The 56597-nt window shown below is 71.8% G+C and carries 50 protein-coding genes and 7 tRNA genes (1 of these 57 running past the window's edge); 14 read left to right on the top strand and 43 right to left on the bottom strand.

Annotation, left to right across the window (positions count from 1 at the left end):
• Together hisS and ABS735_RS10665 are read right to left on the bottom strand one after the other, a co-directional pair.
• Positions 1–572, bottom strand: the start of a protein-coding gene (hisS, locus tag ABS735_RS10670; protein ID WP_373906334.1) for a histidine--tRNA ligase. Its footprint begins 691 nt before the window's first position; only the first 572 of its 1263 coding nucleotides appear in the window; the start codon lies at positions 570–572; its stop codon lies off the left edge, out of view.
• An 11-nt stretch (positions 573–583) separates the two neighbouring features.
• Positions 584–1291 (bottom strand): MBL fold metallo-hydrolase, encoded by a 708-nt coding sequence (locus tag ABS735_RS10665; protein WP_373906335.1) that lies wholly within the window; start codon positions 1289–1291, stop codon positions 584–586.
• Positions 1292–1474: 183 nt separating this feature from the next.
• Between ABS735_RS10665 and ABS735_RS10660 the strand changes: the two genes are divergently transcribed.
• Positions 1475–2326 carry a peptidylprolyl isomerase gene (locus tag ABS735_RS10660; protein WP_373906336.1) on the top strand — a complete coding sequence of 284 codons (852 nt, stop codon included), beginning with the start codon at positions 1475–1477 and terminating at the stop codon, positions 2324–2326.
• A gap of 135 nt (positions 2327–2461) precedes the next feature.
• Positions 2462–3691: a DUF349 domain-containing protein gene (locus tag ABS735_RS10655; protein ID WP_373906337.1), complete on the top strand. Its 1230-nt coding sequence runs from the start codon at positions 2462–2464 to the stop codon at positions 3689–3691.
• An 80-nt stretch (positions 3692–3771) separates the two neighbouring features.
• Here ABS735_RS10655 and relA read toward each other — a convergent pair whose 3' ends face one another.
• From relA to pgsA, 15 genes are all read right to left on the bottom strand, one after another.
• Positions 3772–6315 (bottom strand): GTP pyrophosphokinase, encoded by a 2544-nt coding sequence (relA, locus tag ABS735_RS10650; protein ID WP_373906338.1) that lies wholly within the window; start codon positions 6313–6315, stop codon positions 3772–3774.
• Between the two features lie 211 nt (positions 6316–6526).
• Positions 6527–7075: an adenine phosphoribosyltransferase gene (locus ABS735_RS10645; RefSeq protein ID WP_373906339.1), complete on the bottom strand. Its 549-nt coding sequence runs from the start codon at positions 7073–7075 to the stop codon at positions 6527–6529.
• Entirely contained in the window at positions 7072–8190 is a 1119-nt protein-coding gene (gene secF, locus ABS735_RS10640; RefSeq protein ID WP_373906340.1) for a protein translocase subunit SecF, read from the bottom strand. Before secF ends, ABS735_RS10645 begins: the two co-directional genes overlap by 4 nt.
• 3 nt (positions 8191–8193) lie before the next feature.
• The gene (secD, locus tag ABS735_RS10635; RefSeq protein WP_373906341.1) at positions 8194–9996 is read right to left on the bottom strand and encodes a protein translocase subunit SecD; all 1803 of its coding nucleotides are present in this window, start codon (positions 9994–9996) and stop codon (positions 8194–8196) included.
• A gap of 135 nt (positions 9997–10131) precedes the next feature.
• Entirely contained in the window at positions 10132–10644 is a 513-nt protein-coding gene (yajC, locus tag ABS735_RS10630; RefSeq protein WP_373906342.1) for a preprotein translocase subunit YajC, read from the bottom strand.
• Positions 10645–10819: 175 nt separating this feature from the next.
• A complete protein-coding gene (gene ruvB / locus ABS735_RS10625) occupies positions 10820–11893 on the bottom strand; it encodes a Holliday junction branch migration DNA helicase RuvB (RefSeq protein WP_373906343.1) in 1074 nt (357 codons plus the stop codon).
• Positions 11894–11940: 47 nt separating this feature from the next.
• The gene (gene ruvA / locus ABS735_RS10620) at positions 11941–12546 is read right to left on the bottom strand and encodes a Holliday junction branch migration protein RuvA (RefSeq protein ID WP_373906344.1); all 606 of its coding nucleotides are present in this window, start codon (positions 12544–12546) and stop codon (positions 11941–11943) included.
• Complete coding sequence (gene ruvC / locus ABS735_RS10615; RefSeq protein WP_373906345.1) at positions 12543–13109, bottom strand: crossover junction endodeoxyribonuclease RuvC; 567 nt, start codon at positions 13107–13109, stop codon at positions 12543–12545. The genes ruvA and ruvC overlap by 4 nt, the downstream gene beginning before the upstream one ends.
• A gap of 110 nt (positions 13110–13219) precedes the next feature.
• Entirely contained in the window at positions 13220–13972 is a 753-nt protein-coding gene (locus tag ABS735_RS10610) for a YebC/PmpR family DNA-binding transcriptional regulator (RefSeq protein ID WP_373906346.1), read from the bottom strand.
• A 49-nt stretch (positions 13973–14021) separates the two neighbouring features.
• A complete protein-coding gene (pdxT, locus tag ABS735_RS10605) occupies positions 14022–14630 on the bottom strand; it encodes a pyridoxal 5'-phosphate synthase glutaminase subunit PdxT (RefSeq protein ID WP_373906347.1) in 609 nt (202 codons plus the stop codon).
• 12 nt (positions 14631–14642) lie between these two features.
• Positions 14643–15554 (bottom strand): pyridoxal 5'-phosphate synthase lyase subunit PdxS, encoded by a 912-nt coding sequence (pdxS, locus tag ABS735_RS10600; RefSeq protein ID WP_373906348.1) that lies wholly within the window; start codon positions 15552–15554, stop codon positions 14643–14645.
• 110 nt (positions 15555–15664) lie between these two features.
• Positions 15665–16207 carry a hypothetical protein gene (locus ABS735_RS10595; RefSeq protein WP_373906349.1) on the bottom strand — a complete coding sequence of 181 codons (543 nt, stop codon included), beginning with the start codon at positions 16205–16207 and terminating at the stop codon, positions 15665–15667.
• Between the two features lie 68 nt (positions 16208–16275).
• Positions 16276–17439, bottom strand: a complete 1164-nt coding sequence (locus tag ABS735_RS10590) for a glycosyltransferase family 4 protein (protein ID WP_373906350.1) — start codon at positions 17437–17439, stop codon at positions 16276–16278.
• Positions 17436–18425 carry a phosphatidylinositol mannoside acyltransferase gene (locus ABS735_RS10585; protein WP_373906351.1) on the bottom strand — a complete coding sequence of 330 codons (990 nt, stop codon included), beginning with the start codon at positions 18423–18425 and terminating at the stop codon, positions 17436–17438. The genes ABS735_RS10590 and ABS735_RS10585 overlap by 4 nt, the downstream gene beginning before the upstream one ends.
• Positions 18422–19147, bottom strand: a complete 726-nt coding sequence (pgsA, locus tag ABS735_RS10580) for a phosphatidylinositol phosphate synthase (RefSeq protein WP_373906571.1) — start codon at positions 19145–19147, stop codon at positions 18422–18424. The genes ABS735_RS10585 and pgsA overlap by 4 nt, the downstream gene beginning before the upstream one ends.
• Before the next feature lie 207 nt (positions 19148–19354).
• Between pgsA and ABS735_RS10575 the strand changes: the two genes are divergently transcribed.
• Both ABS735_RS10575 and ABS735_RS10570 read left to right on the top strand, forming a co-directional pair.
• Entirely contained in the window at positions 19355–21553 is a 2199-nt protein-coding gene (locus tag ABS735_RS10575) for an elongation factor G-like protein EF-G2 (RefSeq protein WP_373906352.1), read from the top strand.
• A 308-nt stretch (positions 21554–21861) separates the two neighbouring features.
• Complete coding sequence (locus ABS735_RS10570; protein ID WP_373906353.1) at positions 21862–23517, top strand: hypothetical protein; 1656 nt, start codon at positions 21862–21864, stop codon at positions 23515–23517.
• A gap of 130 nt (positions 23518–23647) precedes the next feature.
• Here ABS735_RS10570 and ABS735_RS10565 read toward each other — a convergent pair whose 3' ends face one another.
• The 4 genes from ABS735_RS10565 to ABS735_RS10550 all read right to left on the bottom strand — a co-directional run bounded on the left by ABS735_RS10565 (position 23648) and on the right by ABS735_RS10550 (position 28253).
• The gene (locus ABS735_RS10565; RefSeq protein ID WP_373906354.1) at positions 23648–24196 is read right to left on the bottom strand and encodes an HIT family protein; all 549 of its coding nucleotides are present in this window, start codon (positions 24194–24196) and stop codon (positions 23648–23650) included.
• A gap of 150 nt (positions 24197–24346) precedes the next feature.
• Complete coding sequence (gene thrS / locus ABS735_RS10560) at positions 24347–26323, bottom strand: threonine--tRNA ligase (RefSeq protein WP_373906355.1); 1977 nt, start codon at positions 26321–26323, stop codon at positions 24347–24349.
• A 92-nt stretch (positions 26324–26415) separates the two neighbouring features.
• Positions 26416–27690 (bottom strand): hypothetical protein, encoded by a 1275-nt coding sequence (locus tag ABS735_RS10555; RefSeq protein WP_373906356.1) that lies wholly within the window; start codon positions 27688–27690, stop codon positions 26416–26418.
• A complete protein-coding gene (locus ABS735_RS10550; RefSeq protein ID WP_373906357.1) occupies positions 27687–28253 on the bottom strand; it encodes a DUF4365 domain-containing protein in 567 nt (188 codons plus the stop codon). Before ABS735_RS10550 ends, ABS735_RS10555 begins: the two co-directional genes overlap by 4 nt.
• Positions 28254–28424: 171 nt before the next feature.
• On the opposite strand from ABS735_RS10550, the gene ABS735_RS10545 reads away from it, so the two are divergent.
• Entirely contained in the window at positions 28425–29150 is a 726-nt protein-coding gene (locus ABS735_RS10545; protein ID WP_373906358.1) for a 3'-5' exonuclease, read from the top strand.
• A 64-nt stretch (positions 29151–29214) separates the two neighbouring features.
• Here the strand turns inward: ABS735_RS10545 and ABS735_RS10540 are convergent.
• The 9 genes from ABS735_RS10540 to ABS735_RS10500 all read right to left on the bottom strand — a co-directional run bounded on the left by ABS735_RS10540 (position 29215) and on the right by ABS735_RS10500 (position 37640).
• A tRNA-Val gene (locus ABS735_RS10540) sits at positions 29215–29286 on the bottom strand.
• Positions 29287–29325: 39 nt separating this feature from the next.
• Positions 29326–29784, bottom strand: coding sequence for an SRPBCC family protein (locus ABS735_RS10535; RefSeq protein WP_373906359.1), 459 nt, complete (start codon positions 29782–29784; stop codon positions 29326–29328).
• A 38-nt stretch (positions 29785–29822) separates the two neighbouring features.
• On the bottom strand, positions 29823–32561 hold the full coding sequence (locus ABS735_RS10530; RefSeq protein WP_373906360.1) for an exo-rhamnogalacturonan lyase family protein: 2739 nt from the start codon (positions 32559–32561) through the stop codon (positions 29823–29825).
• Between the two features lie 221 nt (positions 32562–32782).
• On the bottom strand, positions 32783–33382 hold the full coding sequence (locus ABS735_RS10525; RefSeq protein WP_373906361.1) for a hypothetical protein: 600 nt from the start codon (positions 33380–33382) through the stop codon (positions 32783–32785).
• An 81-nt stretch (positions 33383–33463) separates the two neighbouring features.
• Positions 33464–34390 carry a carbohydrate ABC transporter permease gene (locus ABS735_RS10520; protein WP_373906362.1) on the bottom strand — a complete coding sequence of 309 codons (927 nt, stop codon included), beginning with the start codon at positions 34388–34390 and terminating at the stop codon, positions 33464–33466.
• Entirely contained in the window at positions 34387–35385 is a 999-nt protein-coding gene (locus ABS735_RS10515) for a carbohydrate ABC transporter permease (protein ID WP_373906363.1), read from the bottom strand. Before ABS735_RS10515 ends, ABS735_RS10520 begins: the two co-directional genes overlap by 4 nt.
• Entirely contained in the window at positions 35385–36686 is a 1302-nt protein-coding gene (locus ABS735_RS10510) for an ABC transporter substrate-binding protein (RefSeq protein ID WP_373906364.1), read from the bottom strand. Before ABS735_RS10510 ends, ABS735_RS10515 begins: the two co-directional genes overlap by 1 nt.
• A gap of 351 nt (positions 36687–37037) precedes the next feature.
• A tRNA-Val gene (locus tag ABS735_RS10505) sits at positions 37038–37109 on the bottom strand.
• Between the two features lie 78 nt (positions 37110–37187).
• Positions 37188–37640, bottom strand: a complete 453-nt coding sequence (locus ABS735_RS10500) for a TIGR02611 family protein (protein WP_373906365.1) — start codon at positions 37638–37640, stop codon at positions 37188–37190.
• Between the two features lie 191 nt (positions 37641–37831).
• Here ABS735_RS10500 and ABS735_RS10495 point away from each other — a divergent pair, with 191 nt between their 5' ends.
• Entirely contained in the window at positions 37832–38245 is a 414-nt protein-coding gene (locus ABS735_RS10495) for an SsgA family sporulation/cell division regulator (protein ID WP_004002642.1), read from the top strand.
• 278 nt (positions 38246–38523) lie between these two features.
• The gene (locus tag ABS735_RS10490) at positions 38524–39084 is read left to right on the top strand and encodes a CGNR zinc finger domain-containing protein (protein WP_153180712.1); all 561 of its coding nucleotides are present in this window, start codon (positions 38524–38526) and stop codon (positions 39082–39084) included.
• Between the two features lie 86 nt (positions 39085–39170).
• Here the strand turns inward: ABS735_RS10490 and ABS735_RS10485 are convergent, their stop codons facing one another.
• Both ABS735_RS10485 and ABS735_RS10480 read right to left on the bottom strand, forming a co-directional pair.
• Positions 39171–39350, bottom strand: a complete 180-nt coding sequence (locus tag ABS735_RS10485; RefSeq protein WP_373906366.1) for a hypothetical protein — start codon at positions 39348–39350, stop codon at positions 39171–39173.
• A 184-nt stretch (positions 39351–39534) separates the two neighbouring features.
• Complete coding sequence (locus ABS735_RS10480) at positions 39535–39987, bottom strand: hypothetical protein (RefSeq protein WP_373906367.1); 453 nt, start codon at positions 39985–39987, stop codon at positions 39535–39537.
• Between the two features lie 191 nt (positions 39988–40178).
• Here ABS735_RS10480 and ABS735_RS10475 point away from each other — a divergent pair, with 191 nt between their 5' ends.
• Positions 40179–40703 carry a DsbA family protein gene (locus ABS735_RS10475; RefSeq protein ID WP_373906368.1) on the top strand — a complete coding sequence of 175 codons (525 nt, stop codon included), beginning with the start codon at positions 40179–40181 and terminating at the stop codon, positions 40701–40703.
• Positions 40704–40737: 34 nt separating this feature from the next.
• On the opposite strand, the gene ABS735_RS10470 is transcribed toward ABS735_RS10475, so the two are convergent.
• The 3 genes from ABS735_RS10470 to ABS735_RS10460 are packed head-to-tail and all read right to left on the bottom strand — an operon-like array spanning position 40738 to position 43496.
• On the bottom strand, positions 40738–41562 hold the full coding sequence (locus ABS735_RS10470) for a GNAT family N-acetyltransferase (protein WP_373906369.1): 825 nt from the start codon (positions 41560–41562) through the stop codon (positions 40738–40740).
• A 51-nt stretch (positions 41563–41613) separates the two neighbouring features.
• A complete protein-coding gene (locus ABS735_RS10465; RefSeq protein ID WP_373906370.1) occupies positions 41614–42435 on the bottom strand; it encodes an aminotransferase class IV in 822 nt (273 codons plus the stop codon).
• Entirely contained in the window at positions 42432–43496 is a 1065-nt protein-coding gene (locus tag ABS735_RS10460; RefSeq protein WP_373906371.1) for a chorismate-binding protein, read from the bottom strand. Before ABS735_RS10460 ends, ABS735_RS10465 begins: the two co-directional genes overlap by 4 nt.
• 177 nt (positions 43497–43673) lie before the next feature.
• Between ABS735_RS10460 and ABS735_RS10455 the strand changes: the two genes are divergently transcribed.
• The 5 genes from ABS735_RS10455 (at position 43674) to ABS735_RS10435 (ending at position 44142) form a co-directional block, all read left to right on the top strand.
• Positions 43674–43746: transfer RNA gene (locus tag ABS735_RS10455), tRNA-Gly, on the top strand.
• A gap of 38 nt (positions 43747–43784) precedes the next feature.
• A tRNA-Cys gene (locus ABS735_RS10450) sits at positions 43785–43858 on the top strand.
• A gap of 1 nt (position 43859) precedes the next feature.
• Positions 43860–43931 (top strand) — tRNA-Val (locus tag ABS735_RS10445).
• Positions 43932–43967: 36 nt separating this feature from the next.
• Positions 43968–44039, top strand: a tRNA-Val gene (locus ABS735_RS10440).
• 31 nt (positions 44040–44070) lie between these two features.
• Positions 44071–44142: transfer RNA gene (locus ABS735_RS10435), tRNA-Val, on the top strand.
• 116 nt (positions 44143–44258) lie between these two features.
• Here ABS735_RS10435 and ABS735_RS10430 read toward each other — a convergent pair.
• The 3 genes from ABS735_RS10430 to ABS735_RS10420 all read right to left on the bottom strand — a co-directional run bounded on the left by ABS735_RS10430 (position 44259) and on the right by ABS735_RS10420 (position 46041).
• Entirely contained in the window at positions 44259–44543 is a 285-nt protein-coding gene (locus ABS735_RS10430) for a TFIIB-type zinc ribbon-containing protein (protein WP_373906372.1), read from the bottom strand.
• A 101-nt stretch (positions 44544–44644) separates the two neighbouring features.
• Positions 44645–45580, bottom strand: coding sequence for a phosphotransferase family protein (locus tag ABS735_RS10425; protein ID WP_373906373.1), 936 nt, complete (start codon positions 45578–45580; stop codon positions 44645–44647).
• A gap of 278 nt (positions 45581–45858) precedes the next feature.
• Positions 45859–46041, bottom strand: coding sequence for a hypothetical protein (locus ABS735_RS10420; RefSeq protein ID WP_007443462.1), 183 nt, complete (start codon positions 46039–46041; stop codon positions 45859–45861).
• A gap of 602 nt (positions 46042–46643) precedes the next feature.
• On the opposite strand from ABS735_RS10420, the gene ABS735_RS10415 reads away from it, so the two are divergent.
• Positions 46644–48083, top strand: a complete 1440-nt coding sequence (locus ABS735_RS10415) for a serine/threonine-protein kinase (RefSeq protein WP_373906572.1) — start codon at positions 46644–46646, stop codon at positions 48081–48083.
• A 94-nt stretch (positions 48084–48177) separates the two neighbouring features.
• Here the strand turns inward: ABS735_RS10415 and ABS735_RS10410 are convergent, their stop codons facing one another.
• The 5 genes from ABS735_RS10410 to ABS735_RS10390 all read right to left on the bottom strand — a co-directional run bounded on the left by ABS735_RS10410 (position 48178) and on the right by ABS735_RS10390 (position 56569).
• Positions 48178–48996 carry a TrmH family RNA methyltransferase gene (locus ABS735_RS10410; RefSeq protein WP_373906374.1) on the bottom strand — a complete coding sequence of 273 codons (819 nt, stop codon included), beginning with the start codon at positions 48994–48996 and terminating at the stop codon, positions 48178–48180.
• A gap of 1 nt (position 48997) precedes the next feature.
• Positions 48998–50230 carry a uroporphyrinogen-III C-methyltransferase gene (cobA, locus tag ABS735_RS10405; protein ID WP_373906375.1) on the bottom strand — a complete coding sequence of 411 codons (1233 nt, stop codon included), beginning with the start codon at positions 50228–50230 and terminating at the stop codon, positions 48998–49000.
• Positions 50231–50469: 239 nt separating this feature from the next.
• Positions 50470–54213 (bottom strand): nicotinate-nucleotide--dimethylbenzimidazole phosphoribosyltransferase, encoded by a 3744-nt coding sequence (gene cobT, locus ABS735_RS10400; RefSeq protein ID WP_373906376.1) that lies wholly within the window; start codon positions 54211–54213, stop codon positions 50470–50472.
• Positions 54214–54586: 373 nt separating this feature from the next.
• Positions 54587–55813, bottom strand: a complete 1227-nt coding sequence (cbiE, locus tag ABS735_RS10395) for a precorrin-6y C5,15-methyltransferase (decarboxylating) subunit CbiE (protein WP_373906377.1) — start codon at positions 55811–55813, stop codon at positions 54587–54589.
• 117 nt (positions 55814–55930) lie between these two features.
• Positions 55931–56569: a GNAT family N-acetyltransferase gene (locus ABS735_RS10390; protein ID WP_373906378.1), complete on the bottom strand. Its 639-nt coding sequence runs from the start codon at positions 56567–56569 to the stop codon at positions 55931–55933.
• Positions 56570–56597 lie beyond the last annotated feature (28 nt).

Below are 56597 nucleotides of genomic sequence, written 5' to 3'. Positions count from 1 at the left end.
TCCAGGTCGAGCCCCCGCAGGAAGTCCTGGAGCGCGGCCCGGTAGACGGGACGGCACTCCTTGTCGCCCAGGGAGTTGAGCAGGATACGGAAGTTCTGCAGGCCGAGTGCGCGGTACGACTGGTCGGCCAGGATGATCAGTTCGGCGTCCAGGGCCGGGTCCTCGGCACCGATCGCCTCGGCGCCGACCTGGGAGAAGTGGCGGTAACGGCCCTTCTGGGGGCGCTCGTAGCGGTACTGCGAGCCCGAGTACCAGACCTTCACCGGCAGGTTGCCCGCCTTGTGCAGGTTGGCCTCAAGGACCGCGCGCAGCACGGGAGCGGTGGTCTCCGGGCGCAGGGCGAGCCGGTCGCCGCCCTTGGTCTCGAAGACGTACATCTCCTTGGTCACGATGTCGGTGGACTCGCCCACGCCGCGTGCGAACAGCTCGACGTTCTCGAAACCGGGCGTCTCGATGTAGCCGTAGCCGGAGTTGCGCAGGGGGGCGGCGATCGCCTCGCGGACCGCCAGGAACTTGGCGGAGTCCGGCGGCAGCAGGTCGTACGTGCCCTTGGGGGCCTTGAAGGTGCTCACGGAAGGTCTCGTCACATTCCTCGTCGGGGCGCGTCCGGGGCGCCCTGGCCGGCGGCCACCTGCCGCAGATACGGGTTGGTGGCGCGCTCCTGGCCGATGGTCGTGTACTCGTTGTGCCCGGGCAGCACCACGGTGGAGTCGTCGAGCGGCAGGCACACGCGTGCCAGGGACTCGAGCATGTCGTCCATGGAGCCACCGGGGAAGTCGGTGCGTCCGATGGAGCCGGCGAACAGCAGGTCGCCCGAGAACATGACCGGCGGGTTGTCCGCCGCCTCGGGCAGGCCGAAGGTCACCGACCCCTTGGTATGGCCCGGGGCGTGCGCGACGGTCAGCTCCAGGCCCGCCAGCGCCAGCTTCGCGCCGTCGGTCAGCTCCTTGACGTCGTCCGGCTCCCCGACGGTCAGCTCGCCCATGAGCGGCATGCCGATGGTGCGGCCGATTCCCTTCTCGGGGTCGCTCATCATGTAGCGGTCCTCGGGGTGGATCCAGGCCGGCACGTCGTGGGCGCCGCACACCGGGACGACCGAGGCGACGTGGTCGATGTGGCCGTGGGTGAGGACGACGGCGACGGGCTTGAGCCGATGTTTGCGGATCGCTTCCTCGACTCCGGGGGCCGCCTGGTGGCCCGGGTCGATGATCACGCACTCCTCACCGGCGGCGGGGGCGACGAGATAGCAGTTCGTCCCCCAGGCCCCGGCGGGGAACCCGGCAATGAGCACGATCGTCCTTCGTTTGTGTCGGTACGGGTGGGCTTGCGAACGGGTCGCGCCCATGGTCAGAGCCTACCGGCGGTGCCGATTCCTCAGCGAACCCATATACGGTACGGGGCTACACGCCCACGGTCGGCTCATCGCACCCACGCGTACCGGTCGGCACACGAAGACGCATGAGGAGAGAACCCGGTGGTCACCCAGGAGCAGCGGCGGCGTCAGCTCGCCCGGGAGAAGTTCTTGCGGCAGCAGCAGCGACGCACCTCCGCGCGACGCAAGGCGCGCATGCGCAACGCCGCGATCGCGTCGGTGCTCGGCGTGATTCTGATCGGCAGTGTCGCGCTGTACACGACCGGAGTGGTCCTGGGGGACGACGACGACAAGACGAACGCGAGCGCGGAGGTCACTCCGAGCGCCTCGGCGAGCAGCAAGGCGCCGGACCCGTGCGACAAGCCGGCCGAGGGCAAGGTCAAGACGCAGACCTGGAAGAAGGAACCCGCGCTGACCATCGACAAGTCGGCGAAGTACACGATGAAGCTGGCGACCACGTGCGGCGACATAGACATCGCGCTGAAGGCGGACGCGGCACCGCACACCGTCAACTCGTTCGCCTTCCTGGCGGGCAAGGGCTTCTTCGATCACACCAAGTGCCACCGGCTCACGCCTGAAGGCATCTACGTCCTTCAGTGCGGTGACCCCCAGGGCACCGGCGCGGGCGGGCCCGGCTACACGATCCCCGACGAGAACCTCAAGGACGAGAGTCTCAAGGGCAACGTGTACCCGACGGGGACGGTCGCGATGGCGAACCAGTACAACGCGCAGACGCAGCAGGGGCGGGACACCGGGGGCAGCCAGTTCTTCCTGGTCTACCAGGACAGCCAACTGCCGCCCGACTACACACCGTTCGGCACCGTCTCCGACAAGGGCATGACGGTCCTCAAGAAGATCGCAGCCGCCGGGGCCCAGGAACCCGACCCCACGACCGGCAACACCGCGCCCAACGCGACGGTCGTGATCGACAAGGCCACGGTCACGAAATCCTGACCCTCATCAGCGGAAGTTCGGTCGTGCGGGATGCGGACAGGCCCCCCGCCGGTCGCCTATGTTGGCCGTGACGAAACTGTGGACGATGCCCGGGGGTAGCGAAGCCCTCCGCAGGCATCATGTGGAGGAGGCGCTGTGAGCAGCGACCCGTGGGGCCGCGTCGACGAGACGGGGACCGTGTACGTGCGTACGGCCGACGGCGAGAAGGTCGTCGGTTCCTGGCAGGCGGGCTCCCCCGAGGAGGCCCTGGCCTATTTCGAGCGCAAGTACGAAGGCCTGGTTGTCGAGATCGGCCTCCTCGAGAAGCGGGTGAAGACCACCGACCTGTCGGCGAAGGACGCCCAGGCCGCCGTCGACCACCTGCGCGAGCAGGTGGACGCGCACCACGCGGTCGGCGACCTGGACGCGCTGCGGGCCCGGCTGGACAAGCTCGTCGCGTCCGTGGAGGCCCGGCGCGAGGAGCGCAAGGCCCAGCGGGCCAAGCAGTCCGACGAGGCGCGCGGCGCCAAGGAGGCCCTGGTCGCCGAGGCCGAAGAACTGGCGCGCTCGGACCAGTGGCGGGCGGCCGGTGAGCGGCTGCGGTCCCTGGTCGACACCTGGAAGGGCCTGCCGCGCCTGGACCGCAAGTCCGACGACGAGCTGTGGCACCGCTTCTCGCACGCCCGCTCGGCGTTCTCCAAGCGCCGCAAGCAGCACTTCGCGCAGCTCGACGCGCAGCGCGAGGAGGCCCGCAGGACCAAGGAGCGGCTGGTCTCCGAGGCCGAGGCGCTGTCGAACTCGACGGACTGGGGACCGACGGCCGCGCGCTACCGCGACCTGATGTCCGAGTGGAAGGCCGCGGGCCGCGCCCAGCGCGAGCACGAGGACGACCTGTGGAACCGCTTCCGCGGCGCCCAGGACGTGTTCTTCGCCGCCCGCAGCTCGGTCTTCGCCGAGCGGGACGCCGAGCAGGCGGAGAACCTGAAGCTCAAGGAGGAGCTGGCCGAGGAGGCCGAGAAGCTCGTCCCGGTCACCGACCTCAAGGCGGCCCGTGCCGCGTTCCGTTCGGTCAACGAGCGCTGGGAGGCCATCGGCCACGTGCCGCGCGACGCCCGGCCGAAGGTCGAGGGGCGGATGCACGCGGTCGAGCGGGCTCTGCAGGAGGCCGAGGAGGCCGAGTGGCGCCGAACCAACCCGGAGGCACGCGCGCGTGCCGAGGGCCTCACCGGTCAGCTCCAGGCCGCCGTCGACAAGCTGCGCTCCCAGATCGAGCAGGCGCGCGCCCAGGGCAACGACGCCAAGGCCGACAAGCTCGCCCGTGAGCTGGAGGGCCGCCAGGCGCTGCTGGACCAGGCGCTCAAGGGACTGCACGAGTTCGGCGGCTGACGGTCGCCGGACCGGACACGAGAGGGGCTCCCGTACATCGCGTACGGGAGCCCCTCTCCTGTGTGTGCCTGTACGGCTGCCTACGACGGCCTGCGCGCCGAGGTCACCCGGTACACGTCGTAGACGCCCTCCACGCCGCGTACGGCCTTCAGGACGTGCCCGAGGTGCTTGGGGTCGCCCATCTCGAAGGTGAAGCGGGAGGTGGCGACGCGGTCGCGGGAGGTCTGGACGGCCGCCGAGAGGATGTTGACGTGCTGGTCGGACAGCACACGGGTGACGTCCGAGAGGAGCCGGGAGCGGTCCAGCGCCTCCACCTGGATGGCGACCAGGAAGACCGAGGACTGCGTGGGCGCCCACTCGACCTCGAGGATGCGCTCGGGCTCGCGGGAGAGCGAGTCCACGTTCACGCAGTCGCTGCGGTGAACGGAGACGCCACTGCCGCGGGTGACGAAGCCGATGATCGGGTCGCCGGGGACAGGCGTACAGCAGCGGGCCAGTTTGACCCACACGTCCTCGACGCCCTTGACGACGACGCCCGGGTCGGCGTTGGCACGGCGTTTGCGGCCGCGACCTCGGGCCGGCGGGATCGACTCGTCGATCTCCTCGGTGGCGGCCTCCTCGCCGCCGAGCGCCTGGACCAGCTTCTGCACGATGTTCTGCGCGGAGACATGGCCCTCGCCGATCGCCGCGTACAGCGCGGAGATGTCCGAGTAGCGCATCTCGTGCGCGAGCGTGACCAGCGAGTCGCCGGTGAGGATGCGCTGGATCGGCAGGTTCTGCTTGCGCATGGCCCGGACGATGGCGTCCTTGCCCTGCTCGATCGCCTCGTCGCGGCGCTCCTTGGAGAACCAGGCGCGGATCTTGTTGCGGGCGCGCGGCGACTTCACGAAGCCCAGCCAGTCGCGGGAGGGGCCCGCGCCGGCCGCCTTGGAGGTGAAGACCTCCACCAGGTCGCCGTTGTCCAGGGTGGACTCCAGCGGGACCAGCCGCCCGTTGACCCGTGCCCCTATGGTCCGGTGGCCGACCTCGGTGTGGACGGCATAGGCGAAGTCCACGGGGGTGGCGCCGGCGGGGAGCGCTATGACGTCGCCCTTGGGGGTGAAGACGAAGACCTCGTTGCGGGAGAGGTCGAAGCGCAGGGACTCCAGGAACTCGCCGGGGTCCTCGGTCTCCTTCTGCCAGTCGAGCAGCTGGCGCAGCCACGCCATGTCGTTGAGGTGGTCGTCCTTGCTCTTGCCGGACGACTTGGGGGCGTCGGTGCGCACCTTCGAGGCGCCGGCGACGGCCTCCTGCTTGTACTTCCAGTGCGCGGCGATGCCGTACTCCGCGCGGCGGTGCATGTCGAAGGTGCGGATCTGCAGCTCGACCGGCTTGCCGCCCGGCCCGATGACCGTCGTGTGCAGCGACTGGTACATGTTGAACTTGGGCATCGCGATGTAGTCCTTGAACCGCCCCGGAACCGGGTTCCAGCGCGCGTGGACCGTGCCGAGCGCCGCGTAGCAGTCGCGGACGGTGTCCACCAGGACGCGGATGCCCACCAGGTCGTAGATCTCCGCGAAGTCCCGGCCGCGGACGATCATCTTCTGGTAGACGCTGTAGTAGTGCTTGGGGCGCCCGGTGACGGTCGCCTTGATGCGGGCCGCGCGCAGGTCCTGCTGGACCTCGTCGGTGACGACGGCCAGGTACTCGTCGCGCTTGGGGGCGCGCTCGGCGACCAGGCGGACGATCTCGTCGTACATCTTGGGGTAGAGGATCGCGAAGGCGAGGTCCTCCAGCTCCCACTTGATGGTGTTCATGCCCAGGCGGTGGGCGAGCGGCGCGTAGATCTCCAGGGTCTCGCGTGCCTTCTTCTCCTGCTTCTCGCGCTTGAGGTAGCGCATGGTGCGCATGTTGTGCAGGCGGTCGGCGAGCTTGATGACCAGGACGCGCGGGTCCTTGGCCATGGCGACGACCATCTTGCGCACGGTCTCGGCCTGCGCGGCCTCGCCGAACTTGACCTTGTCCAGCTTGGTGACGCCGTCGACGAGCAGGGTGACCACGTCGCCGAAGTCGCGGCGCAGGTCCTCCAGGCCGTACTCGGTGTCCTCGACGGTGTCGTGCAGCAGTCCGGCCATCAGCGTCGCCGGGTCCATGCCCAGCTCGGCGAGGATGGTGGTCACCGCGAGGGGGTGGGTGATGTACGGGTCGCCGCTCTTGCGCTTCTGGCCGCGGTGCCAGCGTTCGGCGACCTGGTAGGCGCGCTCGATCTGGCGCAGGGTCGCCGTCTCGATCTTGGGGTCGTTGCCGCGCACTATGCGCAGCAGCGGCTCCAGCACCGGGTTGTACGGGTTGGCACGCTGGACGCCGAGGCGGGCGAGGCGGGCGCGGACGCGGTTGGAGGAGCCGGAGCGGGTGGGTGGTCCGGCGGGGGTGCGCACCACGGGCGCGTTCTGGGGGCGCTCGGACGGCAGCGGCTTGGGGCGCGACTGCTGCTCGGCCGGCTTGTCGACGGGCGCGGACGGAGCGTGCTGGATCGGCCCACGCGTGTCGTTCTTCGCCTGGGGCGCGCTCGGCGCGGGCTTCGCCGCGGACGCCGAGGCGGACTCGGGCTTTGCGGCGGTCAGTGGCTGGGCCTCGTCTGGCAAGAGGACTCCTCGTGCGCGATCCGGGTCCCCCGGTCAGGCTCCGGAAACCCCATGGTAGCGATCCTGCGCCCCAGGATCGCCTTCAGGCCGATGTGAGGGCCGTCAACCCCTGCAACGCCTGAGGCGGGCGCCGGATTCCTCCGGGCCCGCCTCGGGCGTGCGATGGGTGCTCCGAGTGCTTCTCCGTACGCCCTCGGGGCTCTCAGGGCTCTCAGACCGTGAGCAGCGCCTTCAGCGGCGCCCCGGCCAGGGCCGGCTCCAGACGGGCCCGCCCGCCGAGGAAGCCCAGCTCCATCAGGACGGCGAGGCCCGCGACCTCGGCACCGGCCCGGCGGATCAGCTCGAGCGAGGCCTCGGCGGTGCCGCCGGTGGCGAGGACGTCGTCGACGACCAGCACGCGGTCGCCCGCGGTGAGGTCCTCGGCGTGCACCTCGATCTCGGCGGAGCCGTACTCCAGGTCGTACGCCTGGCTGAGCGTGGCTCCGGGGAGCTTGCCCGCCTTGCGTACGGGGATGAAGCCGAGGCCCGCCCGCAGGGCCACCGGGGCGCCCAGGATGAAGCCGCGGGCCTCGAGACCGACGACCTTGGTGGCGCCGGTGTCTCCGGCGACCTCGGCGAGCGCGTCGGTCAGGACGGCGAACGCCGCCGGGTCCGCCAGGAGCGGGGTGATGTCCTTGAACACCACGCCCGGCTCCGGGTAGTCGGCCACGTCCCGGATGCGGCTGAGGAGCAGTTCCGTGATGTCGGTCGTTCCGGTCATCGGCGCTTCCCCGAGGGTCGGCCGCGTCCCCTGCCGCGGGAGGTGGGCTGGTTGCGGGGGCCGACGACCGCGGGCGCCGCGTCGTCCGGCTCGTCGGCGCCGTACGCCTCCTCGGCTGCGGCCTCCGCGGGCTCGCCCTTGGCCGCCGCCTGGGCACGCTTGGCGAGGACCCGCTTCTTGAGGGCCTTCATCTGCGGCTCGGCCTCCTTGAGGTCGGCGACGAGCGGCGTGGCGATGAAGATCGACGAGTAGGCACCCGCGGCGAGACCGACGAACAGCGACAGCGAGATGTCGTTGAGCATGCCGGCGCCGAGGACACCGCCGCCGATGAACAGCAGGCCCGCCACCGGCAGCAGCGCGACCACCGTGGTGTTGATGGAACGGACCAGGGTGCTGTTGATCGAGCGGTTGGCGATCTCCGCGTAGGTCCAGCGGGTCTGCTTGGTGATGTCCTTCGTCTGCTCCTTGAGGCTGTCGAAGACGACGACCGTGTCGTAGAGCGAGTAACCGAGGATCGTCAGCAGACCGATCACGGTGCCCGGCGTGACCTCGAAACCGACGAGGGCGTAGATGCCCACCGTGATGGTGATGTCGTGGATCAGGGCGACGAAGGCGGCCAGCGCCATCCGCCACTCGAACGCGATCGCCAGGTAGATCACCACGAGGACCATGAAGATCCCGAGGCCCTGCCAGGCCTTGTTCGCGATCTGGTCGCCCCAGCTGGGGCCGACCAGGTCGGCGTTGATCTTCTCCGCCGGGACGTCCAGCTTCTGGGAGAGGTCTTCCTTGATCTGGTCCGACTGCTGGGTGTCGGTGCCCGCGATCTGGATGCGGAGGCTGCCGTCGCCGAGCTTCTGGACGATCGCGTCGTGGCCGGAGGCGTCCTCCGACCAGGTCTCGGCCTGGGCGACCGAGGCGCTCATGTTCTTCGGGGTGGTGAAGACCGCGCCGCCCTGGAACTCGATGCCCATGTGCAGGCCGCGCACCGCCAGGCCGACGATGGCCGTGATGGTGATGAGGATCGAGATGCCGTACCAGATCTTGCGGTTCTTGACGAAGTCGTAGCCGATCTCGCCGTGGTGCAGTCGGGCGCCGAGTGTGCCGAGCTTCGACATCTCTCACGCCTCCTTCGGGTCTACAGGGCCGGCGGCAGGACGGGACGGACGGCGGGTGCGGCGCAGCGGAGGCTTGGCACCCAGGGCCTTGGGGTCGAGGCCGGACCACTTGTGACCGCTCGAGAAGAACCTGCGCCGGGCCATCAGCGTCAGCAGCGGCTTGGTGAAGAGGAAGACCACCACCACGTCGAGCAGGGTCGTCAGACCGAGCGTGAACGCGAAGCCCTGCACCTTGCCGACGGTGACGATGAAGAGCACCGCCGCGGCGAGGAAGGACACGAAGTCGGAGACCAGGATGGTGCGCCGGGCACGCGGCCAGGCCCGCTCGACGGCGGGGCGCAGCGTGCGGCCCTCCCGGATCTCGTCGCGGACGCGTTCGAAGTACACGATGAACGAGTCCGCCGTGATGCCGATGGCGACGATGGCACCGCACACGGCCGGCAGGTTCAGCGCGAAGCCGATGGTCGGGCCGAGCAGCGCCATGATCACGTACGTGAGACCGGCCGAGACCAGCAGCGAGCAGACGGCGATGAACGACAGGCCGCGGTAGTAGAACAGCAGGTAGAGGACGACCAGGGCGAGGCCGATGGCGCCCGCGATCAGACCGGCCTTGAGCTGCTCACCGCCGAGCGCGGCGGTGACGGTGGTGACGCTGTCCTCCTTGAAGGTCAGCGGCAGCGCGCCGTAGGACAGCATGTTGGCGAGGCTCTGGGCCTCCTCCTGGTCGAAGCTGCCGGAGATCTCCGCGTTGCCGCCGGTGAGCTCCTGGCTGACGTACGGGTCGGAGACGACCTCGTTGTCCAGGACGATGGCGAACTGGTTCTGCGGGGACTGCTTCTGGGCCAGCTGGCCGGTGATGTCCGCGAACTTCTTGCTGCCCTTGTCCGTGAACTTCATGGTCACGGTCCAGCCGGCGGCGGTCTGCGTGTTGTAGACGGCCTCGGCCTCGTCGACCTCGGTGCCGTCGACCGCGGCGGGGCCGAGGACGTACTTCTGCCACTGGCCCTGCGAGTTCTGGCCGCAGGCCACGGTCTGGTCGCCCGGCTTGGCGCCCTTGCCGGCCTGGGCGCGGGCGCCCTTGTCCGTGCAGTCCAGGGCCGCGTACTGCTGCTGCAGCTTGGCGGTCGCGTCGTCGCCGGAGGCGCTGGCACTCGGGGACGGGGAGGCGCCGTCGGAGCTCTTCGCGGACGGGCTGGGGTCGGCCTTCAGGGCGTCGCTGGCGGCGCGGCCCTGGGTGGTGGCGCTGGCCGACGCGGAGTCGGACGGCGTGCCGCTGCTCGGCTTGTCGCCGTCGGTGGCCTTGTCGCCGTCGGTGGCCTTGTCCGTGGCCTTGTCGGTCGCCTTGTCCGAGGCGCCGCCGGTCTCGCTCGGCGAGGGGCTGCCGGTCGCGTCGGCGCCGGAGAGTTCGGTGGCGAGAACCGGACGGAAGTACAGCTTGGCGGTGGTACCGACCTGCTGCCGGGCTTCCTTCGAGTTCGTCCCCTTGGGGATGTTGACGATGATGTTCCGGTCGCCCTGGGTCTGGACCTCGGCCTCGGACACACCCAGACCATTGACACGGCGGTTCATGATCTCGACCGCGGTGTCCATGTTGGTCTTGTTGATCGCGGACTCCTGGCCCGCCTCCGGCACGGCCCGGAGCGTGATGCTCGTGCCGCCTGCCAGGTCGATGCCGAGACGCGGAGTCGTGTGCCCGGAGGCGAACATGCCTCCGGTGAGCGCCACGATGGCGATCAGGATCAGGGCCAGCGAGCGCCCGGGCTTACTCTGAGCGCTCGCATTCTTTCCCTTTTTAGGTGCTACCACCTTTGCGTACTCCCTCTCGGGCCGCTTCGCGCCCAGAAGGCGTCACCGGCGGCCATCACATGGTGTCCGGATCCGTGCGAGCCGCGCGTCACTCGGGGTGCGCGGGAACCCGTCCCGCGCACCCCGGAGCACGGCTTACTTCGCCTCGGAACCGCCGTCGGTCTTCTTCGCCTGCTCGTCCGTCTTCGCCTCGGCGGGCGCGGCGTCGACCGTCGGCTCGTCGGCCGTCTCGTCGGCAGCCTCGTCGGCCTTCTTGCCGAGGTCGACGGACTTGTCGTCGGAGGCGGCGTCGGCGGGGGCGTCGGTCTCGGTGAGGGAGGAGGCGTCGTCGGGGACGATGTCCGCGTCGGACTTCAGGTCGTGCTCGATGCCGTGGACGATGCGGTTGTACTCGTCGTCGGTGAGGACGGCACCGATGGAGTTCTTGGCGAAGAGCAGCTCGACGCCCGGGCCGGCGTCGAGGAGGACCGTGTCGTCGTTGACCTCCTTGACCGTGGCGTACATGCCCCCGATGGTGCGGACACCGGTTCCGGGCTGCATCTCGTTCCGCATGTTGGCGGCCTGCTGCTGCTTCTTCTTCGCCGACCGGGTCATCAGGAACATGGCCCCGATGAGCACGATGAACGGGAGGAGGGTCACGAGACTCACGGGTCGGTACTTCCTTCACACGACCGCGATGGTGAGCGGCCTGATGGTTGGGGGTGTGTACGCCGCCGACAAGGGCGGCATCGGCGGAGTCTAGGCGAGTCCGCGCGCATGGAACAACGCTCAGCATGGCACCGGGGTTCCTGCTCCGGCGAATGTGCCTCTCGTGACCGGGTCGTCACGCCCCGAACAAGTCCTGTTGTCCGTTTCCTGAACTCTGCGAACGCGGCGGAGTGAGGCCGAGATGCGCCCATGCGGCCGGAGTGGCCACCCGCCCGCGTGGGGTGCGGGCGAGCAGACCCTCCCGTACGAGGAAGGGTTCGGCGACCTCTTCCACTGTCTCACGCTCCTCCCCCACGGCGACGGCGAGCGTGGACAGGCCCACCGGTCCGCCGCCGAACAGCTTGAGGAGGGCCTCCAGCACTCCCCGGTCGAGCCGGTCCAGCCCCCGGGCGTCGACCTCGTAGACCGCGAGGGCGGCCGCGGCGATCTCCTGGGTGATCAGGCCGTCGGCCTTGACCTGGGCATAGTCGCGGACCCGGCGCAGCAGGCGGTTGGCGATGCGGGGGGTGCCGCGGGAGCGGCCGGCGATCTCGGCGGCGCCGGTGGTGTCGATCTCGACGTCGAGCAGGCCCGCGGAGCGGTGGATCACCCGTTCCAGTTCGGCCGGTCCGTAGAACTCCATGTGGGCGGTGAAGCCGAAGCGGTCGCGCAGCGGGGGCGGCAGCAGCCCGGCGCGCGTGGTGGCGCCGACCAGGGTGAACGGGGGCAGCTCCAGGGGGATGGCGGTGGCGCCCGGGCCCTTGCCGACGATGACGTCGACGCGGAAGTCCTCCATCGCCATGTAGAGCATCTCCTCGGCGGGCCGCGACATGCGGTGGATCTCGTCGAGGAAGAGGACCTCGCCCTCCTGGAGGGAGGAGAGGATCGCCGCGAGGTCGCCGGCGTGCTGGATGGCGGGGCCCGAGGTGATGCGGATGGGGGCTTCCATCTCGGCCGCGATGATCATCGAGAGGGTGGTCTTGCCGAGGCCGGGGGCGCCGGAGAGGAGCACGTGGTCGGCGGTGGCCCCGCGCGCGCGTGCGGCGCGCAGCACCAGGTCGAGCTGCTCGCGGACCTTCTCCTGGCCGATGAACTCGCCCAGGTCCTTGGGGCGCAGGGCGGCCTCCACGGCCTGGTCCTCGCCGTCGGCGGCAGCGCCCACCAGCCGCTCGGCGGCGGCCTCCGCGTCGGTCGTGTCGTCCCAGTTCACTTGATTCTCCTTGCCGTGGCGCACCGGGTGGGTGGTGGCGGGCGTGGTCAGCGGGCGCGGTTCAGCGTCTGCAGGGCGGCCTTGAGCAACTGGCCCACCTGCGGCGCGCCCCCGGCGGCCTCGGCCTGCGGCGCCACGGCGGAGACGGCCTCGTCGGCCTCGCGGGTGGCGTACCCGAGGCCGATCAGGGCGGCGTGCAGCTGGTCGCGCCAGCCGGTGCTGACCGGGGCCCCGACGGCGGGGGCGCCGATGGGCTCACCGAGCCGGTCCCTCAGCTCCAGGAGCAGCTTCTGCGCGCCCTTCTTGCCGATGCCGGGGACGGCGGTGAGCGCCTTCTCGTCGCCGGTGGAGACGGCTCTGCGCAGGGCGTCGGGCTGGTGCACGGCGAGCATCGCCTGGGCGAGGCGGGGACCGACGCCGCTGGCGGTCTGGAGCAGCTCGAAGACCTGGCGCTCGTCGTCGTCGGCGAAGCCGTAGAGCGTGAGCGAGTCCTCGCGGACGACGAGGGAGGTGGCGAGCCTGGCGGGCTTGCCGAGCCGCAGGGTGGAGAGCGTGTTCGGCGTGCACTGGACGGCCATGCCGACGCCGCCGACCTCGACCACCGCGGCGTCGGGGGCGAGGGCGGCGACGGTGCCGCTGACGAAGGCGATCATGCGGGGCGGCCTTTCGACGGGTGGGGGGTCTGCGGGCGGCGCGCGCCCTGTGCGGTGTGCAGGGCCACGGCCTGCTGGAGCCGGTTCTGCGCGGGGGCGCGCCAGATGTGGCAGATGGCGAGCGCGAGGGCGTCGGCGGCGTCGGCGGGCTTGGGCGGGGCGGCGAGCCGCAGCAGGCGGGTGACCATGGCGCCGACCTGCGCCTTGTCCGCGCGCCCGCTGCCGGTGACGGCCGCCTTGACCTCGCTGGGCGTGTGCAGGGCGACGGGGATGCCGCGGCGGGAGGCGCACAGGATGGCGACGGCGCTGGCCTGGGCGGTGCCCATGACGGTGCGGACGTTGTGCTGGCTGAAGACGCGCTCCACTGCGACGAATTCCGGCCGGTGTTCGTCCAGCCACCGCTCGATGCCATGCTCGACGGCGACGAGGCGGTGGCCGAGGTCGGCGTCCGCGGGCGTGCGGACGACGCCGACGCCGATCATGGTGAGCGGCCGGCCCGCGACGCCCTCCACGACACCGACCCCGCAGCGGGTCAGCCCCGGGTCCACCCCCAGCACACGCACGTGCCCGGCCCCTCTCGTCGATCACCTGTTTGTGCAGGCTATCGGGTGGCACTGACAAAGCGGCGGGCCGACGGGTTGTGTCCCCGTCGGCCCGCTGAGCAGGGAACGCGTTACGCGTCGACCTTCTCCATGATCTCGTCGCTCACGTCGAAGTTGGCGAAGACGTTCTGCACGTCGTCGCTGTCCTCCAGGGCGTCGATGAGCCGGAAGATCTTCCGAGCGCCCTCCTCGTCCAGCTCGACCTGCATGGTCGGGACGAAGTTGGCGTCGGCGGACTCGTAGTCGATGCCGGCCTCCTGGAGGGCGGTGCGGACCGCGACCAGGTCGGTGGCCTCGCTGAGCACCTCGAAGGTCTCGCCGAGGTCGTTGACCTCCTCGGCGCCCGCGTCCAGGACGGCGGCGAGGACGTCGTCCTCGCTCAGCTCGCCCTTGGGCACGATCACGACGCCCTTGCGGTTGAAGAGGTACGACACCGAGCCCGGGTCGGCCATGGAGCCGCCGTTGCGGGTCATGGCGACGCGGACGTCGGAGGCGGCGCGGTTGCGGTTGTCGGTGAGGCACTCGATGAGCACCGCGACGCCGTTGGGACCGTAGCCCTCGTACATGATCGTCTCGTAGTCGGCGCCGCCGGCCTCGAGGCCGCCGCCGCGCTTGACCGCGGAGTCGATGTTCTTGTTGGGGACCGACTGCTTCTTCGCCTTCTGGATGGCGTCGTACAGCGTCGGGTTGCCCTCGATGTCGACGCCGCCCATGCGCGCCGCGACCTCGATGTTCTTGATCAGCTTCGCGAAGAGCTTGCCGCGCTTGGCGTCGATCACGGCCTTCTTGTGCTTCGTCGTAGCCCATTTAGAGTGGCCGGACATCTGCCTGTCTCCTTCGCGTAACCCATCTCCTGCAACGAACGCAGGAATCCTACAAGGACTGAGCCGCCCGGTTCGCGCGCACCATGTCGGCGAAGAGCCGGTGCACACGGTGGTCGCCGGTCAGTTCCGGGTGGAACGACGTGGCCAGCGCGTTGCCCTGGCGGACGGCGACGATGTGGCCGTCGTGCTCGGCGAGCACCTCGGCGGCGGCGCCCACGGACTCGACCCAGGGGGCGCGGATGAAGACGCCCTCCACGGGATCGCCCTCCACGCCCTTGACGTCGACGGCCGCCTCGAAGGACTCGTTCTGCCGGCCGAAGGCGTTGCGGCGCACGATCATGTCGATGCCGCCGACCGTCTCCTGCCCGGAGCGCGGGTCGAGGATCTTGTCGGCCAGCATGATCATGCCGGCGCAGGTGCCGTAGACGGGCATGCCGTCCCGCACGCGCGCGCGGAGGGGTTCCATCACTCCGAAGAGGACGGCGAGCTTGGAGATGGTGGTGGACTCGCCGCCGGGGACGACCAGGCCGTCCACCTCGGCGAGTTCTTCGGGGCGCCTCACCGGCCTGGCCACGGCGTCGGCCACGGCCAGGGCGACGAGGTGCTCCCGTACGTCGCCCTGGAGGGCCAGGACGCCGATGACGGGGGTGTCACTCATGGGTCGGGTGCCTTACCAGCCGCGGTTGGCGTAGCGCTCGGTCTCGGGGAGGGTGTCGCAGTTGATGCCGACCATGGCCTCGCCGAGGTTGCGGGACGCGTCCGCGATGATCTTCGGGTCGTCGTAGAAGGTGGTCGCCTTCACGATGGCGGCGGCGCGCTTGGCCGGGTCGCCGGACTTGAAGATGCCGGAGCCGACGAAGACGCCCTCGGCGCCGAGCTGACGCATCAGCGCTGCGTCGGCCGGGGTGGCCACACCGCCGGCGGAGAAGAGCACCACGGGGAGCCTGCCCAGCTCGGAGACCTCCTTGACCAGCTCGTAGGGGGCGCGCAGCTCCTTGGCGGCGGCGTACAGCTCGTTGTTGTCGTAGCCGCGCAGCCGGGCGATCTCGTTCTTGATCTGGCGCAGGTGACGGACGGCCTCGACGACGTTGCCGGTGCCGGCCTCGCCCTTGGAGCGGATCATCGCGGCGCCCTCGGCGATCCGGCGCAGCGCCTCACCGAGGTTGGTGGCGCCGCAGACGAAGGGGGTGGTGAAGGCGAACTTGTCGCTGTGGTTGACCTCGTCGGCCGGGGTGAGGACCTCGGACTCGTCGATGTAGTCGACGCCGAGGGACTGCAGGACCTGGGCCTCGACGAAGTGGCCGATGCGGGACTTGGCCATCACCGGGATGGAGACGGCGTTGATGATGCCCTCGATCATGTCCGGGTCGGACATCCGGGCCACGCCGCCGTCCTTGCGGATGTCGGCCGGGACGCGCTCCAGGGCCATGACGGCCACGGCGCCCGCGTCCTCGGCGATCTTCGCCTGCTCCGGCGTGACGACGTCCATGATCACGCCGCCCTTGAGCTGCTCGGCCATGCCGCGCTTCACGCGGGCGGTGCCGGTCTCGGGGGTCTGGTTTTCGGAGAGCGTGCTGGACACGGGTACCTCGCTGAGGGGAAGGGGGTTTCTGCAGCAACGAGGAAACGCGAGGCGGGCAGTCCACAGCAAGGGCCAATGGGAAGGCGGTGGATCGTTTTCGTTCACATGCGTTACGCCGCCCGTTCCACCAGCGCGGCCGGCGGCTCGTCGTCCATCTCGAAGGCCAGCGGGAAGGGGGCGTGCCCGGCGAGGCGGAACCAGCGGACCTTGCGGTGCTCGCGCAGCCTGCGGGCGGCTCCCACCGCGTCGTTGTGGAAGCGCCGGGCCATGGGCACCCTCCGTACGGCCTCGGCCAGTTCGTGCGCGGCCTCCTCTCCCCCGGGTGCCTCGCGCAACACGTCCACCTGCTGCGCGTCGGCGAACACGGCGCGCAGTGCCTGGCTCAGCTCGCTCTCCGCGACCTCCCGCAGCTCCTCCTCGGCCTGCCGGGCGGCGTGCGCGGCCTCGTAGAGGACCATGGAGGCGGCCGGGTCGAGCACGCCGGAGGTGGCGAGTTCCTGGGCCACGGACGCCCTGCGCAGCAGCTGCGCGTCCAGGGCGGCGCGGGCGGCGTCGATCCGGGCGTGCAGCCGGTCCAGGCGGCCCGCCGTCCAGCTCAGGTACAGGCCGACGGCGACGAGGACGACCAGGATCCAGATGAGGGTTGCGGTCACGGGCCGCAACCCTATCGGTGGGCCGAGCTGGCCAAGTGCGCCCGGTGGGCCCCGTGCGCGCCGGTGGGTCAGTCCCTCGCCAGGCCGAAGCGGGCCCGCAGGCCCGTCGCCCGGTCGTCCGTCGCCACCGCGGCGGCTCCCGCGGTGACCGTCTCGTAGACGGACAGGATGTCCGCACCCACGGTGGACCAGTCGAAGCGCCGTACGTGGGCGCTGCCCCGCTCCCGCAGCGCGGCGCGGCGCTCCGGGTCGGCCAGCAGGCGTACGGCGGCGTCGGCCAGGGCGTCGGCGTCCTCGCTGGGGAAGAGTTCCCCGGCCGCCCCCTGGTCGAGGACCTGGGCGAAGGCGTCCAGGTCGGAGGCGAGGACGGGAGCGCCCCCCGACATGGCCTCGACGAGGATGATGCCGAAGCTCTCGCCGCCGGTGTTGGGCGCCACGTACAGGTCGACGCTGCGCAGGAAGCGGGCCTTGTCCTCGTCGCTGATCATGCCGAGGAACTCCACGCGCGGGCGCAGCTCCTCGGGCAGGCTCTCGACGGCCTCCTCCTCGTCCCCGCGGCCCGCGACGAGCAGCCGGGTCTGCGGGCGGGCGGCGAGGATCTTGGGCAGGGCCCGCATGAGCACCGGCAGGCCCTTGCGGGGCTCGTCGATGCGTCCTATGAAGCCGATCGTGTCGCCCTGCCACTCGGGCTTGGGCTCCGCGTCGGCGAAGAAGCCGACGTCGACGCCGTTGGGGATGACGACCGCGTCGCCGCCCAGGTGCTCGACCAGCGTGCGGCGGGCGTACTCGCTCACGGCGATCCGGGCGCTGATCTTCTCCAGGGCGGCCTGGAGGATCGCGTACGCGGCGATCATCGCGCGGGAGCGCGGGTTGGAGGTGTGGAAGGTGGCCACGATCGGGCCCTGCGCCGCCCAGCAGGTCAGCAGGCCGAGCGAGGGCGAGGTCGGCTCGTGGATGTGGATGACGTCGAAGCCGCCCTCGTGCAGCCAGCGCCGGACCCGGGCGGCCGACAGGAAGCCGAAGTTCAGCCGGGCCACCGAGCCGTTGTACGGCACCGGCACCGCGCGGCCGGCGGAGACGACGTACGGGGGCAGCGGGGTGTCGTCGTCGGCCGGGGCGAGGACGGACACCTGGTGGCCGAGCCGGATGAAGTACTCGGCGAGGTCCCGGATGTGGAACTGGACGCCGCCCGGCACGTCCCAGGAGTACGGGCAGACGATGCCGATCCTCACGACGCCCCGCCCTGCCCGTCGGCCGCCTCTGGTGTCTTGTCCGCCTCGAGCGCCTTGGGTGCCGTGGGTGCCTTGGGTGCCGTGGGTGCCTTGGCGGGGTCGAGGTCCTTGAGCCACAAGCGCTGCAGCATGTGCCAGTCCTCCGGGTGGTCGGCGATCCCCGTGGCGAAGGCGTCGGCCAGCGCCTGTGTCATGACAGACGTCTTTTCGGCCCGGGTGCCTGACTCGGGCACCTCGACCGGCGGATGCACCCGGCCCCGCATGACGGGCGAGTCGTCGTACCAGAGCGTCACCGGCAGCAGCAGCGCGCCCGTCTGCTGGGCGAGCAGGGCGGGACCGGCCGGCATCCGGGCCGTCTCGCCGAAGAAGTCGACCTCCACGCCGGAGGCGGACAGGTCGCGGTCGGCGACCAGGCAGACCAGGCCGCCGTCGCGCAGCCGCCGGGCCAGCGTGCCGAAGGCGGTGCCGCCGCTGTGCGGCAGGACCTCCATGCCGAGGCCCTCGCGGTAGGCGACGAAGCGGTCGTACAGCGTCTCCGGCTTGAGGCGCTCGGCGACGGTGGTGAACGGGATGCCGAGCTTCGTGGTGACCCAGGCGCCCGCGAGGTCCCAGTTGGCCAGGTGCGGCAGGGCGAGTACCACGCCCTTGCCGGCGTCCATGCCGTCGGTGAGGTGGTGCAGGTCCTCGGGGGCGAAACCGCCCTTGATCCGCTCGGTGCTCCACGCCGGGAGCCGGAACGACTCCATCCAGTAGCGCAGGTACGAGCGCATGCCCGCGCGTGAGAGGGCGGCGAGCCGCTCGGGGCCCGCGCCCGGCACCACGCGCGCGTAGTTGCTCTCCAGGCGGCGCACCCCCGCCCCGCGCTGCTTCCAGGCGAGGTCGGCGACGGTGCGGCCGAGGCGCACGGCGGCGGGCTCGGGGAGCTTCTTCACGGTGCCCCAGCCGGCGCCGTACAGACCGTCGGTCAGCCGGTCCCGAGCGCTCACTTCGCCGCCTCGGTGCCCTGGCTCTCCTGAGCGGCGGCATCGGCCTCGGCGGCCTCCCGGCGGACCGTGACGACGCGCTGGACCAGCGTGACGAGGCTGCCGACGGCGACGATCCACAGGGCGATCGGCAGCAGGTACTGGATGCCGGGGACGCCGAACTTGTGCAGTCCGGCGAATCCGGCGGCGACCAGCGAGATGACGAGGCGCTCGGCGCGCTCGACCAGTCCGTTGACGGCGACCGGCAGGCCGATCGCCTCGCCGCGCGCCTTGGTGTACGACACGACCTGTCCGCTGGCCAGGCAGAAGATCGACACAGCGCACAGCACGTTGTCGTCGCCGTTGCCCGCGTACCACAGGGCGAGGCCGCCGAAGATCGCGCCGTCGGCGACCCGGTCGAGGGTGGAGTCCAGGAACGCGCCCCAGCGGCTGGAGCGGCCCAGCTGGCGGGCCATGTTGCCGTCGACCAGGTCGGAGAAGACGAAGAGCGTGATCACCACCGTGCCCCAGAAGAACTCACCCATGGGGTAGAAGACCAGCGCACCCGCGACCACACCGGCGGTGCCGAGGAGCGTGACCGTGTCCGGGCTGACGCCCCGGCGGATGAGAAACGCGGCGAACGGTGTGAGGACACGCGTAAAAAATGCACGCGCGTACTTGTTCAGCATGGCCTTCCCGACGGTCGGTGTGGCGCCGCGGCCCTTGCTGGCCACCGGCTGGCCCATCGTAGTCACGCGCGCGCGTGGGCGGTGGCCGGGCACCCTGAGCCGTCGCTGAGCGGCCGGTGGGCGGCGGGATCGGGTCCTTCGTATGGACGCGGCGTGACGGGAGTGGAAAGCTCGAAGGACCGCGGGCGTCGCCGGAGCCGCCAGTGCACGCGGTCCCGCGTGTCCGCGCCCACAGTGACCTCACCGTGCACGGGAGGCAAGGACATGGGCGACAAGGCACACACCCATCCCGGAGCCGCCGGAAGGGCGACGGCGGCCGACCACCCCACGTCCGTACGGAATGTGGTGCTGGTCGGCCACTCCGGATCGGGCAAGACGACATTGGTGGAAGCTCTCGCGCTGACGACGGGAGCGGTGAACCGGGCGGGCCGCGTGGAGGACGGCGGCTGCGTCTCGGACTACGACGACATGGAGCACCGCCAGCAGCGCTCCGTACAGCTCTCCCTGGTGCCGGTCGAATGGGACGGCATCAAGATCAACCTCTTGGACACTCCCGGGTACGCCGACTTCGTCGGTGAGCTGAGGGCCGGTCTGCGGGCGGCGGACGCGGCCCTCTTCGTCGTCTCGGCCTCCGACGGCGTGGACGGTGCGACCCGCATGGTCTGGGAGGAGTGTGCCGCCGTCGGCATGCCGCGCGCCATCGTGATCACGCACCTGGAGGCCGCCCGTGCGGACTTCGAGGAGATGACGCGGATCTGCGCGGAGGCCTTCGGCGGCGACGACCCCGACGCCGTACTGCCGCTCTACCTGCCCCTGCACGGCCCGCCCGCCCCCGACGGGCACGCGCCCGTGACGGGGCTCGTGGGGCTGCTGTCGCGGAAGCTGTTCGACTACGCCTCGGGCGAGCGCGTGGCCTCGGAGCCTGGCGAGGCGGAACTGCCGCAGCTCGACGAGGCCCGCTCCATGCTGATCGAGGGGATCATCTCGGAGAGCGAGGACGAGACCCTCATGGAGCGCTATCTCGGCGGCGAGCAGGTCGACGTCAAGACACTGATCCAGGACCTGGAACGGGCCGTCGCACGCGGGGTGTTCTTCCCCGTCCTGGCCGCCGCCCCCGCCGCCGACGGCGCACGGCAGGGACTGGGCACGGTCGAGCTCCTGGAACTGATCACACGCGGGTTCCCGACGCCCCTGGAGCGCGCGGCGCCCCGGGTCACCACGCCGGAGGGCGCCGGGCGCGAACTGCGGATGTGCGACCCCGAGGAGTCGCTGGTCGCGGAGGTCGTCAAGACGTCCTCCGACCCCTATGTCGGCCGGATCTCGATGGTCCGCGTCTTCTCCGGAACCCTGCGCGCCGACCAGACGGTGCACGTGTCCGGGCACGGCATGACCGACCGCGGGCACGAGGACCACGACGTCGACGAGCGGATCGGCGCCCTGTCGACGCCGTTCGGCAAGCAGCAGCGGCCGGTCACGCACGTGATCGCGGGCGACCTCGCCTGCGTGGCCAAGCTGACCCGCGCGGAGACCGGGGACACGCTCTCGGCCAAGGACGACCCGCTGCTGATGGCCCCCTGGGAGATGCCCGACCCGCTGCTGCCCCTCGCCATCCAGGCACACAGCAAACCCGACGAGGACAAGCTCTCCCAGGGGCTGGCCCGGCTGGTCGCCGAGGACCCGACGATGCGCCTGGAGCACAACCAGGACACCCACCAGGTGGTCCTGTGGTGCCTGGGCGAGGCCCACGCCGACGTGGCCCTGGAGCGGCTGCGCAGCCGCTACGGCGTCCAGGTCGACGTCGTACCCCACCGGGTCTCCCTGCGCGAGACGTTCGGCGGCCGGGCGGCCGGGCGCGGGCGGCACGTGAAGCAGTCCGGCGGGCACGGCCAGTACGCCATCTGCGAGATCGAGGTGGAGCCGCTGCCGGGCGGCTCGGGCATCGAGTTCGTGGACAAGGTGGTCGGCGGCGCGGTGCCCCGGCAGTTCATCCCGTCCGTGGAGAAGGGGGTGCGCACCCAGGCGGCCAAGGGCGTCGCCGCCGGCCACCCGCTGATCGACGTGCGGATCACGCTGCTCGACGGCAAGGCGCACTCGGTGGACTCCTCCGACGCCGCGTTCCAGACGGCGGGCGCGCTGGCTCTCAGGGAGGCCGCGGCCGAGGCGAGGATCCATCTGCTGGAGCCGGTGGCCGAGGTGAGCGTGCTGGTCGGCGACGACTACGTGGGCGCGGTGATGAGCGACCTGTCCGGACGGCGCGGCAAGGTGCTGGGCACCGAGCAGACCAGCGGCGGCCGGACCCTGATCAGGGCCGAGGTGCCCGAGATCGAGATCGGCCGCTACGCCGTGGACCTGCGCTCCCTCTCGCACGGCACCGCCCGCTTCGACCGCCGCTACGCGCGGCACGAACCGATGCCGGCGCAGGTCGCGGACCGGCTGCGCGACGAGGTGCGGGTGGCGTCCTAGCGGGGCCCGGCCTTCCGGCGCGAGCTCAGCCCTCCGGTGCGAGCCCGGCCCTCCGCTGCCGAGCCAGGCTTTCCGGTGCGGTGTCGCCGCACCGGAGGGCCCCGCACCGGAGGGCCCCGCGCCGGTGTCCGCCACCCCGGCGTGCGACGGCGCGCCCGGCGGTCAACCCGCGCGTGTGGGGGCGCCTTTGGGCGTCCCGTGACGCACGACGGTGCCGGCGGATACGCTGATGACCAGATCAACAGGTGTGCGGGGCAGGGAAGTCGGGAAGGCCGCAGGAGCGACAGTGGTGGCGATCGGGGGCGGGAATGACCGTTGACGGCGGTTACGCGGACTTCTTCGGACCGCAGGTGCCGCGCACGGACGACGGCGGCCAGACGGCCACGTTCGCGCTGGCCTCGGCCGCCTACCGGGACAGCGAGGCCGAGGAGATACTCAAGGCCAACAGCGAGTGGCACAAGTCGGCCGTGAGCAAGCCCCGGATCAAGCTGTTCCGGCCCAACCTGGGCGAGGCGTACTCCCGGGCGATCATCGACCGGATGCTGGGTCCCAAGCGTGCCCCGCTCATCCAGTCCTTCGGCACCCAGCCGCAGGTGGTCGTGGAGCACAGTCTCGCGGCCCACCGCATACGCAGGGACCGGGACAACTGGCTGAGCGCCGTCATGGTGCTGTGCGGGCTGCTGTTCCTGCCCGGCCTGCTGGTCTGGCTCCTGGTCTTCCAGATCCGCACCACCGTCGCCCGGCGCGAGGACAAACGGGCCGGCGCGCTCGCCACCACGCTGCTCCTCGCGATGGCGGTCCTCGCCGTGCTCTTCCTGCTCAAGATGCCCTTCAGCGGCTTCTGGGCCTGGTACGCGCGCGCCTGCGTCGTCGCCCCGGTGATCGGCTGGTTCTGGGCCAAGCGCATCTGCGAGCGCACGGCGCGCGACCTCCGGGACCGCTGGAGCGGCCTCCTGTCCGGCGCCGGCGTGGGCGCCAAGGTGCCCGAGGCGGTGCCGAGCAGCCCCGGCGAGACGGCCGCCGAGGAACTGCGGCAGTCGCTGGCCCGGCTCAGCGCCGAGCAGCAGTCCAACTCCGTCTTCTACGCCGGTCCCAAGGGAATCCTCGGCATGGGCACCCGCTGGGGCAACTGGCAGCTCGCCGAGGAGCTGGTCCCCGTCGACCCGGACCGGGAGATCAACCCGTTCCGCAGCTGGGACGTCATCAAGGCCATCCACGACCGGCTGCGCATGCTGGAGCGCGGCCCGCTGCACACCGGCGGCTTCCCCAAGCCGACGGTGCGGCACTGGATCGTGACCCCGATCGGTGAGAACGCCGACTCGGTGTCCCGGCCCGAGGGCACGGACGTCGAGGCGTACCAGGTCAAGCAGCACGCCATACAGGAGATCTGCGACAAGCAGCAGTTCGGCGCGGGCGACCGGCACTACCTGGGCGTGCAGTGGACGCTGTGGGACGGCCAGTTGGTCATCTCCATGCTGATCACGGTGACGGTGCTGCACGAGACGCTGCGCATCGAGGTCACCGGACACGCCCTGGGCCCGGTGCACGGCCTGTTCACCAGCAAGCCCGCGGCCAAGGAGAAGACGGTCCAGAAGTCGGTCAAGTTCTGGGAGACCCGCACGGTCAAGCTCCCGCTGGTCGACACCGACGAGGTGGTGCGGCTGGCCGCGCGCGCCCCGCTGACCTGGTACCCGCCGCTGCTGTACTGGCTGGGCGGCAAGCTCACGCTGCCCGAGCCCTTCGGCGTGCGGCACGCCTGGGCGGACCGGCCGTGGCGGCACCGTTTCATGGCCGACGACGCGCTGCGCGCGGCCACGCCGGTCCTCCGGGCGGTGCACTCGGCGGCGATCAAGGTGCTGAAGGAGAACGGCGTGGACACGGAGAAGTTCGGTGCCCGCGCGGGTGGTCTGAGCGGGGCGGTGCAGGAGGCTGTGCCGAAGAAGGCGGACGTCTACGACGCGTAGGCCTCCGGCGGTCGGGCGGGGTGTCGGGGTGGGCGTCCCTGGGGGCTGCCGCCCCCAGACCCCCGCTTCGGCCTGGACGGCCTCGTCCTCGAACGCCGGACGGGCTGATTGGATCGGCCTCGGCTGCGAACTACACCGTCGGCCAGGCCTCGGCCAGCATCTTGCGGGTGTCACCCAGGAGCTGGGGCAGCACCCTCGTGTGGCCGATCGCGGGCATGAAGTTCGTGTCGCCGCCCCAGCGGGGGACGACGTGCTGGTGCAGGTGAGCGGCGATGCCCGCGCCCGCCACCGTGCCCTGGTTCATGCCCAGGTTGAACCCTTGGGCCCCGGAGGCCGTACGCAGCGCCGTCATCGCCTGCTTCGTCAGCTCGGCCAGCTCCGCGGTCTCCACGGCGTTCAGCTCCGTGTAGTCGGCGACGTGACGGTAGGGCACGGTCATCAGGTGGCCGCCGTTGTACGGGTACAGATTGAGCACCGCGTACACGTGCTCACCGCGCCGGATGATCAGACCGTCCTCGTCGGACTTGGCCGGGATCGAGCAGAAGGGGCAGCCGTCGTCGGCGCCCGGGCCGCTCGGCTTGTTCTCGCCCTGGATGTACGCCATCCGGTGGGGCGTCCACAGACGCTGGAAAGCGTCCGGCGTCCCCACTCCCAGCTGCTGCTCCGGCTCACTCGTCATGCGTGCAGCATATGGCGCGCGGGCTCGGGAACGGAAAGAGCCCCCGGGATCACTCCCGGGGGCCGATCCCCGCTGGTGCGGGGAGCCATCGCGGCGAAGCCACGAGGACGAGCGCTACGACGGACCATCCCCGCGTCAGCGGGGACCACTTCACACCTGAACTCGGCGCTCCACCACATCAACGAGCTTCGCCAGCGCCTGGTCACGCGGAATGCCGTTCTCCTGCGAACCGTCGCGGTAGCGGAACGACACCGTGCCCCCGTGCATGTCCTCGTCACCGACGATGATCATGAACGGGACCTTCTGCTTCTGCTGCGTGCGGATCTTCTTCTGCATCCGGTCCGAGGAGGAGTCCACGTCGACGCGGAGCCCCTTGCGCCGTGCCTCGGCCGCGAACTCCTCCAGGTACTGCACGTGAGCGTCCCCCACCGGAATGCCCACCGCCTGCACCGGAGCGAGCCACGGCGGCATCGCGCCCGCGTAGTGCTCCAGGAGCACCGCGAAGAACCGCTCGATGGAACCGAACAGCGCGCGGTGGATCATGACCGGACGGGTCTTGGTGCCGTCCGCGGCCGTGTACTCCAGGTCGAAGCGCTCCGGCAGGTTGAAGTCGAGCTGGATGGTCGACATCTGCCAGGTGCGCCCGATGGCATCGCGCGCCTGGACGGAGATCTTCGGGCCGTAGAACGCGGCGCCGCCCGGGTCCGCCACGAGCTCCAGGCTCTGCTTCTCGGCGACCTGGCGCAGCGTCTCGGTGGCTTCTTCCCAGGCTTCGTCGGTGCCGACGAACTTCTCCGGATCCTTGGTGGACAGCTCCAGGTAGAAGTCGTTCAGGCCGTAGTCGCGCAGCAAGTCCAGGACGAAGGTGAGGGTCTTGTCCAGCTCCTGAGACATCTGCTCGCGGGTGCAGTAGATGTGCGCGTCGTCCTGGGTGAAGCCGCGGGCCCGGGTCAGGCCGTGCACGACGCCCGACTTCTCGTACCGGTACACGGTGCCGAACTCGAACAGGCGCAGGGGCAGCTCACGGTAGGAGCGGCCGCGCGCGTCGAAGATCAGATTGTGCATCGGGCAGTTCATGGGCTTGAGGTAGTAGTCCACGCCCTCGTCGAGCTGCATGGGCGGGTACATGCCGTCGGCGTACCAGTCCAGGTGGCCCGAGGTCTCGAAGAGCTTCCCCTTGGTCGCGTGCGGGGTGTAGACGAACTCGTAGCCGGCTTCTTCGTGCTTGCGCCGCGAGTAGTCCTCCATGGTCCGGCGGATGATGCCGCCCTTGGGGTGGAAGACGGCGAGGCCGGAGCCGATCTGCTCGGGGATGGAGAACAGGTCCAGCTCGCTGCCGAGCTTGCGGTGGTCGCGCTTCTCGGCCTCGGCGAGGAACTCCAGGTGGGCCTTCAGCTCGTCCTTGGTGGGCCAGGCTGTGCCGTAGATGCGCTGGAGCATCGGGTTCTTCTCGCTGCCGCGCCAGTAGGCGGCGGCGTTGCGCATCAGCTTGAAGGCCGGGATGTTCCGGGTGGTGGGCAGGTGGGGACCGCGGCAGAGGTCCTTCCAGCACAGCTCGCCGGTCTTGGCGTCGAGGTTGTCGTAGATCGTCAGCTCGCCGGCGCCGACCTCGACGTCCGCGCCGTCGTCGTGCGAGGCGGAGCCCTTGAGGCCGATCAGCTCCAGCTTGTACGGCTCGTCGGCGAGCTCCGCGCGGGCCTCGTCGTCGGTGACCACGCGGCGGGAGAACTTCTGCCCCCGCTTCTGGATCTCCTGCATCCTCTTCTCGATGGCCTTGAGGTCATCGGGGTGGAAGGGCTTCTCGACGTCGAAGTCGTAGTAGAAGCCGTCCTTGACGGGCGGGCCGATGCCCAGCTTGGCCTCGGGGAACAATTCCTGCACCGCCTGCGCCATGACGTGCGCGGTGGAGTGGCGCAGGATGTTCAGACCGTCCTCGGAGGAGATCTCGACGCCTTCGACGGTCTCGCCGTCCTTCACCTCGTAGGCGAGGTCCCTGAGCTCACCGGCCACACGCGCCGCGATGATCGAGCGCTGGCCGGCGAAGAGCTCGGCGGCCGTAGTGCCCGTCGTCACCACGCGTTCTTCCCGCTCGGAATCCCGCTGGATGATCACACGGACGTCTGACACCGGTCTCTCCTGACTGAAGGTGGGGCCGCGGCGCCATACCGGAGCGCACGCATGAGGGCGATCGTACCGACCCGGACCCGCCCACCGCGAAATCATTCCCGGCGGTCTCCTCCGTCTCCGCAGGCCTCCTCGAGGAAGGCCGCGACCTCCACGTGCTCCTGGACGGTCTTGAGCAGCCGGTCCCGCTCCGCGTCGTCGACCTGTACCGGGGTGATCTCGCAGGCGCCGGTGAGCCGGCGGAAGCCGCCCCGGCTCTCCAGTCGCCCGAGCACCCGCACCGGCAGTCCGACGAGGTGGGCGTGCCCGGCGATCCGGTAGGCGTCCTCGTCCAGCGCGACGCGCACGTGCGGCACCTCGGCCCCGGCCAGCACCCGCAGCCGTACGGTGCCCGGGCCGCGCGGTCCGGGCCGGCGCATGCGGACGACGGTGCCGGTGATCCGCACCGGGACGGAGGGCTCCGCGCGCAGGTAGCGGGCGGCGGCCTCGCGCAGGGCCGGCAGGTCGCCGGGCGAGAACTCGACGGGTTCGGCGAGGGCGCCGCAGCCCTCGGGCACGCCCGTGGCCGGCGCCCAGCCGACGGCGATCCGGGCGCCCTCGCTGCCTCGGACCAGGGCGACGAGCGCCTCGGCCAGTTCGTGGCTGACGCCGGCGGCGACGGCCGAGTCGAAGGCCTCCATGCCGCCGGTGGCCCGCCGGTAGTCGACGGCCTCACGGGCGGCGTACAGGGCCTGGTGGAGTCGTACGGCGAGGGGGCGGCCGGCGCCGACCGGCAGGAACGCCGTGAGCAGGCGGCCACCGGGGGCGGGGCCCACCAGCACGTTCTCCAGGGCCGCGCAGGCGGCGCGCCGGTGCCGGGCGCCGTAGTAGCCCGCACGCGCGCGGGTGGCGAGTGCTCCGGCGAGCAGCATCCGGCGGGCGGCGGAGCGCAGCTGCTCCTCCGTGGTCCAGGACGCGGTGTCGCCGGGCCCTGTCGGTATGTCGCGTTCCCAGCGGATCTCGTCGCTGGGGACGGCGAGGGAGAGGAGGATCTCGCGGGCGGCGGGAGTGCCGCTGCGGGACAGGGCGAGCAGCGCCTCGGCGAGGAGGTCGTCGCTGTCGGGGAAGGCGCGGCTGACGGGCACCAGGAGGCTGGTGGCGCCGGCGGTGGGGCCGGGCGGGGTCCAACGGCCGTAGCGGCCCGGGGCGCCGCCGCGGCGCCGCCAGCCGTGCCGGTGGAGCAGGGCGGTCAGCACGGCCGGGTCGACGGTGCCGGACTCGGGCGGACGGCCGTCCCGGATGGTGTCGTCGAGGGCGTCGGCCGGGTGCGGCCGTACCGGCCGCAGAGGCTCGACGGACCGCGGGGGCTCGCCGGCCGGGCGGTGCGTCATGGTTTCCCTCCCGTCCCGACCCGCGTCATGATCTCGCACAGCGCCCGGTCGTCGAAGATCCGCGCGGTCGGTATCCGCACGGTGGTGCGCCGCCGTCCGGTGACCGGATGTCCGGCGAGGTTGGTCCAGTAGCAGCAGTGCCTGAGGTCGAGCCGGTCGTGCCCGGCACGCAGCCACTGGTCCCGGGACCGGGGGACGATCATCACGACCAGGATCTTGTGCACCGACACCGGGGTGCGGGCGAGTTTCGCCAGGTGGTCGTTGTCGAGGGTGAAGGAGAAGAAGCGGCCGGGCGGGCTGGGCGGGAGCTGGTACGTCGCCTTGAGCTGCACCTTGATGGTGACCTCGTCGTCGACGGTGTGTCCGGGGGCGCTGTGGCTGACGTGCCAGTCGATGCCGTTGTCCGGGAAGGGCTGGGAGAGCGAGCAGCCAGCGGCGGCGGCGACCGCGTGGAGGTAGCCGACCTGCAAGGTCTCCATGCAGGCGGTGGTGGCGAGAGAGCCGCGTGAGGGCGCGGTGCGCTCCGGAAGCAGCCCGCCCCGTTCGGGCTGCGCAATGGCCATGACCAACAGCCTTCCAGAACTGGTGAATCCCCGCTGCGGGTCTGTGAACTGCAAAGACCCGTACTCCTGTTGTGTCCTTCCGGCGTACGTCGCAAACAGCCCGGGTATCACCGAACCGGGACAAGGGACGGCGCGTCAGCTGCCGCGCTCGGACGAGGAGTTGAGTGCCCTATGACGAGCTGGTTCGAGGGGCCGTTGGCCGCCTTCGACACGGAGACCACGGGTGTGGACACCGAGACCGACCGGATCGTGTCGGCGGCCCTCGTCGTCCAGGACGCGCCGGGACTGCGCCCGCGGGTGACCCGGTGGCTGGTGAACCCGGGCGTGCCGGTGCCCGAGGCGGCGACGGCGGTGCACGGGCTGACCCAGGAGCATGTGGAGCGCCATGGCCGGTGGCCGGCGCCGGTGATGTACGAGATAGCGGAGGCACTGACCGAACAGGCCCGCGCCGGGCGGCCGCTCGTGGTGATGAACGCGCCGTTCGACCTCACCCTGCTGGACCGGGAGTTGCGCCGCCACCGCGCCTCGTCGCTCGGCCGCTGGCTGGAGCGGACGTCGCTGCACGTGCTGGACCCGCGGGTGCTGGACAAGCACCTGGACCGCTACCGCAAGGGCCGCCGCACCCTCACCGACCTGTGCGCGCACTACTGCGTGGAGCTGGAGGGCGCGCACGACGCGGCGGCCGATGCCCAGGCCGCGCTGGAGGTCGTACGGGCGGTGGGGCGCCGCTTCCAGGCACGGCTGGAGCGCCTCTCCCCCGCCGAGCTGCACACCCTGCAGGCGGTGTGGCACGCGGGTCAGGCGCGAGGGCTGCAGGCGTGGTTCGCGCTCAACGGCACCGAGGAGGCGGTGGACCCGGCCTGGCCGCTGCGGCCGGAGCTGCCGGCGGCGGCGTGACCGTACGCAGCACGCCGACGCACGAAGAAGCCGGTCCGTCGTGCGACGGACCGGCTTTTCCCGGTGGGCGATACTGGGTTCGAACCAGTGACCTCTTCGGTGTGAACGAAGCGCTCTCCCACTGAGCTAATCGCCCGGGAACGCACTGAACAATACAGGGCCCCCGGCGCTTCCATCAAACCGCTTGCCGACCGCCTGCCAGGTGGGCGGCGAGGCCCTGCCGTCCCGCCCGCATCATGAGGCGGTGGTTGGCCCGGAACAGGGGCCGCCCCGGCACCGCGAGGCGGCGCAGCAGCGGTTTGCGTACGACGACCTCCTGGTCGTAGCGGACCAGGGTGCCGGAGCCGCGCGGGGCGACCGTCCAGCGCGCCCAGCCCTCCATGTCGCCGCTCATCAGGACCTCCAGCACCCCCGGGGCGGGGTCGTGGCGCCCCTCCCGCACGGTCGTCGTCAGGTCGTACGGGAGGAGGGAGCGGACCCGGAGGAGGCCGCTGGTGTCGTCGAGCCGGGTGACCTGGCGCACCTGGCGCCACCAGTGGGGGTAGTCCTCGATCCGTTCGAGTGCCCGGTAGACGTCCGGGGCGGGCGCGGGCAGCGGCCACAGGCTGCGGAAGCGGTAATGGTTCCAGTCCACCCGTGCAGTGTGCCCGTGCCCGCGCCGGTCAGGGGTGGCTACGGCATCCTGTCCCCCAGGAGTGCGAGGTTCTCGATGGCGGCGAGGCCGTAGAGGGCGGTGTCGTTGGTGGACACCCAGCTCGCCTCGCTGCCCGGGACCAGGGTGACGGCGCCGTTCAGCTTCTCCGTCGTCCAGGGCGCCGACTCCTTGTAGCCGTCGGAGTCGTAGAACTTCTGCCACGCGCGCGTGGCGAGCTTCTCGTCGCCGGTCCGCACGGCCGCGTAGGCGTCGAGGCGCGAGTGGCCCTGGAAGAGGATGAGGCTGCCGAAGTCGGCGCCGTAGCGCTCGGCCTGTTCGGTCTTGCTCGCGTTGAAGTAGCGGCAGTAGTCGTAGTACGCCTCCTCGAACTCCGGCATGTCGACGAGGTCGATCAGTTCGGCGCACAGTTCGTTCAGGCCGAATACGGCGGACAGGTGGGAGACCTCGACCTTGGGGGTGCCGGCGACGGCGAACTTCCCGGTGTCCAGGTCGTACAGGCCGCTGCCCTGGACGAAGCCGTTGGGCTGGGCGGCGATGGTCTCCATGGTGGACAGGACGCGGTCCCGGGCCTTCTCCCACTGGGGGCCCTTGCGTTCCCACTCGGTGAGCCACGCCGAGACCAGGCCGCTCCAGTCGGTGCCGAAGCCGATGGACAGGGCGTTGCGGTCGGGGGTGTAGGGCTCGGTGCGGATCTTGCGGAGCGGGTCGAGGGCGAGGAAGGTCTCGTCGGAGTCGACGTTGGCACGCATGAGGTCGCCGACGCGTTCGTCGGCGGTGAGGAAGTAGTAGAAGCGCCGGTAGGTGGTGTTGGCGATGCGCTGCTGCTTGGCGCTGTCGGCGTAGTGCTGGACGCCGTGCCGGGTGCCGAGGCCGGCCCACTCGCCCAGGTGGTAGACGTCGACCTCGCCGGTGTGCCGGGTCATGGCCTCGGCGAAGCGGAAGATGTCGGCGCGGCCGGAGCGGAGGTAGGCGTACCAGAGCCAGAGGTCCGGGGAGAGCTCGGAGTTGTCCCAGGCGTAGCCGCCGATGTCGTACCGCCACACGTGCCGGGCGGCGTCGTAGGTGTGCATGATGTCGCCGTAGTCCCAGAAGCCGTACCAACGGCGCTGCTCCACCTGGTCCTTGTAGTAGGTGAAGAGGAAGTCGAGGTGGTCCTCGATCTTCGCCTTGGCGGGGGTGGTGCGGTCGGGCTCGGAGTAGAGGCCGGGGCCGAAGACCCCGGCCTTGATGAGCTGCTGGGGCGAGGCGGCCAGTTGCGGCAGGACGCGCACCGCCTCGACCTGTTCGGCGAGCTTCTCGGCGCTCGGGGTGGCGGCGTTGGCCCAGAAGAGGAGTTCCGAGGTGCGGGCGATGCCGTAGGGGGTGCCGAAGCCGGGTTCGTAGTCCTCGTAGGTGATGTTGAGGCCTTCGAGCTGTTCGGGGAAGGTGTCCTGGCCCATGCCGTCGTGGTAGAAGCGCAGGTCCATGGGCTGGGCCTCGGGCGACCAGAGCCAGAGGGTGACCTCGGCCTCGTCGGCCTGGGCGTCGCGGATGTCGAGCTGGGCGGGGTACTTCTCCCAGAAGTCGCGCAGGCCGAAGGAGAGGCCGCCGCTCGCGCCGCCGACGTAGCCGAAGCCGGAGGCGCGCCGTCCGCCGCCGGCGCCGATCCAGCCGTGGCCCTTCTTGGTGCGTTTGCGCAGGGTGAAGCCGTCGGCGGAGAGCTGGGAGAGGGTGTAGTCGCCCCATTCGGGGATGTACTTCAGGCGGGTGGTGACCCGCTGGTCCCAGGTGGACGGGTCGGGCAGCTTCTCACCGGCGAACTGCGCGGCCTGCACGGCCGCTCCCGGGTCGCGGCGCAGGCCGGTGATGCCCTTGACGGCCTCGCGGAGCAGGCCGGTGCCCTCGCCGCCGATCCGGATGTGGCGGTCGTAGGCCTCGTCACGCATCGGGACGGTGAAGCGGACGCCGAGGCCGCGGACGAAGTCGCCGCTGGCCCTGCCCGGCTCCTGCTTCCCGTCGAACGTGATCGTGTGCACCATGCGGAAGGAGTCGGCGCCCGCGTAGAAGTAGAGGCGGATGGAGAAGGGGAGCCAGCCGCGGTGGCCCTTGCGGTGCTTGCCGTCGATGCGGACGACGGCACGGACCGGGCCGTCCTGTTCGACCTTCACCTCGTCGATGGCGCCGTCGAAGCGCTCGTACTTCACCGTGCCCTGGTCGCCGTCCTCGATCTCGGGCTGGCGCAGCAGGACCAGGCGGCCGTTCCTCGCGATCTCGGTGGAGCCCCGGGTGACCGACTTGATCAGCGTCGAGCCGGACTTGCCGATTCTCGCGGTGATGACGCCGGTCGATATGTCGATGGTGCCGCCGTGCCGGTCGACGGTGACCTTCTTGGCGGGGGCGGCGGGGGCGCCGGCGGCCAGGGTGAGCCTGCCGTTCCCCGAACCGACGGCGTGGGCGGTCCACTTGAGGGAGCCGTCGGGCCAGTACGCGAGGGGCCAGGACTGTACGGGTACGGCCTTGCCGTCCGCGTCCGTGACGGCGAACGACTGCTCCTCGCGGAAGGTACCCCTGGGCCAGGGGACGCCGACGGTGGAGCCGGGGGCGGCGCCGAGGCCGCCGTCCTCCAGCCAGGTCAGGGTGACGGGGCTGTCGGCGGCGACCGGTGCGGTGGCGGGCGCGGCCTGCGCGCTCTTCGTGCCCAGCGCCCAGCTGAACTGCGCGGCGGCGCCGGCGACGGCGGCCGCCTTGAGGAGGGACCTGCGGGGGATGGGGGACATGGCCTTTCCTTTCCGAGCGGGGTGCGGGACGTGTCAAGGGCATGGCGGTGTGCGAGGTGCCGGCGCCCGTGTCAGCGATGTCAAGGGCATGACAGAGAGAGGTGCGGTGCCGGGCACCGACCTCGGTGCGGAGGGGCGGCCGTCCTGGCAGGGGGCCGTCCCCGGGGCAAAGGCGCCGAGTCGAGGCGCCCTGTCAACGGCGCCCGGTCAACGGCGCCCGGTCAGCGACGCCGGTGGCGCTCCTCCACCGCCACGGCCGCCGCGGCTACGGCGCCCAGGACCGCGACGGCCAGCGGAGCGCTGAACCAGGCGGAGCAGACCACGACGGCCAGCCCGCCGACGAGGAGGAAGGAACCGGCGGGGTCGAGCACGGTGCGACGGCCCGCCCGCGCGAGCAGCGACCGCCAGGAGGCGCCGGGGTGCCACTCCGCCGCCGCGCGCAGTCCCGCGACGGCCGCGCCGATCAGGGCGAGGACGCCGACGGCGCCGACCAGCGGGCCGCCCGGCAGACCGTCCCGTACGGCCCGCACGTCGACCCACACCACCGCCAGGGCGGCCCATCCGGCGACCCCGACGAGCCAGCCGCGCCGCACCGCCGCCCGGAAGTCGGCGACGAACTCCCGCCAGCCGCCGCGCTCGTGGGCGATCCGGCGCCCGAGGTGCCGCGCGCCGGCCGCGAACGCGGCGGGGTAGGTGACCAGCGGCAGCGCCGCCACCGCGATCCACACGCCGGTGAGCAGGCACTCGGCGAACAGGGCGAAGCCCTGGGCGAACCGGGACTCCCCCGGCTCCGGACGGGCCTCGGCACGCGCTTCGGTCATGAGAGATTCACCCCAGTCACCCAAGTCACATCAGTCACTCCAGTCCCGGTAACCCCAGCCACCTCGGTCACCCCAGTCACCTCAGCCCTTCAAGCCGGACGTCGCCATGCCGTCGATGAGATAGCGCTGGAAGGCCAGGAAGAAGGCGAGGACCGGCAGCAGGGCGACGAGCGACATGGCGATCATGCCGCCGTAGTTCGCCAGACCCTCCTGATCCACGAACATCTTCAGACCGAGGGAGATCGTGTACTTGCCGGGCTCGTTGAGGTAGATCAGCGGCCCCATGAAGTCGTTCCAGGAGTTGATGAAGGTGAAGATCGCGCTGGTGATCAGCGCCGGCCGGCACAGCGGCAGCACGATCGACCAGTAGATCCGCAGGTGCCCGCAGCCGTCGAGGCGGGCCGCCTCGTCCAGTTCCCTGGGCAGGTTGCGCATGAACTGCACCATCAGGAAGACGAAGAACGCCTCGGTGGCCAGGTACTTCCCCAGCAGGAGCGGGGTGTACGTGTTGATCATGTCCAGGTTGCGGAAGAGCACGTACTGCGGGATCAGCAGCACGTGGTACGGCAGCAGCAGGGTGCCGATCATCAGGGTGAACAGCACGTTGCGGCCGGCGAACCTGATCTTCGCGAAGGCGTACGCGGTCAGCGAGCAGGACACCACGATCCCGACCACGGAACCGACAGCGAGGAAGAGCGAGTTGACGAAGAAGGTCGAGATCGGGATGTCCGCGATGCCGTCGGCGAGACTCGTGTAGTTGGACGTGATCGGGTCGCCCGGGAAGAGGTCCAGGCTGCCGACGATGTCGCCGCTCTCCTTGAAGGAGCCGCCGATCACCCAGAGCACCGGGTAGAGGATCACGGCGAGGATCGCCAGCGATCCGAGGTGCCAGGCGAGCGACCCGGGCAGCCTGCGCCGGAGCACGGCCGCCCGGGCGGACCGGGGCGGCGTGGACCGGGGCGGCGGGACATCCGTGGCCGGTGTGACGTCGGTGGCCTGCGCGCTCATCGGCCGCCCTCCTCGTAGTGCACCCAGCGCTTCTGGGACCAGAACAGCACCGCGGTGACCAGGGCGACCGCGACCAGCAGCATCCACGCCATGGCGGAGGCCAGGCCCATGCGGCTGTTCTCGAAGCCCTGGACGTACAGGTAGCAGGTGTAGACCATCGTGCCGTCGGCCGGGCCGCAGGCGTTGCCTCCGGCGCCCCCGCCGACGATGTAGGCCGAGCTGAAGATCTGGAAGGAGTGGATCGTCTCCAGCAGGACGTTGAAGAAGAGGACCGGGGAGATCATCGGCAGGGTGATGTTCCAGAACTGCCGCAGCTTCCCCGCGCCGTCCACGTCGGCCGCCTCGTACAGCTCGCGCGGCACCTGCTTCAGACCGGCCAGGAAGATGACCATCGGGGCGCCGAACTGCCAGACGGTGAGCGCCACCAGGCTGTAGATGATCAGCTCCGGGTCGCCGGTCCAGCCGCCGGCGTCGATCCCGAGGAGCCGCTGGGTACGGTCGACGACCGCGTCGTCCGAGAAGATCGCCTTCCAGACGATGGCTACGGACACGCTCGCGCCGATCAGCGACGGCGCGTAGAACGCGGCCCGGTAGAAGGCCTGGCCGCGCCGCTTCTGGGCCAGCAGCAGCGCGACGCCGAGTGCCGCGATCAGCTTGATCGGCGTGCCGACCACGACGTACCACAGGGTGATGCGGACCGAGTGGCGCCAGCGCGGGTCGCCGAACATCTCGGAGAAGTTGTCCAGGCCGATCCACCGGGGCGCGTCGAACAGGTTGTAGTCGGTGAACGCGAAGTAGAGCGAGGCGGCCATCGGGCCCGCCGTCAGCAGCAGGAACCCGGCGATCCAGGGGGACATGAAGAGGTATCCGGCCAGGTTCTCCCGGCGGCCCCGCCGCTTCTGCCCGGAAGGGCGCGGGGACTTCACCGGACCGTGCCGCGGCTCGGAGTCCGTCGGACCCTCCATCGCGGGGGCGTGTGTCACGGCGCTTCCCATCAGCCGGCGAGAGCCGTCTTCGACTCGGTGAAGAACTGCTTGACGGCCTCCTCGACGGACCGCGAGCCGAGCGCCATCTCCTCGGCGATGCGCAGGAACGCGGCCTCGCAGATGTCGGCGCCGTTGGGGTGCGGGGTGATCCGCTCCAGGACACCGGCCTCGACGAGCGACTCCTCGTAGGCGGCGATGGCCTTGTTGACCGGGTCGGTCGGCCGGTACGCGTCGTACTGGGTCTGCGTGGTGGGGACACCGCGGTCGTAACCCATGATCTTGGCGACCTCGGGGTCGTGGACCATGAAGTCGATGAACTGGGCGACTTCCTTGGGGTGCTCGGTGCGCTTGTAGGCGCTGAGCATCAGCGAGCCGAGGTACTGGCCGGTCTTCTTGCCGTCCGTGGTGGGGATCGGTGCGAGCCCGTACTCGCTCTTGCCCTCGGAGGTGTAGCGGACGGTGAAGTTGTCCCAGGTGAACTCGCTGCCGGCGAGTTCCGCGGAGAGCGCCGACTTGGGCTTGATCTGGGCGACCTTCTTGGGATCGGCGAACAGTCCGGACTTCACGCCCTTCTCCGCTTTGGTCCACCAGGTGGTCAGGTCCGCCTCGGTGAAGCCGAGTCCGTCCTCGGTGAAGAAGGCCTTGCCGTTCTGACGCAGGTACAGGTCGTAGAGGTACATGACGCCGTACATGCCGCTGTCGCCGGCCCGGCCGGTCTTGTCGCGGACCTTCGTCATCGCCTCGTCGAAGTCGTCCCACGTCCAGCCCTGTTCGGGCTTGATGCCGGCCCGGGTGTAGACGGGCTTGTCGATGACCAGGGCCATCGAGTTGGAACCGACGGGCACACCGAGGAGTTTGCCGTCGATCTCGCCGAACTTCTCCAGGCCCGCGCGGAATCCGTCCATGGAGAGGTTTCCCGCCTCGACCTGCCCGCTCAGATCGAGCAGGACATTCTTGGCGTCGTATTTGCGGAGAAATCCGATGGCATTCTGGAAGACGTCCGGTGGATTCCCTCCGGAGGCCTGGGTGTTGAACTTCTTCCAGAAGTCGGTGTACGGCTGGAAGTCGGTCTTGACCTTGATCTTCGGATACTTCTTCTCGAAGAGCGCGATGGTCTTGTTGATGCGTTCCGCCCGGTCCTCGGCACCCCACCAGGAGTAACGGATCGTCACCGTTCCGTCCCCCGAACCGCTGCCGCCGCCGCACGCGGTGGCCGTGGCCCCCAGCCCCGCGACGGCCAGCGTAGCCCCCGCCGCCTTGAGGACCGTCCGCCTCCCGGCCTGCCGTTCCGCATTCCCGCCCTGCTGCATACGAGCCTCCCCACGACGACGCTTTCGTCCATGAATCGTTTCAAGTAAGCGCTTGCTGGCACAAGGTACGGAGGGGCCGGGGGCGCGTCAATGACTCGGACAGGAATTCACGGACGCCGCCGCGTGGCGGCGACGGCACCCGCCCACCGCCCCCGGCCGACAGCCGGAAGAACATACAGGTCGGCGCCGTGTGACCGACGGGCCGAACGCGTGAGGGACCGCCGGGGCGGATGGCGCGGAAGGTCACGGTTGGATGAAGGCGGGCGGAGGCGGAACGCCCGGGAGCCCGGACGCACCGCACACGAAGGCGGCCCCGCTCACGATCGTGAACGGGGCCGCCTGATGATCCGGTGGGCGATACTGGGTTCGAACCAGTGACCTCTTCGGTGTGAACGAAGCGCTCTCCCACTGAGCTAATCGCCCGGACGCAGGAAGAACATTACCCCATGTCAGGGGCGCCCGTGACCAGCGGGGGCCGCGACGGCGCACCCCCGCGGGCGATCACTGGTCCTTGATCTTCCAGGGCATCTCGAGGCCGAACTTCCACAGGTAGATCCCGGCCAGCACGGCGATGATCACCACGCCGATCGAGGTCAGGATGATGTTCCGGCGCCGCACCTTCGGATCGAGGGCACGCTGCGCCGCCTCGGTGACCTTGCGCTTGGTCCAGCGCAGCACCAGCTGGGCCCAGACGAACTCGGTCGCCCAGATCGCCATGCCGCCGAAGATCACGACCCAGCCCGGTCCGGGCAGCGGCAGCATGATGATGCCGGCCACCACGACCGCCAGGCCGACGATGAAGACGCCGACCTGCCAGCTCACGTGCAGGGCCCGGCGCGCCTTGATGAATTCCGGTGCCCGCGAACCGAGTGCCCGCTCGGCCGTGGCCTCGTCCGTCCCCGTACGGTCTGCCGCCACGGCCGCCTCGCCCGGCTTGTTACTCCCCGTGTTCATACGGCCAAACACTACCGGAGCGAAACCTGTCACCGGAATGGGCGTACGACCCGAACGATCTCTCGGCCGGAAGAGTTACGTAAAGGCACGCAAAACACTCAGAGGGGTTTACAACGGCACCGTAGGTGGCATGTCGATTTCGCCGACGTGCGAATCCCCGAGCGCACACTGAGCGAAAGGCCCTGGCGCTTATGAACACCACGGTCAGCTGCGAGCTGCACCTGCGCCTCGTTGTGTCGAGCGAGTCCTCCCTGCCTGTCCCCGCAGGCCTGCGGTACGACACGGCCGACCCCTACGCCGTGCACGCCACCTTCCACACCGGAGCCGAGGAGACCGTCGAGTGGGTGTTCGCCCGCGACCTCCTCGCCGAAGGTCTCCACCGTCCCACCGGGACCGGCGACGTCCGTGTCTGGCCGTCGCGCAGTCACGGCCAGGGCGTCGTGTGCATCGCTCTCAGCTCCCCGGAGGGCGAGGCACTGCTCGAGGCCCCGGCGCGGGCCCTGGAGTCCTTCCTGAAGCGCACAGACGCCGCCGTGCCCCCCGGCACGGAACACCGGCACTTCGATCTCGATCAGGAGCTCTCGCACATCCTGGCGGAAAGCTAGGGCGGGGCCCCGCGTGAAGCCGCCCGTCGCCGTCGACTCGGGGTGACGGCACGGGCCCGGACAACCGCATACGGCACACACCGGCGTCGTCGCCGCGGACCTCCGCGGGGGCGGCGCCGCTGCGTGCGCGGCGGCGGGAACGAAGGCGGACCGGACTCCGTTGAAGGGGCGGGGCGACGACCGGGACCGGATCGCGGCCGCTTCGCCCGCCGCGCGAGCCACTACCATCGGCCAGCATCGGCGGGCGCCCGCCCGACCCCCAGGCCAGGGAGCGAAACGTGCTGATCACCCACGACACCCGGTGCGCGCTCGACACCGTGGTGGATCTGGTGAACACCGTGCCGGAGGACGAATCGGCTCCGGACGGGCTGCCGGACGTCGCGGCCCTCCAGGAATTCGTGGGAACGCACGAAATCAGCGACGTCGGTGTGCTCTCGGAACTCGACCTCTCGGCGGTACGCAGGATCCGCGGGCGGTTCGCGGCGGTCTTCGCCGCCCCCGACGCGCGCACAGCGGCGGGGCTGATCAACGACCTGGTCGCGGCCGCCGGCACCACGCCCCGGCTCACCGACCACGACGGCTACGACTGGCACATCCACTACTTCGCGCCCGGCGCCTCCGTCGCGGACCATCTGACCGCGGACTGCGGGATGGCGCTGGCGTTCTTCGTGGTCGCCGGGGAGCAGGAGCGGCTGCGGCGCTGCGAGGCCCCCGACTGCCGGCGCGCCTTCGTCGACCTGTCCCGCAACCGCTCACGGCGGTACTGCGACAGTCGCACCTGCGGAAACCGCTTGCACGTGGCCGCCTACCGGGCCCGGCGCAAAGAGGCGGCGGGCTGACGCGCCTGTTCAGGACCTGGGTGGCCGCGGATGCGCGGAGGGCGACGCGGCCCCCGGCGGGTGGCGCCGGGGAGCGCGGGTACGGCTCACAGCAACAGCAGATCGTGCAACGCAGCCATGAGCAGCAGACACCCGATCACCGCAAGGAAGATCATGAGCGGTGGCTGGGAAAGGGCGAAGAGGCAGCCGCGTGGTTCGTCCTGCGTCCGCGCGGTTTCGCTCTGTCTCGTGTCCAGCTGGGAGTCCAGCTGAGTGGTGTCCGGCATCTCGCCGCGATGATGACGCAGCGGGCGATGTCCACGCGATCAACACGCCCGTGAAGACCGGGAGTTCGTTGAATGTCGCGATGTCCGGGCGGATCGTGATCATTTAGGAGCGCACGGTGTCGGCCTCGGACCGCTGTGTCGTTTCAGCCCTGGGCGCCGGTCCTCGTGTCCCGGGCGCCGGGCGTCATATCCCGTGCTTCTTGAGGATGGCCTCGATGTCGCTGAAGTCGTCGTCACCGCCCCGGGACGCCTTCGCCGACCGGGACGCGGGCTCGGCGGCCGGCCGGGCACCCGATCCGAGGGACGGCGCGGAGGCTCCCGGAGCCACCGCGTCGCGCCGTGCGGCGGCCCGGGCCTCCTTGCGCTCCTTGCGGGTGCCGCCGCGGCGGCGCTCCACGGCGCGTGTGGTCATGAAGAGCACCCAGGCCACGCCCAGCACTCCGAAGCCGGCCCAGGCCACCGGGCTGAAGGCCGTGTCGGCCAGCCACTCCACGACTCCGGTCATCACCAGGCCGATCGGGACCAGCGAGTAGGCGGCGATACGGGCGGCGGTGAGGAAACGCCTGCGGTACGCGGTGACCGCCGCGATGCCCAGGCCCGCCGCGGACACCGCGGAGCAGACGGTCTCGGCAATCATCCGGTCCTCCAGGCTGGGCTCGGTCGGGCATGAGTACTTCGTCCCTTCCATCCTGCACCGTCCGCCCCCCGTGAGGCCATGCCGGAGTCCCGAGATCAGGGAGATCTCGGGGTCGGCTCCTCCGCAGGTGCCGGTGGGCGGCGTACGACGCCGGTTGGGGCGGCGCGCCGCGGACTGGGAGGATGGGGGGCATGAGCGACTCCTCCCCCGCCCGTCCCGCCGCGCCCGTCCTCGATGTCTGGTGCGAGCTCCAGTGCCCGGACTGCCACAGCGCCCTGGACGACCTCCGTGCCCTGCGCGCCCGCTACGGCGACCGCCTGGAGGTGCGGCTGCGGCACTTCCCGCTGGAGAAGCACAAGCACGCCTTCGCCGCCGCGCAGGCCGCCGAGGAGGCCGTCGCCCAGGGCATGGGCTGGCCGTACGCCGAAGCCGTCCTGGGCCGCGTCGCGGAGCTGGACCGCAAGGGAGAACCCCTCCTGGTCGAGGTGGCCCGGGAACTGGGACTGGACGCGGAGGAGTTCGACACGGCGCTCATCGACGGCCGGCACATTCTGATCGTCGACGCCGACCAGGCCGAGGGCAAGGCGATCGGCGTGACCGGCACCCCCACGTACGTGATCGGCGGCGAGCGCCTCGACGGCGGCAAGAGCCAGGAAGGCCTGCGCGAACGCGTCGAGGAGATCGCCGACCGGCTGCTCGCCGAGCAGCGGGGCTGAGGCGGAAGCGGCGGCCGGACCCGGCCGCCCGCCGTCACAGCAGCTGCTTGCAGTAGCTGTACCGCGTGGTCTGGTAGCCGAGCGACTCGTAGAGCCGCTCGGCCGCGGTGTTCCCCGCGAAGACGTTGAGGCCGATCAGCGGGCGGCCGGCGGCGATCGCCTGGGCCTCGGCCAGCAGCATCAGGGTGCGGCCGTGTCCCCGGCCCCGGTGGGCCGTTTCGGCCTCGACGTCGAAGACGAAGGCCCGGTCCTCCCGCAGCGCCAGCCACAGGATCCCGACCCGCTCGCCCTCGTGCTCCAACACGCTGAACAGCATGTTCTCGGTGGCCGGCCCTTGGGGCAGCAGCACTTCGTGATCGCGGCGGGCCTTCGCGCGCGCGTCGGCCTCGGGCACGCCCCGCTCCATCCAGGTCCGGGCGTACTGCTCCGCTTCGTACGCCTGCCAGGCGGTGAAGTCCTGCGGTGTCATGGGCCGGACCCGGCTGCCCTCGGGCAGGGCGGGCGGTGTGTCGCCGAGCGGCTTGGTCATGGTGCGGTTCCGCAGGACGTAGCCGAGCGCCTCCGCGAGCCGCGTGCCCGCCTCGGCGTCGCCGGCGACGTCCGCCTCCATCAGCCGGCAGCCCCAGCCGCGTGCCACCTCCTCCGCGGCGAGCGCGGCCACGGTGCCGCGGCCGCGCCGGCGGTCGGGCCCGTCGACGCGCAGCTTGTGTATCACGGCCACCGAGTCGCCGAGTTCGCGTGAGGTGCCGAGGTGCAGCACACCGACGGGGCGGCTGTTCACGCACACCTGGTACTGGCGCGAACGGGTCCCGTCGGCGGCGCGCTGGAGCGGCTCGGTCGGCCGCAGGGTCGTCGTCATCACGGCAGTTCTACCCACCGGGGGCGGAAAGGGCAGCCGAATTCCGGCGCTCTACGGGTCCAGGTCGTCCCCGGACCGCTCCTCGAAGACGCGCATGGCCTTGGCGGTCACCGGCCCCGGAGCGCCCGGCAGTTCGCGGTCGTCGATGCGGTGCACGGCCTGTACGTCCCGCAGTGTCGAGGTCAGGAACACCTCGTCGGCGCGGTCCAGGACGTCCAGCGGGAGGTCGGTCTCGCGGGCCCCGGTCCACTCGACCGCCAGGGCGCGGGTGATCCCGGCGAGGCAGCCGGAGGCGAGGGGCGGGGTGTGGATCTCGCCGTCGAGGACGACGAAGACGTTCGACCCGGTGCCCTCGCACAGCTGTCCCACCGTGTTGCCGAACAGCGCCTCGGTGGCGCCCCGTTCGCGGGCGCGGGCGAGGGCGACGACGTTCTCCGCGTACGAGGTGGTCTTCAGGCCGGTGAGCGCGCCGCGTTCGTTGCGGGTCCAGGGCACGGTGATCACGGCGGTGGAGTCGGGGCGGCGGCCGGTCTCACCGAGGGCGACGACGAGGGTCGTGCCCTGCTCGCCGCGGTCCGAGCCGAGGGGGCCGTGGCCGCCGGTGAAGGTGATGCGGAGCCGGCCGAGCGGCATCGGGTTGGCCTCGATGACGGCGGCGCAGGCGCGGCGCACCTCGTCGAGGTCGGGGTCGGGCAGGCCGAGGCCCCGGGCCGAGCGGGTCAGCCGGTCCAGGTGCCGGGTCAGCGCGAACGGCCTGCCGTCCACCGCCTTCACCGTCTCGAAGATGCCGTCGCCCACGGTCAGTCCGTGGTCGAACACGGAGACGCGGGCAGCCTCGATGTCCTGCAACCCGCCGTCCAGCCAGATCTTCACGTCGCCAGTGCCTCTCCACTCACGTTCGCCTCGTACGCCCCCGACGCTACCGCGAGCAGCCGGGATGCCTTCAGTTCGGTCTCCCGCCACTCGCCCTCCGGGTCGGATCCCCAGGTGATGCCGGCGCCGGTGCCGAAGCGCAGCCGCCCCGCGGCCGGGTCGCCGGCCCGGTCGATCCAGAAGGTGCGGATGCCGACGGCCAGCTCGCCGGTGCCCCGGTCGGCGTCGACCCAGCCGACGCCCCCGCAGTACGGGCCCCGGGGCGCGGTCTCCAGCGCGTCGATGATCCGCAGCGCGCTCGACTTGGGCGCGCCGGTGACGGAACCGGGCGGGAAGGCGGCGTCGAGGAGCTCCGGCCAGCCGGTACCCGCGCCCAGCTCGCCGCGCACCGTGGACACCAGGTGGACGAGGCCGGGGTGCTTCTCCACGACGCACAGGTCGGGCACCGAGACCGTGCCCGTGGCGCAGACCTGCCCCAGGTCGTTGCGGACCAGGTCCACGATCATGACGTTCTCGGCGTAGTCCTTCTCCAGCAGGTCGGCCTCGGTCCGCCCGGTCCCCTTGATCGGCCCGGACTCGACCGTCCGGCCCTCCCGGCGCAGGAACAGCTCGGGCGACGCGGTGGCGATCTCGACGCCGTGCTCCGGCAGCCGGATCGTTCCTGCGTACGGCGCCGGGTTGCCGCGGGCGAGCAGGGCGGTGAGCGCGTCCACGTCGGCGTCCGGGCCGATCGGCGCCGTCAGCACCCGGCAGAGGTTGGCCTGGTAGACCTCACCGGCGGCTATGTGCTCGCGGATGCGCCGTACGGCCGTCGTGTACGCGGCGCGGTCGAGGGAGGACGTCCAGTCGCCGACGGCGGGGCCCCGCCATGCTCCCGGGGTGGGCGCGGGCACCGGCTCGGTCCGTACCTCCGCGAAGCGTGCGCAGGTCAGACGGCCTTCGAAGTCCGCGCAGACGGCCCAGAACCCCTCGGAGTCGAGGGCGGCGGGATCGCTCGTGACGTCGAGGAGACCGGTGGCCAGACGGTCGCCGAAGCGGGCGAGGGGAGGGAGGTCGAGCACGCTCTCGAGTCTAGGCCGGTGGCCCCCAGGTGACCCGAACGTGTCCTTCCGGGTGCCCTGACCAGGTCCGCGAGCGGACGCACCGCAGCACGCTGCACAAACGCGTTTTTGTACTGGCTCCGGAATCCGCTAGAGTTCATCACGTCGCCGGGCCGCGCAAGCGGACCGAACCGACAGGCGGACGTAGCTCAGTTGGTAGAGCGCAACCTTGCCAAGGTTGAGGTCGCGAGTTCGAGCCTCGTCGTCCGCTCGCAGGAACAGGGGGCCTCCCGGGCCTCCTACACTCCTGGTGGAGTGGCCGAGAGGCGAGGCAACGGCCTGCAAAGCCGTCTACACGGGTTCAAATCCCGTCTCCACCTCCAAGGACGATTAGCTCAGCGGGAGAGCGCTTCCCTGACACGGAAGAGGTCACTGGTTCAATCCCAGTATCGTCCACTGATCCGCTAGGATCACCGATCCGTACGGATCCCCGCGCGATTAGCTCAGCGGGAGAGCGCTTCCCTGACACGGAAGAGGTCACTGGTTCAATCCCAGTATCGCGCACGCAGTACTCTGCTCCATCGCAGCACTCCCAGGACGATTAGCTCAGCGGGAGAGCGCTTCCCTGACACGGAAGAGGTCACTGGTTCAATCCCAGTATCGTCCACACGGAACAAAGCCCCCGGCCGTCTCGAACGGCCGGGGGCTTCGTCGTGCGCGGGCTCACCCGGGCGGGCCCGTCCGCACGGGCCCGCACTCGGCGGATCAGCCGGCCCGGCTGGATCAGCTGGAGAAGAGCATGCGTCCGAAGCTCTTCTGGCGGTGGTGGCCGTAGTGACCGTGGCCGCCGTGCGGGGCGCCCCACGCCGGAGGCTGGGCCGCCGGGTACGCCTGCGGAGCGGCGGGCGGGGCCGGCGGAGCGGGCTGGGACCACTGGGCCTCAAGGCGGGTCAGCGACTCCAGCTCGCCGTAGTCGAGGAAGATGCCGCGGCAGCCGCTGCACTGCTCGATCTGAACGCCGTTGCGGTTGTAGGTGTGCATCGGTGCGTGGCACTTGGGGCACTGCATGCTCGGCTCAACTCCTCGCCGGTCGGTCCTGCTTCGCGTATCGCCAGGACAGACTCTGTCCCGCCGCGGGTCGGTTGCACCCTACTGGGCGGAACTTCGGCTCAACCCCGTGGGGCTTCGGGCCGGACGGACGCCATGCGCGCGCAGGCGTCGACGAGGGAGCACTCCACCTCGTCCAGCGGCCGGTCCGCCAGGACCGCCTTGGTGACGGCCCGGGCCGCGGTCTGCGCGGTGAGGGCGCGGGCCGGGACGTCCAGGGCGGGCCAGGGGTCGCCGTCGGCGGGCACGGCGGGGCCGCCGGAGGCGCGATAGGCGGTCAGGAAGCGGTGCCACTCCTCGGGCGGGAGCAGCCCGCAGGCGTACCAGGCCGCCGGACGGGCCAGGTCCCAGGCCGGGACGCCGGTGCCGAGGTCGTCGACGTCGATCAGCAGCCAGGGGCCGTCGGGGGCGGGATGGCGTATGAGCTGGCCGAGGTGGAGGTCGCCGTGGCAGAGGGTGACGGTGTCCGGCATGGCGGCCGCGCCGCGCGCCCAGGCGGGGAGCGCGGCCCAGGCCGACAGTACGGGCGCGGTGGCGGGGTGGCGGGGGGCGGTGTCCCGGAGCCGGGCCACGGCCTGGGCCGCCTTCACGGGGCCGCGCATGGGCGGTACGGCGGAGGGGGCGGCGGTGCGGTGGAGGCGGGCGAGGAGGGTGGCCGCGGCCTCCCACGGTGCCGCGTCCGGATCCTCCGGGTCCACGGGCATGCCATAGGGCCAGTACGTGACGAGCCGCCCGTGCAGGACGACGGGGGCCGGGGCGAGCGGGGGCAGGAGTACGCCGGGGAGGCGGGCCGCGGCGGTGACACGGAGGGAGAGCCCGTCGGGGTCGGCGTCCGCGGCGTGGGCCTTGGCGACGGTGCCGGCGTGCCGGACGACGGTGGCGTCGGCTCGGTCGGCGAGGGTGGCCGCGCAGCAGGGACAGGCCGGGGTGCGGGCGTGAGCCGTTTCCCTGACGCGGGCCTCGAGGGCGGGGAGGAGTGCGGGGGCGTCCGTGGTCACGTGGGTGAGGGTACGCAGGGCGTGGCGCGCCGACGCGGGTGCCGTCCGTGTCTTGGGCCGGGGCCGTGCCGCCTCGGTTCCCGTCGCCCCGCCGAGGCCGACGCGCCCCTCCGTCCCGGACGTCCTTGATGTGCCTCGGACGTCCGGGAGGGAAAAGCAATGCCGGCGCAGCTCCCCAGCTGCGCCGGCATTTTGCCGTCCGCCGCACCCCCGTCCCCACGGGGTTTCATGGATGGATGTCCCCGCCCGGACCGCTCTTCCGGGCCTGGGGTCGCCGCTCAGCGCCCCAGCACCACACCCACGGACGACGCCTGTGTGGCCACTGTCTCCCACCCGTCGAAGACGAGGAGGAGCAGGACCGCCAGAGGCAGGGCCATGAGCGTCGCCACCGCGGGGTGGCGGCGGCCCTGACGGCGGCTTTCCCGTGTGCGGACCAGCGTCCGCGGAACCGTCTGGGCCATGGTCCCTCTCCTGACCGTTTCGTTGACTCGTTTCGTTGTCTCGCTGCAGCGGCGGGTGTCTGACCTCGGGGGACGAGTGCTGCACCCGCCGCTTGACCTCAAATCTATGCGTCGGGCGATCGCCGGACGTCATGCCCTCGTACCGATTGCCGGGCCTCCCGGAGGATGAGCCACGACCTGCCGCGTACTCCCCTGGGTGGAGACCGGCTCCCGGGTCTCGGGGTCTTCCCGGACGGGGTGCCCAGCGTGTCCGGGTATCTCCGGGCTGTCCGGTGACTTCGCTCACTTCGGCCCCCTCCCCGCACGCCTGCGACCCCGCCCCGGGCCGCGCTCCGCCGGTCCCCGCGGCGCAGTCGCGCGGCCTCTGCCCGCCCTCCCCGGCCGTCCCCGTCCGATCGCCCTCGCCCGGCCCAATCCCCCCGCCTCGGCGGCCGGTTGGGATCATGGCCGGAGCGTGGCCGGTCCGTCCTCGCGGTCGCTGACCGTGCCTCAACTCTCGCGCCGGGCACTGACAATCCGTTGTCCCGAGAGGGCGCGGCCTCTGCGCGCGGGCGGTCGTGGAAACGTAAGCTGTGGCACGTCACAGGGACCGGGCAGCGGGGATGAACATGGCGATGATGCGCCTGAGGCGCGAGGACCCGCGCGTCGTCGGCTCGTTCAGGCTTCACAGGCGGCTCGGCGCGGGCGGAATGGGCGTGGTCTACCTGGGCTCCGACAAGAAGGGGCAGCGGGTCGCGCTGAAGGTCATCCGGCCGGACCTGGCCGAGGACCAGGAGTTCCGTTCGCGGTTCGCGCGTGAGGTCTCGGCGGCCCGGCGGATCCGGGGCGGCTGTACCGCGCGGCTGGTCGCCGCGGACCTGGAGGCGGACCGGCCCTGGTTCGCCACGCAGTACGTACCCGGCCCCTCCCTGCACGACAAGGTGGTGGACGGGGGCCCGCTGGGCGCGGCCGACGTCGCGGCCGTGGGCGCCGCGCTGTCCGAGGGTCTGGTCGCCGTGCACGAGGCCGGGGTGGTGCACCGGGACCTGAAGCCGTCCAACATCCTGCTGTCCCCGAAGGGGCCGCGGATCATCGACTTCGGCATCGCCTGGGCCACCGGCGCCTCCACGCTCACGCACGTCGGCACCGCGGTCGGCTCCCCCGGGTTCCTCGCGCCGGAGCAGGTGCGCGGGGCCGCGGTCACGCCGGCGACGGACGTGTTCTCGCTCGGTGCGACGCTGGCGTACGCGTCGATGGGCGACTCGCCCTTCGGGCACGGCAGTTCCGAGGTGATGCTGTACCGCGTGGTGCACGAGGAGGCCCAGCTGCAGGGCGTCCCGGACGCGCTCGCCCCGCTGGTGCGGGCATGCCTGGCGAAGGACCCCGAGGAACGCCCCAGCACCCTGCAACTGTCGCTGCGGCTCAAGGAGATCGCCGCCCGGGAGGCCCAGGGCGTGGCCGACGTGCGGCCGCCCGCACCGCGCAGTGGTGAGGCGGACGTGGCCACGGGCCGGCTCGCCGACACCTACCCGGAGCGTGCCCAGCGGCGTCCGCAGGGCCGGGCGGGTGCGCAGGGCACTCCGGCGCCGCGCGGCACGTCGGGGTCGCGGGGACCCGCGTCCCGGGGTTCCGGTTCCGTTCCGTCGCGGGGTGGAACGCCCGCGCGCGGCGGAGCGCCCTCGCGCGGTGGCACGCCGTCGCGGGGCGGTACGGGGGCCCGGTCCGGTTCCAGGCCCACGCCGTCCGCCCGCGACACGACCGGCCGGAACGCCTCCCGCAGCGACGGTGGCCGGCCCGCGCCCCGCAGCGGAGCCGGCCGTACGGCGCCGAGGACGACGGGGACCGGCTGGCGGCGGCCCGCCAATCCGCGGCTGTTGCGGCAGCGCCTGTTCGTGTTCGTGGTGGTGACGCTGCTGGTCGCGCTGGGCATCGCCGCCGCACAGGGCTGTCAGGGTCCCTCGCGCGGGCTCGGCGACGACCGGGGCGGCGTGCGCGCGGCGGCGCAGCAGGAGCCGGTGGACGTTCCCGGCGGCCTTCCGGGGCAGCGGACGCCCGGGCTGTAACAGCCGCCTTCGGAACGAGGCGGACCGGCCGGGCGCCGGGCGGGCGGGTCTCGGCTGCGCACGAGGCGGCTCCGGTCAGCGGCGCCGCCCGGCCTCACGCGGAAGGGCGTCCCGCCGTCACCGCGTAGAATGCGACCGCGGCCGCCGCGCCGACGTTCAGGGAGTCGACGCCGTGGGACATCGGGATGCGGACCCACGTGTCGGACGCCGCCAGGGCGCGCCGGGACAGACCGCTGCCCTCGGCGCCCAGCATGAGGGCCGCCCGGTCCATGCGGTGCGGGGCGACCGCGTCGAGGGGCTCGGCCCGCTCGTCGGGGGTGAGGGCGAGGAGCGTGAAACCCGCCTCGCGGACCGTCGCCAGACCGGCCGGCCAGACGTCGAGGCGGGCGTACGGCACGGAGAAGACCGCGCCCATCGAGACCTTGACGCTGCGCCGGTAAAGGGGGTCGGCGCAGTCCGGGGAGAGCAGGACCGCGTCCATGCCGAGGGCGGCGGCGGACCGGAAGATCGCCCCGATGTTGGTGTGGTCGTTGACAGATTCCATGACGACGACGCGGCGGGTGGCCGTCAGAAGGTCGGCGGCTGTGGGCAGCGGCTTGCGCTGCATCGAGGCCAGCGCGCCGCGGTGCACGTGGTAGCCGGTGACCCGTTCGGCGAGAGCCGGGTCCACGACGTACACCGGGGCCGGGGCCTCGTCGATGATGTCGCGCATGGTGTCGACCCACTTGGCGGACAGCAGCATCGAGCGCATCGTGTAGCCCGCCTCGCCGGCCCGGCGGATGACCTTCTCGCCCTCGGCGATGAAGAGTCCCTCGGCGGGTTCGCGGCGGCGGCGCAGTTCGACGTCGGTCAGGCCGGTGTAGTCGTGCAGGCGCGGGTCGTCGGGGTCGTCGATCGTGACGAGGTCGGCCATGTCAGAGTGTCCCGTGCGGGCCGACGGCGACGACCTCGCCGATGACGATGACCGCGGGCGGCCTGACCTCCTGGGCGACGACCGCCTCGGCGACCGTGGCGAGGGTCGCGTCGACGCGGCGCTGGGCGGCCGTCGTGCCCTCCTGGACGAGGGCGACCGGGGTGTCGGGGGACTTGCCGTGCGCGACGAGGGTCTCGGCGATCTTGCCGATCTTGTCGACGCCCATGAGGACCACGAGCGTGCCGGTGAGCTTCGCCAGGGACGGCCAGTCGACGAGGGAGCGCTCGTCGTCGGGGGCGACGTGCCCGCTGACCACGGTGAACTCGTGGGCGACGCCGCGGTGGGTGACCGGGATGCCGGCCGCGCCGGGGACCGAGATCGAGCTGGAGATGCCGGGGACGACGGTGCACGCGATGCCCGCCTCGGCGAGCGCCTGCGCCTCCTCCATGCCCCGGCCGAAGACGAACGGGTCGCCGCCCTTGAGCCGTACGACCGACTTGCCCTGCTTGGCGTGCTCGATCAGCGCGTTGTTGATGGCCTCCTGGGCCATGAAGCGGCCGTACGGGATCTTCGCCGCGTCGATGACCTCGACGTGCGGCGGCAGCTCGGCGAGCAGGTCGCGGGGGCCGAGCCGGTCGGCGATGACGACGTCGGCCTCGGCGAGCAGGCGGCGGCCGCGGACGGTGATCAGGTCCGGGTCGCCGGGGCCGCCGCCGACCAGGGCGACGCCGGCGGTGCGGGTGCGCCGGTGCGGGGCGACGAGGGTGCCGTCGCGCAGGCCCTCCACCACCGCGTCGCGGATGGCCGCGGTGTGGCGGGGGTCGCGGTGGCGTGCGTCGGTGGTGAGCACGGCGACGGTGACGCCTTCGCTGTGTCCGGTCGCCGGGGTCCACGCGGTGGCCCGGTCGGCGTCGTCGGAGCGGACGCACCACACGCGGTGTCGGTCGGCCTCCGCGGAGGCGGTGTTGTTGGCCTCGGGGTCGCTGGTGGCGATCAGGGCGTACCAGGCGTCCGCGAGGTCCCCTTCCGCGTACGGGCGCTTCTCCCAGGTGATCTCGCCCGCGTCCGCCATGGCCTCGACGGAGGGGGTCGCCTCCGGGGAGACGAGGCGGACGTCGGCGCCGGCCGCGATGAGGGCGGGCAGGCGGCGCTGGGCGACCTGTCCGCCGCCGAGGACGACCACGCGACGGCCGGTGAGGCGGAGGCCTACGGGGTAGGCGGGGTGTTCGGCCATGAGGGGACGGCTCCTCTTGCGGCGGTGGCGCTGACGTGCGGATTTTACGGCGGGGTGGCTTGTGCGGCCCCACGTGGTCCGGTGGCTGGACCGCTGGTCCGGTGGCTGGACCCCCGGTCGCCGGGTGCGGGCCGCGGGAGCGACCGCGTCAGGCCGCCGGGGGCCCGGACCGGGGGCCCGGGCCCGGGCCCCCGGCGGTGTGCGACCGCTGCTCCTGGTGCTTCTCGGCAGCTTCTCGGCTACTTCTCGGTGACGCCCGCCGAGTCGAACGTCGCCACCTCGTGCATGGCCCGCGCGGTGCTCTGCACCATCGGGAGCGCGAGCAGCGCGCCGGTGCCCTCGCCGAGGCGGAGGTCGAGGTCGACCAGCGGTCGCAGGCCCAGCTTGTTCAGTGCGGCGACGTGGCCCGGCTCGGCGCTGCGGTGACCGGCGATGCAGGCCGCGAGCACCTCGGGGGCGATCGCGCGGGCCACCAGGGCGGCGGCGCCGGCGCTGACGCCGTCCAGGATCACCGGGGTGCGCAGGGAGGCGCCGCCGAGGAGCAGGCCGACCATGGCCGCGTGCTCGAAGCCGCCGATCGCCGCGAGCACGCCGATCGGGTCGGCCGGGTCCGGCTGGTGGAGTTCGAGGGCGCGCCGGACGACCTCGGTCTTGCGGGCCAGCGTCTCGTCGTTGATGCCGGTGCCGCGGCCGGTGACCTCGGCGGGGTCGGCGCCGGTGAACACGGAGATGAGCGCGGCGGACGCGGTGGTGTTCGCGATGCCCATCTCGCCGGTGAGCAGCGCCTTGTTGCCGGCCGCCACCAGGTCGCGGGCGGTCTCGATGCCGACCTCGATGGCCTGTTTGGCCTCCTCGCGGGTCATCGCGGCGCCGGTGGTCATGTCGGACGTGCCCGCGCGCACCTTGCGCGGCAGCAGGCCCGGCGTGGCGGGCAGGTCGGTGGCGACCCCGACGTCCACGACGCACACCTCGGCGCCGACCTGGGTGGCGAAGGCGTTGCAGACGGCTCCCCCGCCCAGGAAGTTGGCCACCATCTGGGCGGTGACCTCCTGCGGCCAGGGGGTGACGCCCTGGGCGTGCACGCCGTGGTCACCGGCGAAGACCGCGACGGCCGCGGGCTCCGGGATGGGCGGCGGGCACTGCCGGGACAGTCCGGACAGCTGGGCGGAGATGATCTCCAGCATGCCGAGCGCGCCGGCCGGCTTGGTCATCCGCTTCTGCCGCTCCCAGGCCTCGCCGAGCGCCTTGGCGTCCAGCGGGCGGATCTGCGCGACGGTCTCGGCGAGCAGGTCGTGCGGCGCCTCGCCGGGCAGGGCGCGACGGCCGTACGTCTCCTCGTGCACCACCCAGGACAGCGGGCGGCGCTTGGACCAGCCGGCCTGCATCAGCTCGGGCTCGTCCGGGAACTCGTCGACGTATCCGACGCACAGGTAGGCGACCACGTCGAGGTGCTCGGGCAGGCCGAGGGCGCGGACCATCTCGCGCTCGTCGAAGAAGCTGACCCAGCCGACGCCGAGGCCCTCGGCACGGGCGGCGAGCCAGAGGTTCTCGACGGCGAGCGCGGAGGAGTACGGCGCCATCTGCGGCTGCGTGTGGCGGCCGAGGGTGTGCCGGCCGCCGCGGGTCGGGTCGGCGGTGACGACGATGTTGACCGGGGTGTCGAGGATGGCCTCGATCTTCAGTTCCTTGAACTGCTTGGCCCGGCCCTTGGGCAGCGACTTCGCGTACGCGTCGCGCTGACGCATCGCCAGTTCGTGCATCGCGCGGCGGGTGTCGGCGGAGCGGATGACGACGAAGTCCCAGGGCTGCGAGTGGCCGACGGAGGGCGCGGTGTGCGCGGCCTCCAGGACCCGGAGCAGCACCTCGTGCGGGATGGGGTCGCTGCGGAAGCCGTTGCGGATGTCGCGGCGCTCGCGCATGACCTTCAGTACGGCCTCGCGCTCGGCGTCGTCGTAGGCGGGGGCCGCCGGGCCGGCGGGCTGTCGTACTTCCGCCTCGGCGGCCGCGCTCACCTCGTGCGGGTCTTCCTGCGTCGCGGGTGCTTCCTGGAGAGCGGGCACTTCCTGCGGCGCGGGCTCCGCGTGAGCCGTGTCGGGCGCTTCCGTCGCATCCGCCGCTCCGGCCGCGTGGTCTTCCGGGCCGGCGCCGCGGGTGTCCAGGTCGTCGGCGCTCTGGAGGAGTTCGGGGTCGGCCTCGCGCGGCGCCGGTACCGCGGCCGTCGGGCCGGCGACGACCGGCTCCTCGGCGACCGGCTCCTCGGCGACTGGCTCCTCGGCGACCGCATCCGCGGTGACTTGCTCCGGTGCCGGTGCCTCCGGCGGGACCAGAACGGCTTCGGGCGGCGTGGGCGCGAGGTGCGGGGTGGTGGGCACCTGGCCGCCGTCGACGGGCACGAACTGGCCCACGGGCCGGCCGGGGTGCGGTTCCGGGGCGGCAGGGGCGTGGGCCTGGGCGTGGGCCTGGACCTGGGCCTGGGTCGGCAGAGGCTCCTGTGCGGTGGCGCCGGTGGCGGGCGCATCGGTCCCGACGTACTCGGGCGTGCCCTCGGCCACGGCTACCTCCTGCTCCTGCCCTGGCTCCTGCTCCTGCTCCTGCTCCTGCGGTACGTCGGTGTCCACGAGGGACTGGGGGCCCTGGGCCGGCTGCGGTGCGGGTGCCTCCGGGGCGGGCTGCGCGGCTTCCGGGTCCGGCTGGGGGACGGCGAACTGCGGCGCGGGCCGGACGTCCGGCTGCGGGTGCGGTGCTGCGTCCTCCGGGGCGGGCTGCGCCACCGGCTGGGGCTGCGCGGGCTCCTCCTGCACGGGCGCGGGCTGCTCCGGGGCCGCGGACGGCTCGGGCGCGGCCGCTTCGAATGCCCCGACGGCCGCGGGCACGTCCGGTGTCCGGGCGTCGGCGCCCTCGGCCCCGGACGCCTCGGAGGGCGGGGCTTCCTGCGACGCGGGGGCCTCTGCGACGTCGGCCGTCCGGGGTTCTTCGAGTCCCTCCGGTGCCGCTGCCGGCGCATCCCCCGGAGCCGACTGCTCGGGGGCCTCCTGGACCTCCGGGATCGCGGGAGCCTCCTGGACCTCCGGGGTCACGGGGACCTCCTGGGCCTCCGTGACAGGCTCCGCGGTGACCGCCTCGGGAGTCGGTACGGCTTCCTGCTCGGGAGCGGCGGCCTGCTCCGCGTCGGCGTTCGGTGCCGGCGATACGGCGGGGGCTTCCTGCACGGCGGGCACGGCCGGACCGTCCTGTTCAGCCTGTCCGCCCCGCCCGTTCTGCGCCGCCTCCGGCGCGGACTCCTCGCGCGGTTCGCCGGGCTCCACGGCACCCGGGGCCGCCACGCCCGTCGCCGCCACGGCCTCCGTCGCCACGCGGGTGACGAGCGCCTGGGCCGCGCCCACCGGCTCGGGTGCCTGCTCCGGTAGCGGAACAACCGTTTCCGCAGGCCCCGCCCCGGTGTTCACCGGCACCTCCTGGGCCTGCGGTGCCACCTGCTGTGCGCCCCAGGGCGCCGCCGCCTGCGGGGTCACCGCGGCGGCCGGTGGGACGTCGAGGTACTCGGGCCCCGCGGTCGGCGGGCCGGGATGCCGCACCGGCGCGTCGGCGGGGCCGCGGTCGGCGAGGGAGCGGACCGGGCTGGCGGAGGTGTCCGGGATCGGCGGACCGAGGTGGAGGGGTCTGCGTGCCGGAGCCGGGGCGGACACGGGGTCCTGCGCCGGGTCGGGCAGGCGGACGCCGCTGAGGTCGACGGAGCCGCTGTCGCGGCCGGACATCTCGTGCGGGCCGGGCTGGTGCACGGTCTCGACGACCGGCTCCGGCGCCGGCGGCGCGACCTCGTTGCCCCATGCACTCTGGGCTCCCGGCAGCAACAACAGGTCCTCGTCCTCGGTGGTGGCCTCGGAGAGGTAGGTGTACGCGCCGGGTGCGGGGACGCCCGGCTGCTCCACCATGCCTGCGTTCTCCGGCAGCCCCTCGCCCGGGATCTGGCCGGTGTCGGTCATGCGTAACCCCTCGCCCATCGGTTAGTGCTTCTACGACCAGCTCGCCCGGGACGGCGCACCGACCGCCCCGTAGAGAAGAACGAGCGTGCGTGCCCAGCGGCACGAACGACCCGCGGGAAAAGACGACAAAGCCATTCAGTGGCATTGTCGCGGTCGTTCCCCCGCCACGACAGCTTGATCCGCGACGGCCCGCTGTGGACTGCGCCACGTTGCGCGTCCTCCGGTTCTGCCGTACCACACCCGCCCCCGAAGGAACGGGTTTTTACGGACATCGCCCGACGAACTGCCGGGTGTCCGCACGCGGTACAACAATCCGCCAGCCTACCCCGCGCGGTATGAACAACCGATCACGGGGCGCGGTCGTCATCGGTCCTCAACGGGGTGCTTCGCGCCGCACGATCTCTCCGCTGAGCAGGAACGCGACGCTCCGCTCCGTCTCCGTCCAGACCCGGGTGTCGAGTCCGACGGACTGCAGCAGGGCGCACTCGACGCGGTAGCCGTGCTCCGTCAGGTCCCTGCCGACGAGTTCGGCCGCGTCGCGGGTCGCGGCGTGCGCGACGATGCGCTGCGGGCGGCGGTCGGCGACCGCGGAGACGACGGCCGACCCCCCGCCGCCGACCCGGACGACGTCCGGTTCGGGGAGGTTCTCCAGGATGTGGGGGGCGTTGCCGTGCACGGTCTGGAGCTGGACGCCGAAGTGGCGTGCGGTGGCCTCGGTGCGGGCGCAGGCGTCCGGATCCCGGTCGACCGCGATGACGGCGGCGCCGCCGCGGGCGGCCTCGGTGGCGAAGGCGCCGCTGCCGCAGCCGATGTCCCACACGAGGTCACCGAGGCGCGGTCCGAGCCGGGCGAGTTGGGCCGTGCGGAGCAGGTCGGTCTCGCCCTCGCCCAGTTCACCGCCGTACGCCGTGGCGGGCAGTGACCAGCCGCGCGGTCCGGTGGCGGGGTCGCGGCCTGCGATCCAGCCGGCGCCGTCCCCCGCGGTGGCGGGGCCGGTGCTCCCGCCGGCCACGATGACGACGTTCGGGTCGCGCCAGGTGAGGTCGGCCGCCTTGTCGGAGGTGACGACGGTGACCCGTTCGCGGGTGGTGCCGAGTTCCTCGCAGATGACGAAGGTGCGGTGGACGCCCTCCATCAGCAGGCCGAGTTCGGCCGGTCCGGCGCCCGGTGAGGTGAGGACCGCGACCTTGGTGTGGGCTCGACACACGTTCACCGCGCGTCGCAGGGTGCGCGGGTGGGCGACGACCACATGGGCGTCGTCCCAGGGCATCCCGGCGCGGGCGAAGGCGGCGGCCACGGAGGAGACGGCGGGTACGACCTCCACCTCCAGGCCGAACTCGGGGGCCCGCAGGGTGCGTACGACGCCGAAGAAGCCAGGGTCACCGTCGGCCAGTACGACTGTCGTACCGCGGTGGGCGGCGAGGCGGCGGGCGGCGAGGGCGACGCTGCCGAGGCGGATGCGTTCGGCGGCGGGCGGTACCTCGGGAAGTGCCAGGTGGTGTGCGGCGCCGGCCACCAGCGTGGCGGCACCCAGTGCGGAGCGTGCCGCGGCGGTCAGCGGCGAACCGTCCCAGCCGATCACCGTGACCCGGTCGGCCATCGTCGTCAGTCTCCAGGGTTTTCGCAGGTCGTGGTCGCGGAACCGTCGCGGGCGCGCCCGGAGAGGGTACCGGGTGCGGCCTGGGCCCGGGGTGGTGGCGCCGGTCGCCCCCGTGTATCAGTTCCAGTCCGTGAAGGTGGTGAAACCGTCGCTGTCGGTCAGCTGTCCGGTGGCGCCCTCGAGGTCCTCCGGCAGCAGGCTCCACACGATGAAGTCGGTGCGTACGTCCGTCCAGACGCCGTCGTCGGTCCGTGCGCGCGCTATGCAGGCGCCCCGCAGGACGCCCTCGCTGATGCAGCCGATCTTCTGGGCGACCTGCTGGGAGGCGGTGTTGTCGGCCGCGGTGCGCAGCTCGACGCGTTCGAACTTCTGGTCGCCGAAGAGCCACTGGGCGGTGGCCAGCGCCGCCTCGGAGGCGTACCCCTCACCCCGGGCCCAGGGGGCGACTATGTAGGAGAGCTCGGTGGACCGTACGTGCCAGTTGGTCTTGGTCAGCTGGATGACGCCGACCAGTCGCTGGGTCAGGAACTCGGTGACGGCGAGGTCGAGCCCCCGGCCCGCGGTGCGCTCGGCGGGCGCGTGGTCGCCGATCCAGGTGGCGGCGTTGTGCTCGGTGAAGGGCTGGGGGACGTGGGTCCAGGCGGCGACCTGCTCGTCGTTCATCATCGCGGCCAGCGCGGGGACGTCGTCCTCGTCGAGGGGGCGCAGCACCAACCGCTCCGTGCTGATGGAGATGTTGGGGAAGGTGCTCGTCATGCGCCGCTCCGTAACCTGTGTAACCGTC

Source organism: Streptomyces sp. MMCC 100 (assembly GCF_041538145.2).
Classification (GTDB): domain Bacteria; phylum Actinomycetota; class Actinomycetes; order Streptomycetales; family Streptomycetaceae; genus Streptomyces.
The sequence above is the reverse complement of the archived record's forward strand: the minus strand, read 5'-3'. Positions and strand labels throughout refer to the sequence as shown.

Bases quoted from the DNA above. Each gene is read 5' to 3' on its own strand.
- ABS735_RS10645 (WP_373906339.1), bottom strand. From the start codon at position 7,075: ATGACCGGAACGACCGACATCACGGAACTGCTCCTCAGCCGCATCCGG.
- secF (WP_373906340.1), bottom strand. From the start codon at position 8,190: ATGTCGAAGCTCGGCACACTCGGCGCCCGACTGCACCACGGCGAGATC.
- ruvA (WP_373906344.1), bottom strand. From the start codon at position 12,546: ATGATCGCCTTCGTCAGCGGCACCGTCGCCGCCCTCGCCCCCGACGCC.
- ABS735_RS10610 (WP_373906346.1), bottom strand. From the start codon at position 13,972: ATGTCCGGCCACTCTAAATGGGCTACGACGAAGCACAAGAAGGCCGTG.
- pdxT (WP_373906347.1), bottom strand. From the start codon at position 14,630: ATGAGTGACACCCCCGTCATCGGCGTCCTGGCCCTCCAGGGCGACGTA.
- pgsA (WP_373906571.1), bottom strand. From the start codon at position 19,147: ATGGGCCAGCCGGTGGCCAGCAAGGGCCGCGGCGCCACACCGACCGTC.
- ABS735_RS10575 (WP_373906352.1), top strand. From the start codon at position 19,355: ATGGGCGACAAGGCACACACCCATCCCGGAGCCGCCGGAAGGGCGACG.
- ABS735_RS10570 (WP_373906353.1), top strand. From the start codon at position 21,862: ATGACCGTTGACGGCGGTTACGCGGACTTCTTCGGACCGCAGGTGCCG.
- ABS735_RS10565 (WP_373906354.1), bottom strand. From the start codon at position 24,196: ATGACGAGTGAGCCGGAGCAGCAGCTGGGAGTGGGGACGCCGGACGCT.
- ABS735_RS10555 (WP_373906356.1), bottom strand. From the start codon at position 27,690: ATGACGCACCGCCCGGCCGGCGAGCCCCCGCGGTCCGTCGAGCCTCTG.
- ABS735_RS10550 (WP_373906357.1), bottom strand. From the start codon at position 28,253: ATGGCCATTGCGCAGCCCGAACGGGGCGGGCTGCTTCCGGAGCGCACC.
- ABS735_RS10545 (WP_373906358.1), top strand. From the start codon at position 28,425: ATGACGAGCTGGTTCGAGGGGCCGTTGGCCGCCTTCGACACGGAGACC.
- ABS735_RS10530 (WP_373906360.1), bottom strand. From the start codon at position 32,561: ATGTCCCCCATCCCCCGCAGGTCCCTCCTCAAGGCGGCCGCCGTCGCC.
- ABS735_RS10525 (WP_373906361.1), bottom strand. From the start codon at position 33,382: ATGACCGAAGCGCGTGCCGAGGCCCGTCCGGAGCCGGGGGAGTCCCGG.
- ABS735_RS10520 (WP_373906362.1), bottom strand. From the start codon at position 34,390: ATGAGCGCGCAGGCCACCGACGTCACACCGGCCACGGATGTCCCGCCG.
- ABS735_RS10515 (WP_373906363.1), bottom strand. From the start codon at position 35,385: ATGGGAAGCGCCGTGACACACGCCCCCGCGATGGAGGGTCCGACGGAC.
- ABS735_RS10510 (WP_373906364.1), bottom strand. From the start codon at position 36,686: ATGCAGCAGGGCGGGAATGCGGAACGGCAGGCCGGGAGGCGGACGGTC.
- ABS735_RS10500 (WP_373906365.1), bottom strand. From the start codon at position 37,640: ATGAACACGGGGAGTAACAAGCCGGGCGAGGCGGCCGTGGCGGCAGAC.
- ABS735_RS10495 (WP_004002642.1), top strand. From the start codon at position 37,832: ATGAACACCACGGTCAGCTGCGAGCTGCACCTGCGCCTCGTTGTGTCG.
- ABS735_RS10485 (WP_373906366.1), bottom strand. From the start codon at position 39,350: ATGCCGGACACCACTCAGCTGGACTCCCAGCTGGACACGAGACAGAGC.
- ABS735_RS10480 (WP_373906367.1), bottom strand. From the start codon at position 39,987: ATGATTGCCGAGACCGTCTGCTCCGCGGTGTCCGCGGCGGGCCTGGGC.
- ABS735_RS10475 (WP_373906368.1), top strand. From the start codon at position 40,179: ATGAGCGACTCCTCCCCCGCCCGTCCCGCCGCGCCCGTCCTCGATGTC.
- ABS735_RS10470 (WP_373906369.1), bottom strand. From the start codon at position 41,562: ATGACGACGACCCTGCGGCCGACCGAGCCGCTCCAGCGCGCCGCCGAC.
- ABS735_RS10430 (WP_373906372.1), bottom strand. From the start codon at position 44,543: ATGCAGTGCCCCAAGTGCCACGCACCGATGCACACCTACAACCGCAAC.
- ABS735_RS10420 (WP_007443462.1), bottom strand. From the start codon at position 46,041: ATGGCCCAGACGGTTCCGCGGACGCTGGTCCGCACACGGGAAAGCCGC.
- ABS735_RS10415 (WP_373906572.1), top strand. From the start codon at position 46,644: ATGAACATGGCGATGATGCGCCTGAGGCGCGAGGACCCGCGCGTCGTC.
- ABS735_RS10410 (WP_373906374.1), bottom strand. From the start codon at position 48,996: ATGGCCGACCTCGTCACGATCGACGACCCCGACGACCCGCGCCTGCAC.
- cobA (WP_373906375.1), bottom strand. From the start codon at position 50,230: ATGGCCGAACACCCCGCCTACCCCGTAGGCCTCCGCCTCACCGGCCGT.
- cobT (WP_373906376.1), bottom strand. From the start codon at position 54,213: ATGACCGACACCGGCCAGATCCCGGGCGAGGGGCTGCCGGAGAACGCA.
- cbiE (WP_373906377.1), bottom strand. From the start codon at position 55,813: ATGGCCGACCGGGTCACGGTGATCGGCTGGGACGGTTCGCCGCTGACC.
- ABS735_RS10390 (WP_373906378.1), bottom strand. From the start codon at position 56,569: ATGACGAGCACCTTCCCCAACATCTCCATCAGCACGGAGCGGTTGGTG.